A 57,323-nucleotide genomic window follows, 5' to 3' on the forward strand; every position below is an offset into this window, starting at 1 on the left:
GCCCGGTAGTGGGCGGCGTCGTCGGCTGACCCGTAGTGGGAGGCGTCGTCGGCTGACCCGTAGTGGGAGGCGTCGTCGGCTGCCCCGTAGTGGGAGGCGTCGTCGGATGCTTGACGACGGGCGGCGGCACCGCAGGCTGCCCGGCGTGGTTGCCGCAGCTGTTGCCGGCGGCGGGGTTGAGGAGGCCGATCACGTTGACTGTGTTGCCGCACGCGTTCACCGGTGCGTGCACCGGCACCTGCACGGTGTTGCCGGAGCCGACGCCGGGTGAGTTCTCCGCGCTGCCGGACGCCGACGAGCCGGAGAAGCTGTTGCCCGTACCCGTACCCGAACCCGAACCGTTGGCACAGGCGTTGCCGAACGCCGGATTCAGCGCGGCCACGACACCGACCGAGTTGCCGCACGCGTTAACCGGCACATGGACCGGGACCTGGACGGTGTTGCCGGACGCGACTCCGGGCGAGTCCTTGGTGGCCCCGTTGGCATCCGTGTCGGCGAGCGCGGCGCCACCGCACAGGGACAGGATGCTCGTCGCGGCGGCGGCCGCGACCATTCCCTTGCTCAGGGTCTGTCGCAATCTCGTTGGTCTTCCTGCTTGAAGAAATGGGAAAGCCGACCCGGGAACGGAGAATCCAAGGATCAACGGTCCGAGGCCGACCGTGACACAGCCGGTTGGCTGATGCGTTGCGTTACGTCGTCACTGGTTGACGCAGGCGTTGCCAAATGCCGGGTTCAGCAGGCCGACGACGTCAATTGAGTTGCCGCACAGATTGATCGGAATCTCCACGGGGATCTGGACGACATTGCCGGACAGGACACCCGGGCTCCCGGTGGCGGCACCCTGGGCGCCGGTGTCGGCGAACGCCGGAACGGCCGCCCCCACAGCCAGAATGGCGCCGACGATGACAGCGGCGGTCTCCTTCATGAACTCTTCCCTTCTCTGCGGTCACGCCCCTATGACGGCCGAAGCCGAGCGAGCACGACTTGTACGGCTCGCACCATGACCGGCAGGCTGTAGAACGAGGGATGGGCAGGCGAGGAAACTGCGGAGCGCACGGCGCCCGGAAATTCACCCCAACGCCTTCACTCCATCGCCTGAGGAGAATTTGCCTTTCCGGCTCCTCGCCAAGCCGCACGTTCCCTCTCTTGCATCAACCAGGCGCGCCAGGAATGGTTGCGGAACGTCACCCGATCGGCCCCCTGCGCCCCATGAAATTCGCTTGCGCCGACCGGGTGAATGGCAGCAACCATGCGGCCCGACGGCAGTTGAACCAGGGCGCTCCGGTGGACGGGGTTTCTTCAGAAGGGAACAGCAAGTGATCAAGAAGGTTCTGGCTTCCGCCGCGGTCGCCGCTTCCGTCGTCGGTGCCTCGGCCGCCGCCGCCTCTCCCGCGCTGGCGACCGGTGACGACCAAGGCACCACCTCCGCCAGCGGCGTCGGGGCCAGCCAGTCGTTCGGCAACTCGGCCACGTACGGCAACATGAGCCCCCAGCTGGCGCTCATCCAGGGCTCCCTCAACAAGCCCTGCGTCGGCCTGCCCGCGAAGGCGAACGTCGGCTCGCTGGTCGGCGTCATCCCGGTCGCGGTCCAGGACGTCCCGGTCCTGTCGTCCCCGCAGAACCAGCAGTGCGTCGAGAACTCGACGCAGGCCAAGGGCGACGAGCCGCTGTCGCACCTCCTGGACGACATCTCGGCCCTGTCCAGCAACGGCACCGGCAACCACTGATCGGGCGATTCCCGGACCCCCTTCCGGGACACCAACGGCGGGCCACCGAGTTCTCGGTGGCCCGCCGTTCTACGTTGCTTCGCGTGACGCCGAAGAGAGACCGCCCCTTCACGCTCCGCGAACGGGGGATACGGAGGGTACGGGGGACACAGGGGATACAGGGGTGTTTTTCCCATGATCGGAATGAGCTGGGCCGATCGGACCAACCCCCGCAACCCTCACCTGCTCCAAACAGTTGACGATCACGCAGCTCCTCCCCGGAGTCCGCCTTTCGAAGGGAAAGAACATGAAGAAGCTGTGGGCAACCGCGGCTGTCGCCGCCTCCGTCGCCGGTCTCGGGGCCGCGGCCGCCCCCCAGGCGCTCGCCATCGGCAACGACAACGGCACCACGTCCGCCAGCGGCACCGGCGCCACGTCGATGTTCGGCAACTCGGCCACCGCCGGTGACCTGAGCCCGCAGCTGTCGCTGGTCCAGGGCTCCCTCAACAAGCCGTGCGTGGGCCTGCCCGCGAAGGCGAACGTCGGCTCGCTCGTCGGTCTCGTCCCGGTCGCGGTCCAGGACGTCCCGGTCCTGTCGTCCCCGCAGAACCAGCAGTGCGTCGAGAACTCGACGCAGGCCAAGGGCGACGAGCCGCTGTCGCACATCCTGGACGACATCTCGGCCCTGTCCGGCAACGGCACCACCAACGGCTGAGCTCGCACTCCGCCTCGGCGGGTCACCGGTCCACCGGTGACCCGCCGTTCGTATGTCACGGGTGGTACAGCGCCTCGATCTCCTCCTCGTACGCGGCCGTCACCGCGTGCCGCTTGACCTTGAGCGACGGCGTCAGCAGCCCGTTCTCCTCGGTGAACTCCCCCTCGACAAGGGTGAAGGCGCGGATGGACTCGGCGCGCGAGACGGCCTCGTTGGCGTAGTCGACCGCCCTCTGCACCTCGGCGCGCAGCCGCGGGTCCCGTACGAGCCCGGACAGCGGGGTGTCCGCGGGCAGCTTCCGTACGGACAGCCAGTGGGCGACCGCCTCGGGGTCGAGGGTGACCAGGGCGGCGACGAAGGGGCGGTTGTCGCCGACGACGAGGCACTGGCCGACCGGCGAGCGGCTGCGCAGCCGGTCCTCCAGGACGGCCGGGGAGACGTTCTTGCCCCCGGAGGTGACGAGGATGTCCTTCTTGCGGCCGGTGATGGTGAGGTAGCCGTCGTCGTCGAGGGAGCCGAGGTCGCCGGTGGCGAACCAGCCGTTCCGCAGCACCGCGTCGGTCGCGGCGGGGTTGTTCCAGTAGGCCCCGAAGACCAGCCCGCCCCTGATCAGTACCTCGCCGTCGTCGGCGATGCGAACAGCCGCACCGGGGATCGGCGGGCCGACCGTGCCGGGGCGGGGCCCCAGCGGGGGCACGATGGTGGCAGCCGCGGTGGTCTCGGTGAGGCCGTATCCCTCGTAGACGATGATTCCGGCCGCGGCGAAGAACAGGTTGAGGTTGCGGTCGAGCGGGGAGCCGCCGCTGATGGCGTATCGCAGGCGGCCGCCCAGCTCCTTGCGGACACGGCGGTAGACCAGCAGGTCGTACAGGGCCCAGGCGGCGTACAGGCCGGGGCCGGGGCCCTTGCCGGTGCCCAGGAACTTGCGCAGATACGCCTCCCCGAAGCGCACGGCGATCCGGTCGGCGCGGTCGAAGGACGCGCCCCGGCCCATTCGCTCGGCGGTCGCGCGCCCGGTGTCGTGGATCTTCTCGAAGAGGTACGGCACCCCGACCAGGAAGGTGGGGCGGAACTCCCTCAGGGCCGGGCGGAGTTCGTCGGGCTTCACGCTGGGGAAGTGGCCGATCTCGATGCGGGCCATCAGGCAGGCGATCTGCAGGGTGCGGCCCATGATGTGGGCGAGCGGCAGGAAGAGCAGGGTGGAGGCGGTCTGTCCGGTGACCGCCTGGAAGACGGGGTGGAGCAGTTCGACCGTGTTGGCGGCCTCGGCGTGCAGGTTGGCGTGGGTGAGGACGCAGCCCTTGGGCTTCCCGGTGGTGCCGGAGGTGTAGCAGACCGTGGCCGCGGTGTCGGGGGTCAGCGCGGTACGTCGCTTGGCGACCTCCTCTTCGGGGACGTCCCGGCCGAGGGCGGTGAGCTCGGCGAGGGCGTCCTCGTCGAGCCGCCAGACGCGCGGGGGGTCGGGGTGGCCGGCGGTGCCGGTGGCGACGGTGGTGGCGTTCTCGGCGGTCTCGGTGACGACGTGGCGGGCGCCGGAGTCGCGGACGATCCACTCCACCTGCTCGGCGGAGGAGGTCGCGTAGACCGGGACGGTCTGGCCGCCGGCCGCCCAGACGGCGAAGTCCAGGACGGTCCACTCGTAGCGGGTGCGGGACATGACGGCGACCCGGCCGCCCGGTTCGAGGCCCGCCGCGATCAGTCCCTTGGCGACGTCCGTGACATCGCGGGCGAAGGCGGCCGCCGTGACCGGGCGCCAGACACCGCTCTCGCGGCGGCGCAGGACCACGGCGTCGGGGGCCTCGGCCGCGTTGGTGAAGGGCAGGTCGGCGGTGGAGCCGGTCGTCCTGCCCGGTGCGAGCGCCGGGGTGCGGGCCTCGCGTACGACGCCGTGCTCGTCCCTGACGATCTCGACCCTGGTGCGGGCCGCCAGGTCGGTGCGCTGCCGTGCCCGCTTCAAGTCCTTGCGTACGCCCATGACGGCTCCCGGTCGCGGCTGTTGCTGTCCTGCTGCCGAACGCGCTTGACGAAAGGTCAACTTACTCACGCGTAAGCATTGGTCAATGGGTTTCGCCGCACGCGGACTCCCGTTCTACTCCCCTTCTACTCCCCTGAGCGGTCCGCCTCCTCGATCGCCTGGGCGAGTTCGCTCACCGCCCCATCCTCGGTGACGCGGGCCAGATCGACGGCGTGCCGGTGGAGTCCGCGGAGCCCCGGGTCACCCGGCAGCCGGTTCCACCGGTCGTCCCCCTCGCGCAGGGCGTCGGCGAAGTAGGCGGCGACCGCGGTGACCTGGAAGCGGGGCGTCGCGCTCCAGACGGAGTCGGTCAAGGCGCCGGTCTCCACTTCGCCGGACGCCTCGTGCGGGTCGCGGGTGCCGGGGTCGAGCCAGCGGACGGTGGCGGTGGCGAGGTGGCCCGACGCGCCGGGCCTGGTGCGGACGACGTAGAGCGCGGTCACGGTGTGGCCGGGGCCGACCTCGCCGCCGTCGACATGGTCGTCGCGGAAGTCGTCGTCGGCGACCCTGCGGTCGTCGTATCCGACGAGGCGGAACTCGGCGACCGTGTGCGGGTCGAAGGCGACCTGGGCCTTGGCGTCGCGGGCGGTGAGCTCGATGTTCTGCGGGAGCTGCTCGCAGAACACCTTGCGGGCGTCCTCGGTGTCGGACACGTACACGGTGTGCCCGTCGCCCTTGTCGGCGAGGCGCTCCATCAGGGCGTCGCCGTAGTCGCTGCCGACGCCGACGCCGAAAAGGGTGATGCCGTGCTCGCGGCGGGCCGTCGAGATGCGTTCGAGGATGGAGTCGGGGTCGGTGTCGCCGTCGTTGGCGAGCGCGTCGGAGACGAGGACGACCCGGTTGGTCGCGCCCTTGCGCAGGCCCTCGACGGCGGTGGCGTACCCGGTTTCGACACCCGCGGCGAGATCGGTGGAGGACAGTGCCTCCAGGCCGTCGACGGCGTCGTGGACCTCGCCCCGGTGGCCCTTGAGACGGGTCATCGGCAGCACGGTCTCGGCCTCCGAGCTGAAGGTGACGATCGCGACCGAGTCGTCGTCGCGCAGCCGGTCCGTCATCGTGTCGAGGGACCGCTTGGCGAGGTCCAGACGGCCCGGTTCGTCCATGGAGCCGGAGACGTCGATGACGAACGTGAGGGCGGCGGGCGGGCGTTCGGCGGTCTCCTCGGCGGTCCGGGTGGCCAGGCCGACCCTGACCAGGGACCAGTTCTTGTCGGTGCGGGCGCCGTCGACCGTGACGGAGAAGCCGTTGCCGTCGGGGCGCCGGTAGTCCTGGCGGAAGCTGTTGACGAACTCCTCCGGACGAATCGTCGACGGGTCCGGCCGCTGCCCGTCGGCGAGGGTGCGGCGCGCGTAGCCGTAGGAGGCGGTGTCGACGTCCAGGGCGAAGGTGGAGAGGTGGTCCGGGGTGCTCCGCTCCTCGTCCTGAGCCTCCCGCGAACCCTGGCTGCGGGCCGGGGCCGGAAGCCCGCCGTTCTTCGAACCGCCGTTGTTCGACCCGCTGTTGTTCGGCCCGCCGTTGTTCGGCCCCCCGTTGTTCGAAGCGCCGTTGTTCGCCTCGCGGTGGGAACCGTCGGCGCTGCCGCCCGCGGAGCAGCCGGTGAGCAGCAGCCCGCCCGCCGCCGCGAGGGCGATCAGCACACTCCGTGTCCGCCGTATCCGGTACTGCTCCATCTCGTCTGCCCCCTGTGCCGGTTGACGTCGACATCTGTGACTGTGACGGCGCGGGCTGACGGAACGTGCGACACGGAGCGTTGCGGATGCGTCTCGAAGCGGCCACGGAGCGGGCCCGCCGAGACCGGTGGGTGATCTTCCGGTGACCTAGGAGACCACGTCCTTGCGGGCGAAACCCCGGAAGGCCAGGGCGAACAGCACGAGCGCGTACGTTATGGAAATCGCGGTGCCCTGGATCATGCCGTTCCACTCGGCGTGCGGCTGTACGGCGTCGGCCCAGGCGTACTGCCAGTGCGCGGGCAGGAAGTCGCGCCAGTGGCCGAGGGCGGTGACGGCGTCCAGGACGTTGCCGACGATGGTCAGGCCGACCGCGCCGCCGACCGCGCCGAGCGGGGCGTCCGTCTTCGTCGACAGCCAGAACGCGAGCCCGGCGGTTACCAGTTGGGAAACGAAGATGTACGCCACGACCACCAGGAGGCGCTGGGCGGCAGTGCCCGCGTCGAGCGCGCCGCCGGTGGGGATCTGCAGCGGGCCCCAGCCGTAGGCGGCCGTGCCGACGGCGAGCGCCACGAGCGGCAGCAGCACCATCGCCGTCAGGCTGAGCCCGAGCCCCACGACGAGCTTGGACCACAGCAGCCGGGCCCGGGGCACGGGCGCGGCGAGCAGATAGCGCAGGGAGGACCAGCCGGCCTCCGAGGCGACCGTGTCACCGCAGAACAGGGCGACCGGGATCACCAGGAGGAAGCCGGCCGAGACGAACAGGTTCACCGCGGCGAAGTTGGCGCCGGACGCGGTGGCCGTGTCCATCAGTGTGACCTGGCCGTTGCGGCTGCCCGGGTCACCGCCGATCGCGAAGGCGATCACCAGCACGAACGGCAGTACGGCGAGGATCCCGCCCATGATCAGTGTGCGGCGCCGCTTGAGCTGGCGGACCAGCTCCACCCGCAGCGGCAGGGTGCGCCCGGCGCGGTAGCCGGAGGCCACCTCGACGGGCTCGGTGAGCGTGCTCACGGGGTACCTCCGATCAGGGTGAGGAAGGCGTCTTCCAGGCGCCGGTGGGGGCCGACCGAGGTGACGGGCACGTCGAGCCGTACGAGTTCGGCGACCAGGCGGGACGCGCTCCCCTCGGCGTCGAGGCGGACGAGGAGTCCGTCCTCGGTGCGGACCGCGGAGGCGACTCCGGGCAGCGCGGCCACCTTCTCGACGACGGGCTCCTCCACCGGTGCGGGGGTGCCCACGAGCAGCGTGTCGCCGGAGCCGACGATCTCGCCGACCGGGCCGGCCTGGACCAGGCGGCCGCGGTCCATCACCACCAGGTGGGTGCAGGACTGCTCGACCTCGGCCAGGAGGTGGCTGGAGACGATCACCGTGCGGCCGGCGGCCGCGTAGCGGATCATCACCTCGCGCATCTCGCGGATCTGTGGCGGGTCGAGACCGTTGGTGGGCTCGTCGAGGATGAGGAGGTCCGGCAGGCCGAGCATGGCCTGGGCGATGGCGAGTCGCTGGCGCATGCCCTGGGAGTAGGTGCGCACCGCGCGGGCGAGCGCGTCACCGAGGCCCGCGATCTCCAGGGCCTCGGCGAGGTGCGCGTCCTCGGGCGGGCGGCCGGTCGCCTGCCAGTACAGCTCCAGGTTCTCGCGGCCGGAGAGGTGCGGCAGGAAGCCCGCGCCCTCCACGAACGCACCCACCCGGGACAGCACCGGCGCACCCGGCCGGATCGCGTGCCCGAACACGCGGATCTCTCCGCCGTCCGGCTTGATCAGGCCCATCAGCATGCGCAGGGTCGTCGTCTTGCCCGCGCCGTTCGGCCCGAGCAGGCCCAGCACCTGGCCCTTCTCGACGCGGAAGGACAGCTCCCGCACCGCGTACCGGTCGGAGGACTTCGCGTACCGCTTGCTGAGGTCGGTTATCTGGAGCGGGACTTCGGCCAGCGCGGGGTCGGGCGCGGGGACCGCCGTACGACGGCGGCCGGTGACCAGCAGGGTCAGCGCGAGGGCCGCGCCGGCCACGGGCAGCCACCACACCCACGCGGGCAGCGAGGCCGCCGCGGTCGTGACACCGGGGGCGGTGGGGACGCTCAGGTCTCCCTTCAGGGAGACGGTGTAGGTGGCCGGGGCCGCCGGGGAGGCGTAGCCGAGGTCCGTGGAGGCGAGGACCAGGCGGAGCCGGTGGCCCTTCTGCACCTCGTGGTCGATCGCCGGGAGCGTGACCTGGACGTCCTTGCCGGTCTTGGCGCCCTCGACCCGGAGGGGGGCGACCAGTTGGGCGGGCAGCACCTGCTGGGTGCCGTCGGGGCCGACGTCGTACACCTTCCCGAAGAGGACGGCGTCGTCGCCGGTCGACTTCACATGGACGGTCACCGTGGGCGATCCGGTGATCCGCAGGTCGTTGTCGAGCGGGGCCGAGTCGAACCTGGCGTACTGGCCGGGGAAGTCGAGGGACACCCCGACGCCGAGGGAGGACAGCTGGGCGAGGCCGCCGGCGGAGCCGAGGCCGGGCAGGGCGGAGACGGCGGGCGGGCTCGCCCCGGCCGGGTTGGCGAAGCGCTGCTCGCCGCCGGTCAGGGCGATCGTGCGCCGGTGGCTCTCCAGGCCCGGGTAGGCGTCGGCACTCGCCCCGCGCAGCAAGGCGGCGCCGTCGGTGGAGTCGATGCCTCCGGTGCGGGTGATCCGGAAGGCCGGGCCGGTACCGGCGCCCTTGTCGCCCTTGAGGTAGCGGTCGAACCAGGCTGTCACCCGCTTCTGCACACGGCTCGACTCCATGTCGCCGCCGTCGTGCCCGCCCGCGATCCAGTCGACGTCGACCGGGGCCCCGTTCGCGCGGATCGCCTTCGAGGCCGCGTCGGACTGGGCGAGTGTGAAGAGGGAGTCCGTCTGGCCCTGCACCAGGAGCGTGGGCACCTTGATGCGGTCGGCGACGGCGGACGGCGAGCGCTCCTCCAGCAGAGTCCGCGCGGCCGCGTCCGGTCTGCCCGACTCGGCGACCCGGTCGTACATCCGGCACAGCTCGGGCTCGAACTTCTCGCAGCCGCCGCTGGTGTTGAAGAAGACGCCGGCCCAGAGCTTCTTGAACACGCCGTCGGGGAACAGGGCGTCCGCGAGGTTCCAGTAGGTGATCGCGGGGGCGATGGCGTCCACCCGGTCGTCGTACCCGGCGGCGAGCAGGGAGATCGCGCCGCCGTACGAGCCGCCGGCCACGCCCACGCGCGGGTCGCCGCTCCTGTCGAGCCGTACCTGGGGCTGCTTCGCCAGCCAGTCGATGAGCCGGGAGACGTCGGCGACCTCGTGCTTCGGGTCGTTCAGCCCGATCTTCCCCGTCGACTTCCCGAAGCCGCGCGCGGACCAGGTCAGTACCGCGTACCCGTCACGGGCGAGGTCCTGCGCCTCCTGCCGTACGTCGTCCTTGCTGCCGCCGAAGCCGTGGCCCAGCAGGACGGCCGGGCGGCGGCCGGCGGTGGTGGACGTGAAGTAGGAGGTGTCGATGCGCACCCCGTCGCCCATGTTCATGACCCGGTCGGTCCGGCGCACCGGGGGCGCGTCGTCGGAGGCGGCGAGGGCCGTCCACGTCCCGGCACCGGCGAGCACGACGACGGCGGCCGCGGCGGCCAGTATCCGCCGCGGCCGCCGAAGCAGCCCGCCGAGACCGGGCATTCGAAGATCCATGCGTCAACGGTACGGTCCGCCGCCGACATCCGATGCAGCCGCCGGGCTGAACCCCGCCCCCTCCCCCAGGAGTACGGGCCTCTCCGCGTGTACACCAGCCGTGGTACGAAGGCTCATGGAGATTCGTCGCGCGGGCTCCGTCTGCGAAGTCGCCGCAGCCGGGGACCTCTTCGACCACGCCGTCCGCACCGAGTGGGCCGAGCGGTTCCTGACGGCCGCCGGACACCACCTGTTCCTGGCCTACGAGGACGGCACGGACGCCCCCGTCGGCTTCGTCAGCGGCGTCGAGACGATCCACCCCGACAAGGGCACCGAGATGTTCCTGTACGAGCTCGCGGTCGCGGAGCCGTACCGGCGCCGGGGCATCGGACGGGCGCTGGTCGGCCGGCTCGCGGCGCTGGGCCGGGAGCTGGGCTGCTACGGGATGTGGGTCCTGGTCGACACCGGGAACGACGTCGCCCTTGCCGCCTATCGCAGTGCGGGCGGCAAGGGCGAGGGTACGTGCTCGGTGGTGACGTGGGACTTCGACTGAGCGGGCCGGTTACGCCTGCGCGTCCTCCGGGATCGACACCAGCCAGCGGGTCTCGCGGCGCGGGCGGAGGTAGAAGACCCAGTAGAGGGTGGCGACGGCCGTGATGCCGCCGGTCCACAGCAGGTAGCTCACCTCCTGCTGGCTGAGGATGTACGCCAGGACGGCGATGAGCAGGACCGGCATCGCGGGCCACAGCGGCATGCGCCAGGCGGGCGTGTGCTTGTGCGAGCCGCGCCGGGAGAGCAGGGCGGCGATCGCGACGAGCAGGTACATGCCGGTCACCGAGACGCCCGTGACGCCGTACAGCGTGTCCAGGTTGACGAAGCAGAGCAGCGCGCCGGGGACGCCCACCGCGAGCGTGGCGACCCAGGGGGAGCCGAAGCGGCCGAGCTTGGAGAAGACGTTGTTGACCGGCTCGGGCCAGGCCTTGTCGCGGGCCGAGGCGAACAGGACGCGGGAGTTCTGGATGACCATGACGATGCCCGCGTTGATGATCGCGAGGGCCACGCAGAGGCTGACGAAGGTGCCGACGGCGGAGTTGGACCAGGCGGTGACCATGGAGCTGATGTCGCCGCCCGTGAGCTCCTTGAGGTCGGAGGCGCCCATGGTGATGGCGACCACCGGGACCAGGATGATCACGGTGGAGATGGCGAGGGTGGCCAGGACCGTGCGGGCGACGTTGCGGCGCGGGTGCTCCAGCTCCTCGGAGAGGTAGACGGCGGTGGAGAAGCCCTGGGTGACGAAGAGGGCGATGGCGAGGCCGGAGACGACCAGCATGGCCGTCACGGTGTCCGTGTGCCCGTTCTCGCCCGCCACCTGCATCGAGGTGAGGCTGCCGAGGCCGCGGTGGCCGTGGCTGAAGCCCAGCACGGCCACGACGCCGGCGGCGATGACCTCCAGGACGAGGAAGATGCCGGTGATCCAGGCGTTGGCGCGCAGGTCGAGCAGGCCGGCCAGGGTGGCGAGGAGCATCACGCCGGCGCCGGTCATCGCCGGGTCGAGGTGGGCGATCGGGGCGAGGTAGTCGGCCGTGCCCATCGCGATCACCGGCGGGACGATCATCACGACCAGCAGGGAGAGCACGAAGACCAGCCAGCCCGCCAGCCGCCCGGCCATCGTCGACACCATGGCGTACTCGCCGCCCGCGCTGGGGATGAGGGTGCCCAGCTCGGAGTAGCAGAACGCCACGGCGATACAGAGCAGGGAGCCGATGGCGATCGTCAGGGCGGTGGCCGTGCCGAGCGAACCGAACAGGTCGGGGACCACCACGAAGAGCGTGGAGGCGGGCGTCACGCACGACAGCGTCAGCAGGGTGCCGCCGACGACTCCGATGGAACGCTTGAGCTTCTGGGGGCTGTCGGAGGTGCCCGGGGCGCCTTCCAGGACAGCGGTCTCGACAGGGCGGAGCGTGTCGGTCATGCGGCGGTTCCGATCGACTCGTGCGGTGGTGGTTCGGGCGGGAGCGCTATCGCCTCCGGCGGCTCGCGTCGTACATGTTTCTCTCGCTCCCGGCGCTGATGGAACCCCGACGAAAACCAGCACGTCAATGGCTGTTCACCTACGGAATTCGTTGATCGACAGCGTCTTTGATCGCGTATTCAGCACTTTCCCCAAGGTCCGCTGCGCCTCGGGTCCGTACGAGAATCGCAGGTGGGGCGTCAAAAAAACGTCAGGACGTCCGGAATCCGGACGCCCGAAATCCGGTCGCGCCGGTGTCAGGGGGGCCCGCTAGAGTGCAGCGGTCACAAACGACACACAGGAATTTCGGGGTGGGGACAGATGAAGCTGCGGCACACCGCGGCCTGGGTGGGCTTCACGGCGGCGGCGCTGGTGGCGACCTCCGCGTGCAGCGCCGAGGGCGCGAAGACGGCGGCCAAGGCCGTGGACAACGCCGACAAGGTCATGGCGGCGCTGGCCCGGGCCACGGACCGCACGCAGAACCTCGGCTCCGCCGAGGTGGCGATGAGCACCGACATGGGCACGGGGACGGGCCCGGTGACCATGGAGGGCACGTACTCCTGGGGCGACGGCTTCGCCTTCGACGTCGACATGGACACCAAGGCCGTCCAGATGCAGCGCCTGACGAGCTCTCCGAAGATCCGGATGCTCTTCGTGCACGGCGCCTACTACTACGACATCGACCCGCAGCCCTCCGGCCCGCTCAAGGGCAAGGAGTGGATGAAGATCGACGGCTCGGCGGTGTTCGGCGAGAAGGGCGGCCAGGCGATGGCCGGGGGCACCGGCGGCGGCAGCCCGGTCGCCTCCATGAAGGCCCTGAAGTACGCCAACGACGTCGACGACCTCGGCAAGCAGACCGTCGACGGACAGAGCGCGACCCACTACCACGCCGTGATCAAGGCGAACCAGATGGGCAAGTTCAAGGACCTCTACGGCGACAAGAACAACGCGTTCAACCAGATGACCGGCGCCAACGGCTCGATGACCATGGACATCTGGGTGAACGACAAGGACCTGCCGGTCCGCATGAAGCAGGTGTTCGGCTCCGCCACCGTCACCACGGACTTCAAGAAGTTCGGCAAGACGGCCACGGTCAAGGCCCCGCCCGCCGCGCAGACCGGTGACCTCACCGAGCTGCTGAAGCAGCAGCAGAAGCAGCAAGGCTGAGCCCGGACGCGGCGGTGCCCCGCCCTCTGCCACGCGGAGGACGGGGCACCGTGTCGTACCGGCGTCTCAGTGGTTGCGCGGGAAGCCCAGGTCGACGCCCGCCGGGGCCTCGGACGGGTCCGGCCAGCGCGTGGTGACGACCTTGCCGCGGGTGTAGAAGTGCGTGCCGTCGTTGCCGTAGATGTGGTGGTCGCCGAAGAGCGAGTCCTTCCAGCCGCCGAAGGAGTGGTAGCCCACCGGCACCGGGATCGGCACGTTCACGCCGACCATGCCGGCCTCGATCTCCAGCTGGAAGCGGCGGGCGGCGCCGCCGTCCCGGGTGAAGATCGCGGTGCCGTTGCCGAACGGCGAGGCGTTGATGAGGGCGACGCCCTCCTCGTACGTGTCGACGCGCAGCACGCACAGCACCGGGCCGAAGATCTCGTCCTGGTACGCCTTCGCGCTGGTCGGCACCTTGTCGAGCAGCGAGATGCCGATCCAGTGGCCGTCCTCGTAGCCCTCGACCGTGTAGCCGGTGCCGTCGAGCACGACCTCAGAGCCCTCGGCCGCCGCGCCCTCGACGTAGGAGGCCACCTTGTCGCGGTGGACCTTGGTGATCAGCGGGCCCATCTCGGAGGCCGGGTCGTTGCCGGGGCCGATCTTGATCTTCTCGGCGCGCTCGCGGATCTTCTCCACCAGCTCGTCGCCGATGGCGCCGACCGCGACGACCGCGGAGATCGCCATGCAGCGCTCGCCCGCGGAGCCGTAGGCGGCCGAGACAGCGGCGTCGGCGGCCGCGTCCAGGTCGGCGTCCGGCAGGACCAGCATGTGGTTCTTGGCGCCGCCCAGGGCCTGTACGCGCTTGCCGTTGGCGGAGGCGGTGGTGTGGATGTAGCGGGCGATCGGGGTCGAGCCGACGAAGGAGACGGCCTTGACGTCCGGGTGCTCCAGGAGGCGGTCGACGGCCACCTTGTCGCCGTGGACGACGTTGAAGACGCCGTCCGGCAGACCGGCCTCGGCAAGGAGCTCGGCGATCTTGAGGGAGGCCGACGGGTCCTTCTCGGACGGCTTCAGCACGAAGGTGTTGCCGCACGCGATGGCGATCGGGAACATCCACATCGGGACCATCGCCGGGAAGTTGAACGGCGTGATGCCGGCGACCACGCCCAGCGGCTGCCGGATCGACGCCACGTCGACGCGGCTGGCGACCTGCGTGGACAGCTCCCCCTTGAGCTGCACGCTGATGCCGCAGGCCAGGTCGACGATCTCCAGACCGCGCGCGACCTCACCGAGCGCGTCGGAGTGCACCTTGCCGTGCTCGGCGGTGATCAGCTCGGCGATCTCGTCGCGGTGGGCGTCGAGCAGCGCGCGGAACTTGAACAGGATCGAGGTGCGCTGGGCCAGCGAGGACTGGCCCCAGGTGGCGTAGGCGTCCTTCGCGGCGGCCACCGCCGCGTCCACCTCGTCCACGGACGCGAACGCGACCTTGGTGGTGACCACGCCGGTCGCCGGGTCCGTGACCGGCCCGTGCGTGCCCGAAGCGCCTTCGACGGTCTTGCCGCCGATCCAGTGGTTGACGATCTTCGTCATGCCCGGTTACTCCTTCACAGATGGCGGCGTCGGGTAGAGACGTGCCGTTCGTACAGCTCACGTGCCTTGACCGCGGACGATCGGGTCGCGGTCTCCGCCACAGGAACATCCCACCAGGCCTGCGCCGGAGGCGCGCCCGACACAGTGTCTGCGGTTTCGGTCTCCACGTAGACACATGTGGGAGTGTCGGCGGCCCGCGCCTCGGCGAGCGCCGCGCGCAGGTCCCGTACGGTCTTCGCGCGCAGCACGCGCATACCGAGGCTGGCCGCGTTGGCGGCGAGGTCGACGGGCAGCGGGGCACCCGTGTGGGTGCCGTCCTCGGCCCGGAAGCGGTAGGCGGTGCCGAACCGCTCGCCGCCCACCGACTCGGACAGCCCGCCGATCGAGGCGTACCCGTGGTTCTGCACGAGGAGCATCTTGATCGCGACACCCTCCTGCACCGCGGTCACGATCTCCGTCGGCATCATCAGGTACGTCCCGTCGCCGACCAGCGCCCACACGGGCCGGTCGGGGGCGGCGAGCTTCACACCGATCGCGGCCGGGATCTCGTAGCCCATGCAGGAGTAGCCGTACTCCAGGTGGTACTGGTCCCTCGACCGTGCCCGCCACAGTTTGTGCAGGTCGCCGGGGAGGGAGCCGGCCGCGTTGATGATCACGTCCGTCTCGTCGACTATCGCGTCCAGCGCGCCCAGGACCTGCGGCTGCGTCGGCCGTACGTCCGGCTCGTCGGCCTCGTAGCAGGCGTCGACGCGATGCTCCCAGCGCTCCTTGTCCTCCGTGTACGCGGTGGCGTACGCGTCGGCGACCCGGTGGTCGTGCAGCTCCAGTGCCTCGGTCAGCTCCTCCAGGCAGCTGCGGGCGTCCGCGACGAGCGGGAGCCCGGCGAGCTTGTGGCCGTCGTAGGGAGCGACGTTGAGGTTGAGGAAGCGGACGTCCGGGTTCGCGAAAAGGGTGCCGGAGGCGGTGGTGAAGTCGGTGTACCGGGTGCCCACGCCGATCACCAGGTCGGCGGTGCGGGCGAGTTCGTCGGCGGTGGCCGTGCCGGTGTGGCCGACGCCGCCGACGTCCTGCGGGTGGTCCCAGCGCAGGGAGCCCTTGCCGGCCTGGGTGGAGGCGACGGGGATGCGGGTGGCCTCGGCGAACTCGGCGAGCGCGTCCTCGGCACGGCTGTGATGGACACCGCCGCCCGCGATCACCAGCGGCCTCTGCGCCGCCCGGATCACCCCCACGGCCTCGGCGAGTTCGACCGGGTCGGGCCCCGGCCGCCGTACGATCCACACGCGCTCGGCGAAGAACTCGTCCGGCCAGTCGTACGCCTCCGCCTGTACGTCCTGCGGTAGGGCGAGGGTGACGGCGCCGGTGTCGACGGGGTCGGTGAGCACCCGCATGGCCTGCAGGGCGGCCGGGATCAGGGCTTCGGGCCGGGTGATCCGGTCGAAGTACTTCGACACCGGGCGCAGGCAGTCGTTGACCGACACGTCGCCCGCGTACGGGACTTCGAGCTGCTGCAGGACCGGGTCGGCGGGACGGGCGGCGAAGACGTCGCCGGGCAGGAGCAGGACCGGGAGGTGGTTGACGGTGGCGAGGGCGGCACCCGTGACCAGATTGGTCGCGCCGGGGCCGATGGAGGTCGTCACCGCGTGCGTGGACAGGCGGTTCGACTGACGTGCGTAGCCGACGGCCGCGTGCACCATGGCCTGCTCGTTGCGGCCCTGGTGGTACGGCATGTCGGCGGCGTACTCGATGAGCGCCTGGCCGATCCCGGCGACGTTGCCGTGGCCGAAGATGCCCCAGGTGGCGCCGATCAGGCGCCTGCGCACTCCGTCCCGCTCCGTGTACTGGGCGGACAGGAACCGGACGAGCGCCTGCGCGACCGTGAGCCTCGTCGTTGAGGTCATCGGTAACCCTCCGTGTGATCCGGGTGGAAGCAGATCCGCCACTCGCGGGTCTCGCCCGGACCGGACATGACGTTCAGGTAGTACATGTCGTGCCCGGGCTGGGCGATCGACGGGCCGTGCCATCCGTCGGGAACGAGGACGGCGTCGCCGGAGCGGACCTCGGCGAGGACGTCGGTTCCGCCCTCACGGGAGGGGAATACGCGCTGATACCCGAAACCGTTCGGACCGTCGATCTCGAAGTAGTAGATCTCCTCCAGCTCCGACTCCTCGCCCGGCCGGTGCTCGTCGTGCTTGTGCGGCGGGTACGAGGACCAGTTGCCGCCGGGCGTGATCACCTCGACGGCGATCAGCTTGTCGCACTCGAAGGAGTCGGCGGAGGCGAAGTTGCGGACGCGGCGTGAGCAGTTGCCGCTGCCGCGTACCTCGACGGGGACCTCCGGCGCGGGGCCGTAGCGGGCGGGGAGTCGTCGCTCGCACTTCGCTCCTGCCAGGGCGAAGCGGCCTCCCGCGCCGGAGGCGATCTGGACCCGGGCGTCGCGGGGCGCGTAGGCGAAGTCGGAGGCTCCGCCGAACACGTTGTCCCTGCCCAGGAGTTGGAACTCGTTTCCTTCCGTCCGGACCGTACATCCGCCTTCCAGCGGAAGCACGATCCATTCGCTGTCACCGGTGGTGAACATGTGCGTGCCGCCGGGCTCCAGCTCGACGATCCGCAGACTGCTGTGCGCCCACCCGGCCCGCTTGGGGTCGATGTCGACGACATACTGGGCGCCCGCGGTCGAGCCCTTGCGGAGGTGCAGGTCATTACTGGTCATGCGGCCCTCACAGCAGTCCTACGGCGGTGTCCACGGCGGCGGCCACGTCGTCGTCCGCCGGGTACAGCAGCGAGCGGCCGACCACCAGGCCGCGCACGGTGGGCAGTTGCAGGGCGCCGCGCCACTTCTCGTACGCCGCGTCCTGGTCCTCGGGGGAGTCGCCGATGTCACCGCCCAGCAGGACGGCGGGGAGCGTCGAGGTCTCCATGACCCGGGCCATGTCGTCGGGGTCGGCGGTGACCGGCACCTTCAGCCAGGTGTAGGCCGAACTGCCGCCCAGGCCCGAGGCGATGGCGATGGACTTGGTGACCGCCTCGGCGGACAGGTCGTTCGTGACCCTGCCCTCCGGGGTACGGCGGCTGATGAACGGCTCGACGAAGACCGGGAGCCGCCGGGCGGCCATGTCGTCGATGGCCCGGGCGGTGGACTCCAAGGTGGTCAGGGAGCCCGGGTCGTCGTAGTCGATGCGCAGCAGCAGCTTGCCCGCGTCGAAGCCCAGACGCTGTATGTCCTCGGGACGGTGGCCCGTGAAGCGGTCGTCCATCTCGAAGGACGCGCCCTGGAGGCCGCCGCGGTTCATCGAGCCCATGACGACCTTGTGGTCGAGGGCGCCGAGCAGCAGGAGGTCGTCGAGGATGTCCGCGGTGGCGAGGACGCCGTCGACGCCGGGCCGCGACAGGGCGAGGCAGAGGCGTTCGAGCAGGTCGGCGCGGTTGGCCATGGCCAGCTTGCGGTCGCCGACGCCGAGGGCGCCGCGGGCCGGGTGGTCGGCGGCGACGATCATCAGCCGGCCGTCCTCGTTGAGCAGCGGTCTGCGGGCGCGCCGGGCGGCGGCCTCGGCGATCGCCTCGGGGTGGTGGGTGCGGGTGTGGACCAGCGCGGAGACGTCCACGCGCGCGTGCCTGACGCCGTCCCCGCCCTCGTGGTGGGCGCCTCCCACCTTCCCGGCCCTCACAGCACCGCTCCGGCGTCGAGCGCGGCGGCCACCTCGTCCGGGGTGGGCATCGCGGAGGAGCACTCCAGGCGGGAGGCGACGATCGCGCCGGCCGCGTTGGCGTGCCGCATGATCGTCTCCAGGTCCCAGCCGGCCAGCAGGCCGTGGCAGAGCGAGCCGCCGAAGGCGTCACCGGCGCCGAGGCCGTTGAGGACGTTCACGGGCAGTGGTGGGACCTCGGCCGAGTCACCGTCCCGGTTGACCGCGAGGACGCCCTTGGGGCCCTGCTTGACGACGGCGAGTTCGACCCCGGCGTCGAGCAGCGCGCGGGCCGCGGCGTGCGGTTCACGCATCCCGGTGGCGACCTCCACCTCGTCGAGGTTGCCGACGGCGACCGTGGTGTGGCGCAGGGCCTCGGCGTAGAAGGGGCGGGCGCTGTCGGGGTCCGCCCAGAACATCGGGCGCCAGTCGAGGTCGAAGACCGTCGTACCGGACTTGGCGCGGTGGGCGAGGGCGGCGAGGGTCGCCGTGCGGCTGGGCTCCTCGCTCAGGCCCGTGCCGGTGACCCAGAAGACGCGCGCGTCACGGATGGCGTCGAGGTCCAGGTCGTGGGCGTCGATCTCCAGGTCGGGCGCCTTGGGCTGCCGGTAGAAGTACAGCGGGAAGTCGTCCGGCGGGAAGATCTCGCAGAAGGTGACCGGCGTGGGCAGTCCGGGGACCGGGGTGACCCAGCGGTCGTCGACCCCGAAGCCGCGCAGGGCCTCGTGCAGGTAGGCGCCGAAGGCGTCGTCGCCGGTGCGGGTGATGACCGCCGTGCTGCGGCCCAGGCGGGCGGCGGCGACGGCGACGTTGGTGGCCGACCCGCCGAGGAACTTGCCGAAGGACGACACCTGGGCGAGTGGAACACCCGTCTGCAGCGGATAGAGGTCCACTCCGATCCGCCCCATGGTGATCAGGTCGTACGCCATCGGCTTCCCTTCGTCACGGCTCTCCCCCGGTTTGTAGTCCCGTACCCGGAGCCCTGTCAATGTTTTGTCCAGACATTCGGACCAGACCTTGACACCCCTTCCCGGGACCCGCACGCTGACGGCCATGACGTCGTTGTCACCTCAGTCCCCACTGTCCCGCATCCGGATCGGATCGGCCCCCGACTCCTGGGGTGTCTGGTTCCCGGACGACCCCCAGCAGGTGCCGTGGCAGCGCTTCCTCGACGAGGTCGCGCAGTCCGGCTACGAGTGGATCGAGCTGGGTCCGTACGGGTACCTGCCGACCGACCCGGCCGTCCTCACCGAGGAGACGGCACGCCGTGGCCTGAAGGTGTCGGCCGGCACGGTCTTCACCGGCCTGCACCACGGCCCGGACGTGTGGGACAGGACCTGGGCGCACGTCGCGGACAACGCGGTGCTCGCCCAGGCGATGGGCGCGAAGCACCTCGTCGTCATCCCGTCCTTCTGGCGGGACGACAAGACCGGCGAGGTGCTGGAGCCGGACACGCTCACGCCCGAGCAGTGGCGGAATCTCACCTCACTGACCGAGCGCCTCGGCCGGGAGGTACGGGAGCGGTACGGCCTGCGGATCGTCGTCCACCCGCACGCGGACACCCACATCGACAGCGAGGAGAACGTCGTCCGCTTCCTGGACGGCACCGACTCCGACCTGGTGTCGCTGTGCCTGGACACCGGGCACTACGCGTACTGCGGCGGGGACAGCGTCAAGCTGATCGAGACCTACGGCGAGCGGATCGGCTATCTGCACCTCAAACAGGTCGACCCCGGGATCCTCGCCGAGGTGCGGGCGAACGAGGTCCCCTTCGGGCCCGCGGTCGCGCGGGGCGTCATGTGCGAGCCGCCGTCCGGGGTGCCCGCGCTCGGCCCGGTCCTGGAGGCCGCGCAGAAGCTGGACGTCGACCTCTTCGCGATCGTCGAGCAGGACATGTACCCCTGCGAGCCGGACAAGCCGCTGCCGATCGCCCGGCGGACCCGGGCGTTCCTGAGGTCCTGCGGGGCGTAGCTCCGCGGGGGTGCCGGGCCCCTGGCCGCCCGGCCCGGAGGCATTGTCGGTGGCGGCGGATAGCGTTCGCGCCCATGGCTGACGTGTACACCACCCTGTGGACCAACGACCTCTGCAAGGCGCTCGTCTCCCGAGCCCGTACGGGCGATCGCCTGAGCGTGCTGTTCGGCGGCCCGCACCAGTCGATGCCCGCCTTCACACGTGCCGGGGTGAAGCCGGGCGACCGGATCCTGCCCGTAAGGGTGTTCCGCAAGCGGCTCTGGGTGCTCGGGTCCATGGAAGTCGAACAGATCCTGGACTACGACGACACGATCGAGGAGCGGCTCGGGACCCCGGAGCGGGAGCGGCTGGCCCACTGGGCACTCCTGGAGGTCAGCTGCGCCGGCGAGATCGTCCTCGGCCGGCCGGGCGCGCCGCTCGGCTTCGACCGTCCGGTGCCCCCGGACCTGCTCGCCCGGATCACCTACCGGTCGCGACGGGGCGAGCGGCAGATCAAGCATGTCGTGGACGGCGAACTGCACAGCGCCGTAAGCCTGCACGGCATCTACCGCCTTGCCCCGGAGTCCGCCCGCGAACTGGAGGAGCTCGTCGGCGAGAACGCCCTCAGCGCCTGAGTCAACACGCCTCGCCGACGCGTCGGCGTACGTCTTTGATTCACCTCTGTCACAAAAGCCCCTCCCTCGTCACACATGTTCCGTATACGCGGACCGTAGGTCACACCCGGTCGACAGGTGCTTGCCGGTGCTCACTCTGTGTCGTTCACCGGGAACAGGCTTGGTGATCGCCGGCGCAGCGCCCGGCTCCCCCGACGGCCGTCCCCGGTCGCCCCGCGGCGCGCGCAGGAAGGTGTGACTCATGACCGACCGAAGGCTCTGGTCCTACAAGGAGATCGCGGCACACATCCGGGTCCAGCCCGACACCGTGCGTTCCTACCGCAAGCACGGGTTGCTGCCCCCGCCCGACCATGTGGAGGGCGGCAAGCCCTACTGGTACGCCGACACGGTCCGCGCGTGGGTCGCGTCCCGGCCCGGCAACCGCGGCCGCAGAGAGCCCTGAACCGGCGGGTGCCTCGACCGGCTCAGCTCCACGGTTCGACGACCGTGACGCCCGCGCCGGGTGCCGTGCCCATCGCCGCGAGTGCGGCCGGGGCCGCGTCCAGCGGGATCGTCGAGGTCACGAGCAGGTCGGGGCGCAGGACGCCCGCGCGGACCAGTTCCAGCATCGCCGGGTAGGTGTGCGCTGCCATGCCGTGGCTGCCGAGGAGTTCGAGTTCCAGGGCGATCGCGCGGGCCATGGGGACCGGGGTGGTGCCGTCCGCGGAGGGCAGGAGACCGACCTGGACGTGGCGGCCGCGGCGGCGCAGCCCGTTCACCGAGGCGGCGCAGGTGACCGGGGAGCCCAGGGCGTCGAGGGAGAGGTGGGCGCCGCCCCCGGTCAGGTCGAGGACCGCCGCCGCCGTGTCGCGTGCACGTGTCGCGTCCACGCACTCCGCCGCGCCGAACTTCCGGGCCAGGTCCAGGGCTTGAGGAGATACGTCGACGGCGACCACCCGCGCTCCCGACGCCGCCGCGATCATCACCGCCGACAGGCCCACGCCACCGCATCCGTGCACCGCGACCCACTCCCCCGCCGCCACCCGGCCCTGCTGCACCACGGCGCGGAAGGCGGTCGCGAAGCGGCAGCCGAGGCCGGCCGCGGTGGCGAAGGACATCCCGTCGGGGATCGCGACGAGGTTCACGTCCGCGTGGTCGAGCGCCACGTACTGGGCGAAGGAGCCCCAGTGGTGAAAGCCCGGCTGGGTCTGCCGCTCGCACACCTGCTGGTCGCCCGCCGCGCAGGAGGGGCAGCTGCCGCAGGCGCAGACGAAGGGCACGGTGACCCGGTCGCCGGAACGCCAACCGGTCACCCGGGAGCCGACCGCCTCGACGACACCGGCGAGTTCGTGACCGGGCACATGCGGCAGGGTGATGTCCGGGTCGTGGCCCATCCAACCGTGCCAGTCGCTGCGGCACAGGCCGGTCGCCTCGACGCGCACCACGACCCCGTGCTCCGCCGGTTCCGGGTCCGCCACCTCCCGTACCTCGGCCGGCTCCCCGTACTGCTCGAACACCACGGCTCTCATGTGCCACAGCTTCCCAGAACAGCCCCGCCGTTCACACCGTCGCGGTCTCCTTCTCCTCGTCCTGCTCGGCGGGCGCGGCCGACTCTCCCTCGCTCAGTCCGAACCGCTCGTGGAAGCGGCGCAGGGGAGCCGGTGCCCACCAAGTGGCGCGGCCGGTGAGGCGCATGATCGCCGGGACCAGCAGGCTGCGCACGACCATCGCGTCCATCAGGACGGCGAGCGCGATGCCCAGGCCGAGCATCTTGGTGTTGGTCACCCGTGAGGTGCCTATCGCGACCATGACCACGGCCAGGATGACCGCCGCCGCGGTGATCAGCCCGCCCGTGCGCTGCAGCCCGTGGCGCACCGCCTCGTTGTGGTCGCCGGTGCGGTCGTACTCCTCCTTGATGCGGGAGAGCAGGAACACGCCGTAGTCCATGGAGAGGCCGAAGGCCACACAGAACATCAGGACCGGCAGGGTCGTCTCGATGGAGCCGGGGCTGCTGAAGCCGAGCGGGCCGGAGAGGTGGCCGTCCTGGAAGACCCAGACCACCGCGCCGAACATCGCGGTCAGGCTGAGCGCGTTGAGCACCACGGCCTGGACCGGTATCAGCACGCTGCCGGTGAGCAGGAAGACCAGGAGCAGGGTGACGATCACGATGAACGCGGCCGCCCACGGCAGCTGTTCGGCTATCGCGTGCTTGGAGTCGACCAGAACCGCCGCCGTGCCGGTGACCTTGGTCCGGAACGGGGTGTCCATGGCGCGCAGGTCGCCCACCAGGCGCTGGGCCCCGTCGTCGACGGCCTCGCCCTTCGGCAGCACCGTGAAATACGCCGAGTCGCCCTTCACCAGCGGGCCGTCGACCCGCGTCACCTCGGGCAGGGCGGCCAGCCGCTGCCGGTAGGCGGCGTACTGCGCCTGGGTCGCCTTCCCCTCGGCCAGGACTTCGAGTCCGCCGCCGGGGTTGCCCGGGAAGCCGTCCCGGATGTGCTGCTGCACGACGTGGGACTCGGCGCCGGACGGCAGCTGGCGGTCGTCCGCCGTGCCGAACTTCACGCCCAGGAAGGGCAGTCCGAGGACGATCAGGAGTGCCGTGGTGCCGATGGCGAAGAAGGGGGCGCGGCGCATGACGAGGGTCGCGGTGCGCGCCCAGGCCGTGCCTTCCTCGCCGGAGGTCTTCGGCTCGCCGCCGCGGCGGAAGAGGCGGCGCATGTCCAGGGAGTTCACCCGGTGGCCGAGCAGGACCAGCGCCGCGGGGAGCAGGATCAGGGCGGCCGCGGCGGCCAGCAGCACGACGGCTATGCCCGCGTAGGCGAAGGAGCGCAGGAAGTACTGCGGGAAGAGCAGCATCGCCGCCAGGGACACGGCGACCGTGAGGGCGGAGAAGAGCACCGTGCGGCCGGCCGTGCGCAGCGTGGTGCCGACGGCCGTCAGAGGTTCCGCGCCCGTGGACAGTTCCTCGCGGAAGCGGCGGACGATGAACAGGGCGTAGTCGATGGCGAGGCCCAGTCCCAGGGCCGTGGTGAGGTTCAGCGCGAAGACGGAGACGTCGGTGAACTCCGTCAGGCCGCGCAGCACGGCGTTGGTGCCGAGGATGGCCACGATGCCGATGCCGAGCGGCAGCAGGGCCGCGACGGCGCTGCCGAAGACCATCACCAGGAGCAGGAGTGTCACCGGAAGGGCGATCAGCTCGGCCCTGGCCAGGTCCTCCTTGATGATCGTCTGCATCTCGTGCCGCACGGCGACGATGCCTCCGACCTTCACCTTCACCGGACCGTGCGCCCCGCGGTAGTGGGGTGCTATGCGGTCCAGGGTGTCCCCCATCGTCTTCTCGTCGCCCGTGATGCGGGCGGCGATCAGCGCCTCGTGGCCGTCCTTCGCGCGCAGGGCGGGAGCCGCCGAGGCATCGGCCTGCCAGTAGGAGCCGACGCCCACGACGCCCTTCTCGCCGGACAGGCGCGCGGCGAGGCTCCGGGCCTCGGCGGCGACCGCCGGGTCGTCGACCGAGGCCCGGCCGGAGTCGACGAGGAGCAGGAGGTTGGGCTGGGAGGCGGGGAACTCGCGCTCCAGCGCCTTGGTCGCGTACGTGGAGTCGGCGGCCGGGTCCTCCCAGCCGCCGCTGCCCAGGCGGTCGGCGACGCCGCTGCCGGCCAGCACCGCGAGCACGGTGAGTACCAGGGCCGCGAGCAGCGACAGTCGCGGCCGGGCAGTCACGAAGCGGGTCCACGCTCCGACGCGGGGTGGCCTGTTGACTTCGGTCATCGTGCGGTGTCCCCTTCACCCTGACCCGTGCTGTACGCAGGCAGGCAGCATGGATCAGCCATTGCCATAGACTGACAAACACGAGAGATCGCTCGCGTTTCTCCAGAATGCGAGCGGCCACTCGCGTTTGTCAATCGCCCTCGGAAAGCTGGGGATGACTCGTGCCCGAAACACCCGGGAAGGAACAGCCGCGCCGCCGCCAGGCCCGCGGTGAGCGGCGCATCGCCCAGCTGCTGGCGGCCGCGGCCTCCGTCTTCTGCACGACCGGCTACACGGCGGCCAGCACCAACGCCATCGCCCGCGAGGCGGGCGTCTCACCGGGCACGCTCTACCAGTTCTTCCCGAACAAGGAAGCGATCGCGATCGAGCTGGGCGACCGGCTCATGCACGAGATGCGGGAGACCTACGGCGAGGCGCTGGCGCCGGTCGACCCCGCCACACCGCTGGACGAGGCCGTCTCCGCGGCCGTCGACCGCTTCATCGCCTTCAACACCGAGCACCCCGTGTTCTTCGCGCTGATGCACGGCCCCGACATCCCCGGACGGATCGCCGAGGAGCACGAGGCGCTGCACTCCACCCTGCTCGCCCGCGTCGAGGAGCTGCTCTCCTCGTTCCTCCCCGACTCACCCCCGGCCGACGTCACGCGCACGGCGCAGGTGTGCCTGGGCGTCTACAAGGCGGGCCTGGAGCTGGTCCTCACCCACGAGGGCGCGGAGCGCGAGGCGTACATCCAGGAGGTGAAGAACATCCTCATCCGCTACCTGGAGCCCCTGGTCGGCGGCCGACTCGGCGTCAGCAGCCGTCGGCGGACGGCGACATAGGGCCCGCCCTGGACCGGGAGACCGGGCACTCCTCGGACTGCGACAAAAGGCACATCTGCATATGGTGCGGTTGCATACGCAGGTGCCGTCGAACCGCCCAGTCCGCAGGAGCACGAGGGGACGTTCCGTGACCCACTCTCCACCGCCCGGCGCGCCCCGGGCCCGCATCCCCGGCCCGAAGCAGCCCCCGCCGCCCTACCCCCGTATCCGCGCGGGCCTGTGGCGGCGCTGCCTGGGCGGCGGGCTCGCCCTGTGGGCGGTGACCGCGCTGGTGACGTACACGACGGAGAACAGCGCGCTCCTACCGACCCTGATCCTGCTCGGCGGCTTCCTCGTCCCCGTCACGTTCGTCCTGTGGGCCTACGAGCGGCACGGCCGCGACCTGGGCGTCAGCGCGGTCCTCGGCTGCTTCCTGACCGGCGGCGCGCTCGGCGCGCTCGGCGCGTCGGTGATGGAGGACTACCTGCTCCACCCGTCCCTCTCGATGTTCGCCGGCCTCGGGCTGATCGAGGAGGCGGCGAAGCTCGGCGCGCTGATGTTCGCGCTGCGCCGGCAGCCCGCGATCCGCGGCACACGGGCCGGGCTGGTGCTCGGCGCGGCCGTCGGCCTCGGGTTCGCGGCCCTGGAGAGCTGCGGCTACGCCTTCGACGCCGCCGTCTCGACCGGCGGCATCGACCTGCGGGCACTGGTCGAGACGGAGATCCTGCGCGGGGTACTGACGCCCTTCGGGCACGGCCTGTGGACGGCGATCGCGGGCGGCGTCCTGCTCTCCCACCGCCGCCCGGACGGCCGCTTCCGGCTCCTCTCACCGGTCGTCGCCACGTACGCGGGCGTCGCCCTGCTGCACGCACTGTGGGACTCCACGCACGGCATCGCGATCTGGCTCGTGGCGCATCTGGTCGGAGCGGGACTGGACCGGCAGATCTTCGCCCAGGGGTACATGCCCGCGCCGACCGAGGCACAGGAGCACCTCTTCACGCTGTTCTCGGTCGGCGGCCTGGTGCTCGTCGCGCTGCTCGGCGTCGGCTGGGCCGGCTCGCTGGCACGCCGGGGCATTCCTTGGAGAGGTACCCCCTAGGGGTATAGTGTGAAGAGTGCGGGCCCCCACCGTGGGCCCCACAGGCCCCACACGCCTCGAACGAGGAGCGACGACATGACCGCACAGACCGAATCCCCGGGCTCCGTCACCACCGTCTACAAGGTGAGCGGGATGAGCTGCGGACACTGCGAGGGCTCCGTCTCCAGTGAGATCTCCGAGATCCCGGGCGTCGGTTCGGTGCGGGCCGTCGCGTCCACCGGCGAGGTCACCGTGGTCTCGGCCGCCCCGCTCGACGAGGAGGCCGTCCGCGCCGCCGTCGACGAGGCCGGCTTCGAGCTCGTCGGCAAGGCCTGAGACCCCCGGGCCGACGCGCCGAGCGGGGTCCAAAACCTTTCGCCTCCGACCGGGCCGTGCCGACCAGCTCATACTGGATCCGCGCGGTCCGGTCCGATGTCTGGAGTCCGGACATGACCAGCACCACCGCAGAGACGGCCGGCGTCACCGCAGAGACGGCCGGCACCACCGCCGGGACACCGATAGCCACCGGGACCTCCGAGGAGACCTCAGAGGTCGAACTGCTCATCGGCGGGATGACCTGCGCCTCCTGCGCCGCCCGGGTCGAGAAGAAGCTCAACCGGATGGACGGGGTCACCGCCACGGTGAACTACGCGACGGAGAAGGCGAAGGTCTCGTACGCCGAGGGCGTCGAGGTCGCCGATCTGATCGCCACCGTGGTGAAGACGGGGTACACGGCCGAGGAGCCCCCACCGCCGCAGCCCCGACCAGGGACCGAGGCCGCGGCCGAGAGCCCGGAAGCGTCCGAGGCGGACCCCGAACTCGCCTCCCTCCGCCACCGCCTGCTGGTCTCCGCCGCGCTCGCCGTCCCGGTCGTCCTGCTGGCCATGATCCCGGCGCTGCAGTTCGACAACTGGCAGTGGCTCTCGCTCACCCTCGCCGCGCCGGTGGTCGTCTGGGGCGGCCTGCCCTTCCACCGGGCCGCGTGGACCAACGCCCGGCACGGCGCCGCCACCATGGACACGCTCGTCTCGGTCGGCACGCTGGCCGCGTTCGGCTGGTCGCTGTGGGCGCTGTTCTTCGGCGACGCGGGCATGCCGGGCATGCACGACGAGTTCCGGCTCACCGTCTCGCGCATGGACGGCGCGTCCACCATCTACCTGGAGGTCGCCGCCGGAGTCGTCGCCCTGATCCTGCTGGGCCGCTATCTGGAGGCCCGCGCCAAGCGGCGTGCGGGGACGGCCCTGCGGGCGCTGATGGAGCTGGGCGCCAAGGACGTCGCCGTTCTCCGAGGCGGCCGTGAGGTGCGGGTGCCGGTGGCCTCCCTGGCCGTCGGCGACCGGTTCGTCGTACGGCCGGGCGAGAAGATCGCCACCGACGGCACCGTGGTCGAGGGGGTCTCCGCGGTCGACGCGTCCATGCTCACCGGCGAGTCGGTGCCGGTGGACGTGGCGGTGGGTTCCTCCGTCACCGGCGCGACCGTGAACGCCGGGGGCCGGCTGGTCGTCGAGGCGACCCGGGTCGGCGCGGACACCCAGCTCGCCCGGATCGCGAAGCTCGTGGAGGACGCGCAGAACGGCAAGGCCGAGGTGCAGCGGCTGGCCGACCGGATCTCGGCGGTGTTCGTGCCGGTGGTCATCCTCATCGCGCTGGGCACGTTCGGCGTGTGGCTCGGTGTCACCGGCGACAGCGTCGCCGCCTTCACCGCCGCCGTCGCCGTACTGATCATCGCCTGTCCGTGCGCACTGGGCCTGGCCACGCCGACCGCGCTGATGGTCGGCACGGGCCGGGGAGCCCAGCTCGGCATCCTGATCAAGGGCCCGGAGGTCCTGGAGTCCACGCGCCGCGTCGACACGGTCGTCCTGGACAAGACCGGCACGGTCACCACCGGACGCATGACCCTCCAGGAGGTGTACGCCGCCGAGGGCACCGACGAGAAGGAGGTGCTGCGACTCGCGGGCGCCCTGGAGCACGCCTCCGAGCACCCGGTGGCCCGGGCGGTCGCGGCGGGCGCCGAGAAGCGGGCCGGCGCGCTGCCGGACGTCGAGCACTTCGAGAACGTCCCCGGGCGGGGCGTGCGTGGGCGCGTGGCGGGCCGCGAGGTGGCCGTGGGACGCCTCTTCGACCGGCTCCCGGAGGAGCTGGCCCGCGCCCGGGAAGAGGTCGAGAGAGGCGGTCGTACGGCCGTCGTGGCCGGCTGGGACGGAGAGGCACGCGGCGTCCTCGCCGTCGCCGACGCGGTCAAGGAGACCAGTGCCGAGGCGGTACGCGAACTGCGCGCCCTCGGGCTCACACCGGTGCTGCTGACCGGGGACAACCGGGCGGTGGCCGAGACGGTGGCGCGCGCCGTGGGGATCGACGAGGTGATCGCCGAGGTGCTGCCCGAGGACAAGGTCGAGGTCGTACGGCGGCTGCAGGGCGAGGGGCGGAGCGTCGCCATGGTGGGCGACGGCGTCAACGACGCGGCCGCGCTCGCCACCGCCGATCTCGGGCTGGCGATGGGCACCGGTACCGACGCGGCGATCGAGGCGGGCGATCTGACGCTGGTGCGCGGTGACCTGCGGGTGGCCGCGGACGCCATCCGGCTCTCCCGCAGGACGCTGAGCACGATCAAGGGCAACCTCGTGTGGGCCTTCGGCTACAACGTGGCAGCGCTCCCACTGGCCGCCGCCGGACTGCTGAACCCGATGATCGCGGGGGCCGCAATGGCCTTTTCGTCCGTGTTCGTCGTGACGAACAGCCTCCGACTCCGTACGTTCCGCTGAAGTTACCGACGGTAGGCCGAAGTCGAAGCAAGAGTCCCCCTAGAGACCAACGCCCGCCTCACATAAGCTCTTCACAAGGCTCGTGCATCATCCTTACGCTTGGGCTCCGATCGTCGTATCGGGGCTCTTGCGCATCTAACGGACATATGCAAGAGACGCAGATCACAGTGATGTGAACGTAACCATCGAAGGGGTTCGAAGGTCTAAGTTGGCGATGTCGGACAGCGTCTTGGGGGGCGTTGGCCGGCATCTGGGGATGTCTTGGGGGACTTCCTCAGAGATGCGTTGCCGGGGCGCGTACTTCGGGAAGCTTTGAGCGGCCCTCCCGATCCGTACGGGTCCCGGCAGATCGCACCGCATCACTGGAGCACGAAGGAGTACGGCGAGTTCTGCTCGTTGTGCTCAGACAGCGATTCAGGCGCTGTCCTCTCCGAGCGCCCGGCCGGATCCCGTGGGGGGAATCCGTACCGGGACATGGGAAGGCGCCCTGGTCGTCGGCCCGTGGGGGGACCGACGCTCCAGGGCGCCTTCTGCTTTGGCTTTTCACCACCGATTCAGGGCCCGCCCTGCGGGGCAGGCCCTCGGACTCAGTGTGTTCAGCGCTCCTCGACCGGAACGAAGTCGCGCTCCACCACACCCGTGTAGATCTGGCGCGGGCGGCCGATGCGGGAGCCCGGCTCCTTGATCATCTCGTGCCACTGGGCGATCCAGCCCGGCAGCCGGCCGAGGGCGAACAGGACCGTGAACATCTCGGTCGGGAAGCCCATGGCCCGGTAGATCAGACCGGTGTAGAAGTCGACGTTCGGGTAGAGGCTGCGCGAGACGAAGTAGTCGTCGGAGAGCGCGTGCTCCTCCAGCTTCAGCGCGATGTCCAGCAGCTCGTCGGACTTGCCGAGAGCGGAGAGGACGTCGTGCGCCGCCGCCTTGATGATCTTGGCGCGCGGGTCGAAGTTCTTGTAGACCCGGTGGCCGAAGCCCATCAGGCGGACGCCGTCCTCCTTGTTCTTCACCTTGCGGATGAAGGAGTCGACGTCGCCGCCGGACGCCTGGATGCCCTCCAGCATCTCCAGGACGGACTGGTTGGCGCCGCCGTGCAGCGGACCCCAGAGGGCGGAGATGCCGGCGGAGATCGACGCGAACATGTTCGCCTGCGACGAGCCGACCAGGCGGACCGTCGACGTCGAACAGTTCTGCTCGTGGTCGGCGTGCAGGATGAGCAGCTTGTCGAGCGCGGCGACGACGACCGGGTCCAGCTCGTAGTCCTGCGCCGGGACCGAGAAGGTCATGCGGAGGAAGTTCTCGACGTAGCCGAGGTCGTTGCGCGGGTAGACGAACGGGTGACCGATCGACTTCTTGTACGCGTACGCCGCGATCGTCGGAAGCTTGGCGAGCAGGCGGATGGTGGAGAGGTTGCGCTGCTTCTCGTCGAACGGGTTGTGGCTGTCCTGGTAGAAGGTGGACAGCGCCGAGACGACCGACGACAGCATCGCCATCGGGTGGGCGTCGCGCGGGAAGCCCTTGTAGAAGTTCTTGACGTCCTCGTGCAGCAGGGTGTGCTGCGTGATGTCGTTCTTGAACGAGGTGAGCTCGTCGACGCTCGGCAGCTCACCGTTGATCAGCAGGTAGGCCACCTCCAGGAAGGTGGAGCGCTCGGCCAGCTGCTCGATCGGGTAGCCGCGGTACCGGAGGATGCCCGCCTCGCCGTCGAGGTAGGTGACGGCGGATTTATAGGCGGCCGTGTTGCCGTATCCGCTGTCCAGAGTCACCAGACCGGTCTGGGCGCGGAGCTTCCCGATGTCGAAGCCCTTGTCGCCGACGGTGCTGTCGATCACCGGGTAGGTGTACTCGCCGTCGCCGTACCGCAGTACTACAGAGTTGTCGCTCACGTCTTCCCTCACCGACGTAGTGCCTCATCTTCGAGGTGCCCTGACTGTCTCTACCATCCCCCATTTGGCTCAGGAGAGTGCACTCGGGGTCGACCATTGGGCCCATCGGCGGCACTCAGTGCCGCCAACCTGCTCATCCTGCCCCCTTGTTTCCCTATCTGGAAGTGCTCTGTGACCTTCACGACTCATTTGATCGATCATTTTTTGCGATGCCGCTCCGGCCGAGCCTGAAGTCCAGTGCCGTACAGCGCCGCCCCGCCGACACCGTGCGCACCGCCTGGCCGATCGCCTTGCGTGAACCGACGAGGACGACCAGCTTCTTGGCGCGGGTGACCGCCGTGTAGAGCAGATTGCGCTGGAGCATCATCCAGGCGCCCGTGGTGACCGGGATCACCACCGCCGGATACTCACTGCCCTGCGAGCGGTGGATGGTCACCGCGTACGCGTGCGCCAGTTCGTCCAGCTCGTCGAACTCGTACGGAACCTCCTCGTCCTCGTCCGTCAGCACCGTGAGGCGCTGGTCGACCGGGTCGAGCGAGGTGACAACGCCCACGGTGCCGTTGAAGACACCGTTCTTGCCCTTCTCATAATTGTTGCGAATCTGGGTGACCTTGTCGCCGACACGGAAGACACGGCCGCCGAAGCGCTTCTCGGGCAGGTCGGGGCGGCCCGGCGTGACGGCCTGCTGGAGCAGGCCGTTGAGCGTCCCGGCACCGGCGGGACCGCGGTGCATGGGCGCGAGCACCTGCACGTCCCGGCGCGGGTCGAGCCCGAATCTGGCGGGAATACGGCGGGCCGCCACGTCCACGGTGAGCCGGCCGGCCTCCTCCGTGTCGTCCTCGACGAAGAGGAAGAAGTCCTTCATGCCGTCGGTGAGCGGATGCTGTCCGGCGTTGATCCGGTGCGCGTTCGTCACCACGCCCGACTGCTGGGCCTGGCGGAAGACCCGGGTGAGCCGGACCGCGGGGATCGGGCTGCCGTCGGCCAGCAGGTCCCTCAGCACCTCGCCCGCGCCGACGCTGGGCAGCTGGTCCACATCCCCCACGAACAGCAGATGGGCCCCCGGAGCCACCGCCTTGACCAGCTTGTTGGCGAGCAGCAGGTCCAGCATCGAGGCCTCGTCCACGACCACCAGGTCGGCCTGAAGCGGGCGGTCCTTGTCGTACGCCGCGTCACCGCCCGGCCTGAGCTCCAGGAGCCGGTGGACGGTGGACGCCTCGGCCCCGGTGAGCTCGGCCAGGCGCTTGGCGGCACGGCCGGTGGGCGCGGCGAGCACCACCCTGGCCTTCCTGGCGCGGGCCAGCTCCACGATCGAGCGGACCGTGAAGGACTTGCCGCAGCCGGGCCCGCCGGTGAGGACGGCGACCTTCTCGGTCAGCGCCAGCTTGACGGCGGCCTCCTGCTCCGGGGCGAGCTCGGTCCCCGTACGCCCCTGGAGCCACCCCAGTGCCTTCTCCCACACCACGTCCTTGAAGCCGGGCATCCGGTCCTCGCCGGTGCGCAGCAGGCGCAGCAGCTGGGCGGAGAGGGAGAGTTCGGCGCGGTGGAAGGGGACGAGGTAGACGGCGGTGACGGGCTCGCCGCCGTCCGGTCCCGGGACCTTCTCCCGTACGACACCGGGATCGGCCCCGTCCTCGGGCGGCTCCGCCAGCTTGGCGAGGCACTCGATGACCAGCCCGGTGTCGACCTGCAGCAGTTTCACCGCGTCGGCGATGAGCCGCTCCTCGGGCAGGAAGCAGTGCCCCTGGTCGGCGGACTGCGAGAGCGCGTACTGCAGTCCCGCCTTGACCCGCTCCGGGCTGTCGTGCGGGATGCCGACGGACTGGGCGATCTTGTCCGCGGTGAGGAAGCCGATGCCCCAGACGTCGGCGGCCAGCCGGTACGGCTGGTTCTTCACGACCGAGATCGAGGCGTCGCCGTACTTCTTGTAGATGCGCACGGCGATGGACGTGGAGACCTCCACCGTCTGGAGGAAGAGCATCACTTCCTTGATCGCCTTCTGCTCCTCCCAGGCGTCGGCGATTCGCTTCGTGCGCTTGGGTCCAAGGCCGGGGACCTCGATCAGCCGCTTGGGCTCCTCCTCGATGATCCGCAGGGTATCCAGGCCGAAGTGCTGGGTGATGCGGTCGGCGAAGACCGGTCCGATGCCCTTGACCAGCCCGGATCCGAGGTAGCGCCGGATGCCCTGGACGGTGGCCGGCAGGACGGTCGTGTAGTTCTCGACGGTGAACTGCTTGCCGTACTGCGGGTGTGAACCCCAGCGGCCCTCCATGCGCAGCGACTCACCGACCTGGGCACCGAGCAGCGCGCCGACGACCGTGAGGAGATCACCGGCGCCCCTGCCGGTGTCGACCCGGGCGACCGTGTAGCCGTTCTCCTCGTTCGCGTACGTGATGCGTTCCAGCACGCCTTCGAGCGTGGCCAGCCGCCGCTCCGCCGCCTGGGACGCCCCCGCCTGATTGGACATGATCCGACGGTACCGCCGGGCTCTGACATCACGATCCGGTCTCGGGGTCTTGCCTACTCCCGTGTAATCGATTCCAATCCTCCGTACACCCCACGGTGTAATCGATTCCATGAACATTCCACAAGGAGGTGGAACGGCGATGGCGAGCATCAAGGACGTCGCTGCCCAGGCGGGCGTCTCCGTTGCCACGGTCTCGCGTGTCCTGAACGACCACCCGTCGGTCAGCGCCGAGGCACGCGCCCGCGTGCTGGCCGCCGTCGAGGCGCTGGGCTACCGCCCGAACGCCGTCGCCCGTTCCCTGCGCACCGACCAGACCCGCACCCTCGGCCTGGTCATCAGCGACGTGCTCAACCCCTACTTCACCGAGCTGGCCCGCTCCGTGGAGGAGGAGGCCCGCGCCCGCGGCTACAGCGTCATCATCGGCAACGCCGACGAGCGACCGGAACTGCAGGACCACCACGTAAGGACCCTGCTGGACCGCCGTATCGACGGGCTGCTGGTCTCCCCCACCGACGGCGGCTCCCCGCTGATGCTGGACGCCGCGCGCGCGGGAACGCCGATGGTGTTCGTGGACCGGTGGATCCCGGGCGTCGACGTGCCCGTCGTACGGACCGACGGACAGGCGGCCGTGCGGGATCTCGTGGCCCATCTGCACGGACTCGGCCACCGGCGGCTCGCGATCATCGCGGGCCCCGCCGCCACCACCACCGGCAGCGAGCGCATCGCGGCCTTCCGGGCCGCCCTGGCCGAGTACGGGATCCCGCTCCCGGACGCCTACATAGGGCAGGGCGACTTCAAGGCCGAGAGCGGACGGCAGGTCACCGAGGGCTTCCTCGACCTGCCCGAACCGCCCGAGGTCGTGTTCGCCACGGACAACCTGATGGCCCTGGGCGCACTGGACGCCATCCGCGCGCGCGGGCTGCGGGTTCCGGACGACATCGCGCTGGCCGCGTTCGACGACATCCGGTGGTTCGTGCACACCGATCCGCCGATCACCGCGATCGCCCAGCCGACGGGCGAGCTGGGCCGGGCCGCCGTACGGGCCCTGATCGACCGCATCGAGGGACGGCCTCCCGAGTCCGTCACCCTTCCTGCTCGTCTCGTCGTACGCCGCTCGTGCGGTGAGACGGCCCCTGTGCAGTCCCCCGCTGCGCAGTCCCCTGCACGAAGGAGCAAGTCGTGAGCAACCCGGACGAGTTGCTGCGCATCGAAGGCATACGGAAGACCTTCCCGGGAGTGGTCGCGCTGGACGGCGTCGACTTCGACCTGCGCCGGGGCGAGGTGCACGTGCTGCTCGGTGAGAACGGCGCGGGCAAGAGCACCCTCATCAAGATGCTCTCCGGCGCCTACCGCCCCGACGGCGGGCGGATCGTGGTCGGCGGCGAGGAGGTGCGCATCCAAGGCGCGCAGGACGCCGAGCGCCTCGGTATCGCCACCATCTACCAGGAGTTCAACCTCGTTCCCGACCTCAGCGTCGCCGAGAACGTCTTCCTGGGCCGCCAGCCGCGCCGTTTCGGCCTCATCGACCGCAAGCGGATGAACGCCGAGGCGGCCGAGCTCCTCGCCCGCGTCGGTGTCGATGTCGACCCGCGCACCCAGGTGCGTGAACTGGGCATCGCCCGGCTGCAGATGGTCGAGATCGCCAAGGCGCTGAGCCTCGACGCCCGCGTCCTGATCATGGACGAGCCCACCGCCGTCCTGACCACCGAAGAGGTCGAGAAGCTGTTCCGGATCGTCCGGAAGCTGCGCGACGACGGCGTCGGCATCGTCTTCATCACCCACCATCTGGAGGAGATCGCCGCCCTCGGCGACCGCGTCACCGTCCTGCGCGACGGCCGCAGCGTCGACCAGGTCCCGGCGAGCACCCCCGAGGAAGAGCTCGTACGGCTCATGGTCGGCCGGAGCATCGAGCAGCAGTACCCGCGCGAACGCGGGGACGCCGGGGCACCGCTGCTCAAGGTCCGCGGCCTCACCCGGGCCGGCACCTTCCACGACATCGACTTCGAGGTCAGGGCCGGCGAGGTCGTCGGCCTGGCGGGCCTGGTCGGCGCCGGCCGTACCGAGGTCGTACGCGCCGTCTTCGGCGCCGACCCGTACGACTCCGGCACCATCGAGGTGCAGGGCCGCCCGCTGCGCCGGTACGACGTCAACGCCGCCATGGACGCCGGGATCGGCCTGGTCCCCGAGGACCGCAAGGGCCAGGGCCTGGTCCTCGACGCCACCGTGCAGGAGAACCTCGGCCTGGTCACGCTGGGCCGCGCCACCCGCGCCGGTTTCGTCGACCGGGCCGGGCAGCGGCGGGCCGCCGACCGGATCTCCGGGCAGCTCAAGGTCCGTATGGCCGGACTGCACCAGCACGTACGGACCCTGTCCGGCGGCAACCAGCAGAAGGTCGTCATCGGCAAATGGCTGCTGGCCGACACCAAGGTGCTGATCCTCGACGAGCCGACCCGCGGCATCGACGTGGGCGCCAAGGTCGAGATCTACCAGCTGATCAACGAGCTGACCGCCTCCGGCCACGCCGTCCTGATGATCTCCAGCGACCTCCCCGAGGTGCTGGGCATGAGCGACCGCGTCCTGGTCATGTCCCAGGGCCGGATCGCGGGCGAACTCGCCGCGCAGGAAGCGACGCAGGACGCCGTCATGGCACTGGCCGTCAGCGCCACCGCGACAGCGAACACAGCGAACACCGCGAACACAGCAACAACGAACGCAGCAGCAACCGCAGTAAAGGATGTGGAGGTCTCCCGTGGCCACTGACACGCTCAAGAGCAGTACAGACACGGGCACCGCCCCCGCACTGCGCCGCATGCTCCTCGACAACGGCGCCCTGACCGCCCTGGTCGTCCTGGCCGTGGCGATGTCGTTCCTGTCGGGCGACTTCCTGGCCACCCAGAACCTCCTCAACGTCGGCGTCCAGGCGGCCGTCACCGCGATCCTGGCCTTCGGCGTCACCTTCGTGATCGTCTCGGCCGGCATCGACCTGTCGGTCGGCTCGGTCGCCGCGCTCTCCGCCACCGTCCTGGCCTGGACCGCCACCAACCAGGGCTTCCCGGTGTGGCTCTCGGTCCTGCTCGCCCTCGGCACCGGCATAGCCTGCGGCCTGGTCAGCGGCGCGCTCGTCTCTTTCGGCAAGCTGCCGCCCTTCATCGCGACCCTCGCCATGCTGTCGGTGGGCCGCGGTCTCGCCCTGGTCATCTCGCAGGGCAGCCCGATCGCCTTCCCCGACTCGGTGTCCAACCTGGGCAGCACCATCGGCGGCTGGCTGCCGGTACCGGTCCTGGTGATGATCGTGATGGGCCTGATCACCGCCGTGATCCTGGGCCGTACGTACATCGGCCGCACCATGTACGCGATCGGCGGCAACGAGGAAGCCGCCCGGCTCTCCGGCATCCGCGTCAAGCGCCAGAAGCTGGTCATCTACGCCCTGGCCGGCGGCTTCGCGGCCGTGGCGGGAATCGTCCTCGCCTCCCGGCTGGCCTCCGCGCAGCCCCAGGCGGCGTACGGATACGAACTCGACGCCATCGCCGCGGTGGTGATCGGCGGCGCCAGCCTCTCCGGTGGCGTCGGCAAGGCATCGGGCACCCTCATCGGTGCGCTGATCCTCGCGGTGCTCCGCAACGGCCTCAACCTGCTGTCGGTCTCCGCCTTCTGGCAGCAGGTGGTCATCGGCATCGTCATCGCGCTCGCCGTCCTCGTGGACACGCTTCGCCGGCGCGCATAGCCGAATCGTTTCTCCACCGTTCCGCCCCCCACGGAATCAACCCGCATCCGCATCCGCATCCGCATCCGCACCCGCACCCGCAAGGAACCGTCATGCGTACCAAGCAGATCTCGATCACCGTCGCCGCCATCGCCTCCCTCGCCCTCACCGCCACCGCGTGCAACAACGGGTCGTCCGGCTCCTCCGACCTGAAGGTGGGCCTGTCGGTCTCCACCCTCAACAACCCCTTCTTCGTGCAGCTGAAGGCGGGCGCCCAGGCCGAGGCGAAGAAGGAGGGCGTCTCCCTCACGGTCACCGACGCCCAGAACGACGCCTCTCAGCAGGCCAACCAGATCGAGAACTTCACCAGCCAGAACGTGAAGTCGATCATCATCAACCCGGTGGACTCCGACGCCGCCGGCCCGTCCGTCAAGGCCGCCAACAACGCGAAGATCCCGGTCGTCGCCGCCGACCGCACCGTCAACAAGGCCGAGGTCGCCACCACCGTCGCCTCGGACAACATCGCGGGCGGCGAGCTCGCCGCCAAGACGCTCGCCGAAGCGCTCGGCGGCAAGGGCACCATCCTGGTCCTCCAGGGCACCTCCGGCACCTCGGCCGCCAACGAGCGCGGCCAGGGCTTCACCGAGGGCCTGAAGGCCTACCCGGGCATCAAGGTCGTCGCCTCGCAGCCCGCCGACTTCGACCGCACCAAGGGCCTGGACGTCACCACCAACCTGCTGCAGGCCCACCCGGACGTGAACGGTATCTTCGCCCAGAACGACGAGATGGCGCTCGGCGCGATCAAGGCCCTGGGCAGCAAGGCCGGCAAGTCCGTCAAGGTCGTCGGCTTCGACGGCACGCCGGACGGCCTGACGGCGGTCAAGGGCGGCACGCTGTTCGCGTCGGTCGCGCAGCAGCCGAAGCTGCTGGGCGAGCTGGCCGTTCAGAACGCCGTCAAGGCGGCCAAGGGCAAGAAGATCGACGCCACGGTCAAGGTCCCGGTCAAGGTCGTCACGCAGACGAACGTCGCCGAGTTCACCTCCTGACGTCCTTCTCCGACAGCCCGACGTCCTCCTCCACGAGGACGACGAACCGACGTAAGGAAACACAACGATGCACGGCTACGACCTGCTGGTCGTAGGGTCGGCCAACGCTGACCTGGTGATCGGCGTCGACCGCCGCCCGGCGGCCGGAGAGACGGTCCTCGGCTCCGACCTGGTCACCCATCCGGGTGGCAAGGGCGCCAACCAGGCCGTCGCCGCCGCCCGGCTGGGAGCCCGTACCGCGTTGCTGGCCCGGGTCGGCGAAGACGCGCACGGCCAGTTGCTCGGCGACTCCCTGCGGGCGGCCGGCGTCGACACCGCCGGCATCCTCACCGGCGGGGCCCCCACCGGGGTCGCGCTGATCACGGTGGACCCGTCCGGGGACAACAGCATCGTGGTGTCGCCGGGAGCCAACGGACGGCTCGCTCCGGAGGACGTCCGGACCTCGGCCGGCCTGCTGCACGCCTCCCGCGTGGTCTCGGCGCAGCTGGAGATCCCGCTGGAGACGGTCGAGGAGGTCGTACGGAACCTGCCGTCCGGCACCCGTTTCGTACTGAACCCGTCGCCGCCCCGGCCGCTGCCCGCCGAGGTGCTCGCCGCCTGCGACCCGCTGATCGTGAACGAGCACGAGGCGCGGGTCATCGCGGGCGGGAAGCTGGACGGCTCGCCCGAGGAGTGGGCCGCCGCGCTGCTGGCGCTCGGCCCCCGCTCGGTCGTGGTGACGCTCGGCTCGGAAGGCGCGCTGGTGGCGACCGCCGAGTCCATGGCCCGGGTGCCGTCCGTGCAGGTGGAAGCGGTGGACACCACCGGCGCGGGCGACGCGTTCACGGCGGCGCTGGCGTGGCGGCTGGGCGCGGGCTCGTCGCTGCCGGACGCGGCGGCGTACGCGGCGCGGGTGGGCGCGGCGGCGGTCACCCGCCCCGGCGCGCAGGAGTCGTTCCCGACGGCAGAGGAGGTCGAGGCGCTGTGAAGAAGGCCGGAATCCTGAACCGTCACCTCGCGGGCGCGGTGGCCGAGTTGGGGCACGGGGACGGGGTGCTGGTGTGCGACGCCGGCATGCCGATCCCGGCGGGCCCCCGGGTGGTGGACCTGGCGTTCCGCGCCGGGGTGCCGTCCTTCGCCGAGGTCCTGGACGGCCTGCTGGCCGAGCTGGTGGTGGAGGGCGCGACGGCGGCGGACGAGGTCCGGGGCGCGAACCCGGAGGCGTCCGCGCTGCTGGACTCCCGCTTCCCGGACCTGGAACTGGTCTCGCACGAGAAGCTCAAGGAGCTGTCACGGGGCGCGCGTCTGGTCGTACGCACCGGGGAGGCCCGCCCGTACGCGAACGTGCTGCTGCGGTGCGGGGTCTTCTTCTGAGCCGCCAGTCCTGAACAGCTTCGAGGGGGCCCGGTCCGTCGACCAGGCCCCCTCGGCTTTTCCCCTCCATGTCAGAACCCCCGCGATCCCCCCGGATCCCCCTCCAGAAGTCCTGATGCCAAGTACGACACGGCAGGTGGGGGAAGGGTTGTACGGCATCTTCAAGATTTTTCGTCGGCTGTGTCGGCTGTGGGGTCCGCCCGCTCGACGAGCCGTGTGCCTCTGCTCTCGGCGACACGTCTCACGTCCAGCAGGGACTCCCTGAGCCGACCGGCGAGGTAGCGCAGTTCATGACTGGTCGCGCGGGGCTCGGAGAGGAGTTCGGCGGCGTGGCCGAGCAGCTCGTCGGCCATCCCGAGCTGGATGGTCTCGATCTCGTCGGCGAGGCGCGATACATAGCCGGTACCGCTGCCGACGAGGTAGCAGGGCTTTCCTTCCGGGGTGGACCAGGGCAGCAGGCGCCTGACCGTGTGCTCGTACTGCCCGCCGTTCATCCACGCGCCCCCGCGTTGCGGAACGGCCTCGAACGAAGATCCGCTCCCGGCTCCGCAAGCCACAGCACGCGCGGGGGCTCGGGGGCGTGGGGGCGCGCCGGCGGACTGTCCTCGCCGCGCGGCGGTCGTTCTCCCGTGCGGTGAACGGCCGGTCCGACGTCGTCGGCACACGGGCACCTCTTCGAGTACGGGCACCGGGGCGGGGACGGGGACGCTGTGTGGCGCTGCCGCCCACGGACAGGAAAGAAGAGGGAACGCACGAACGACTCGATGAGCCGGGCGATGAGGTCTGTCACGGCAGCCTGCTTTCTCCGGGCGCAATGAATGCGCTCTGTGGTGAACCGCTCACAGAATGAGGTCACCGCTGGCTACGCTTCCAGGGGCTGGAGCTTGACATCGCGCCTGTCAAGAAAAGGAGTTGGCCGGATGAACGAAGGTCGTACGCCTCGAACACCCCGGGAGAAGTACGGAGAGGAGTTGAGGCTGCGGCGGGTGGCGGCGCAGCTCACCCAGGAGGAACTGGGCGACCAGGTCGTGTGCTCGCCCACGCTGATCAGCCATTTCGAGGCCGGGCGGCGGCTGCCGAAGCCGGATGACGCGCAGCGGATCGACCGGGCACTGGGGACGGACGGGTTCTTCGCGCGGTGGTTGGAGGATCTGGAGTCGAAGTACGCCGACCACTTCGCGGCGGCAGCCGAGCTGGAGCAACAGGCCACGCTCATCCAGCAGTTCGCGCTGTCACTGGTCCCGGGCGTGCTCCAGAGCGACGACTACGCGCGCGCCCTCTTCCGCGCCTATCGGCCGAACCACACCGTCGAAGAACTTGACAAGGCTGTTGTCATCCGAACAAAGCGCCGCCGGATTCTCGACGGACCGAGGCAACCGGTCGTCTGGACGCTGCTCGACGAGGCCGTCCTACGGCGCCGCGTCGGCGGTCCGCAGGTCATGGCGGAGCAACTGCACCGGGTCGCGGACATGGCCGAGGCAGGACGGCTGCGGCTGCACGTCCTGCCGTACGGCGCGGGGGCACACTCGCTCATGGAAAGTCTGCTCACGCTGATGAGCTTCGAGGACTCCGCCCCGGTGGCCTACGTCGAGGGCTTCCTGACCGGGAACCTGATGGATGATCCGGCCCTGGTGAGCGCCTGCCAGACGGCCTACGCTCTGGCCCTGAGCGACGCGTTGTCGCAGCAGGAGTCACTGGCCCTCGTCAGGGCGGCAGCAGAGGAACACGCGCATGGTCAGCAGTGAGCACACCGTTTCCGACTCGTCCGCCCTCACGGGGTGGTACAAGTCCAGCTACAGCGGCGGCGGTCAGGGCGAATGCCTTGAGGCCGCCCGTGGGTACGTCGGCGTGCCCATCCGCGACAGTAAGCCAGTCACCGGTCCGGCCCTGGTCTTCTCGGCGGGCGGATGGGCATCGTTCGTTGCCGCCGTCAAGGAGGGCCGCATCGGCGACGTCTGACCGTGCCTTCCGTGCCCGCTACTTGAGCAGGAACTCGCAGGGCTTGGGGCTCTTGCCGCCGTTGTTGTCGGCGACCTGTTTGCCGTCGACCTTGATCACGCAGGCGGCTGTCTTCAGCATCCCGTCGCCGGCCGGGACCGGCCCGGGAACGACCGATACGAGGTGGCCCACCCTCAGCTCGGCCCCGGTGAGTTCAAGCGTCTCGGTCTTCGTCCATGGCAGCTTATGCGTCTCGAAGGCGTTGCTGGCCAGGTTGTAGCCGATCTTCGCGGTACCCGAGCCGGTCACCGCCAGCGTGACGGTGTGCTTCTCCCCGCCCGCTCCGGCCGTCGGCGACGCGCTCTGGGACGCTGTCACTTTGCCGCCGTTGGTCTTGTCGCCGTCCGTGGTGCCGCTGCCGCAGCCGGCCAGCAGGGTTGCCGCAACCAGTACTGCCGCAGCCGTGAAAGCGCTTCGCATGTTCCCCGTTCCCCCAGTTCTGTTTCCTGTCGCGAAGAAGCGACGTCCCGAGATCCAATCATGTTCGGTTCGTGCCGTGAGGCGCCTGGGGCACGCGTACAGCGCAGCGGTGGACACACGGCGCTCCGCGACGCCGCACCCGCCCTTTGCGATCACGTTCCGATGTCGTCCGGATCACGCCACATCGGGACCAACTGCGTTGCCACTGCGATCACATGCGATGCAAGATACCCAAACACACTTTTGATTCAGGCGTGATGCACGGGGGTGGACACGTGAAGTTCGACATGGGATCGACGACCCTGTCGGAGCTCGGCAAGAGCACGGTCGGTTCCAGTGACGACCTGGGCACGCTGATCCGCTGGCTGATCCAGGCGGCAGAGCCGTTGGAGGGGAAGTTCAACGGGTCCGGCAAGGTCGCCTTCGACTCGTTCAAGTCCCGGGCGGACGAGATCACCAACGCGCTGAACAGCTCGCTCGGCGCGATCATCGGCGGGCAGAGCGGCATGGACACCGCCTTCGGCAGCGGTGACATCGAGACGCAGGACAACGCCAACAAGAGCATGGGCGCGGCCAACTTCGACGCCGCCCGCTTCGGCGCGCGATAGACGCCACAGCCACTACGACAGGGGGATCGTGACGATGGGCCAGAACCAGGACCGCCTCTCTTACGACACCGGTGCCTCCAGTGAGGTGCAGGGCAGTCTGCAGGGCATCATCGGCCAGCTGGAGCGTGTGCTGGGTGACCGCGAGCGCGCGGTCAAGGCCGCCATGGCCGACTTCCAGGCCGACGGGGTCTCGGACGAGTACCACGGCAAGGAGGTCCGCTGGAACCGTGCCGCGACCGAGGTCCGCAACATCATCCACCTCGTCCGCGCCACGCTCGAGGAGAACGACGGCACCGCCCAGTCCACGGTGGCGAAGGCGCGGGCGGCTGTAGACAACATCGGCTGAACGCCTGCGTGTTACGGCGATGCGATGACGGCAGCAACTGCGTGAATTCAACGGGGGTTCGACATGACGGCGTGGGATATCTCGCCCTCGGGCGTCCAGCACGTCCTCAACGAGACCGGAAAGGCGGCCGAGGGTCTCTCCAACACCGGCAAGGCGCTCGGGGAGACCATGACGAGCGCGGCGAGTTCGTCCGGCACCATCGTGCCGGGCAACCAGGTCCAGTGCGGGATTCAGGGGCCGGTCGCGGCGGCGCTGGGTGAGTTCCTCCAGGCGTACCAGAAGGACCTGATGTACGTGGCGATGCGGACGTCCGACTCCCTCGACGGAGCGGCCACCGCCACCAACGAGTACGTCAAGGGGAACCTGGAGATGGCCGCGCAGGCGCAGGCGCACGCGCTCAAGGAGCCGGTGATCGACCTGCCCGGGGACAAGGGACAGGTCAAGGGACCTCAGGGGGGTCAGTGAGCCCGGAGCTCATCGACCCCGAGGGCATACCCGTCTTCACCGGCGACCTGGAACAGCTCAGCACCGACGCTGTGCTGCTGACCGCGGAGGCGTTGGCCTTCCGGTTCGCCGGGGCGGACGTGCACGGCAAGTTCCAGGGACTGTCGGCCTGTTACTCCGCACCGGAGGCGGAGCAACTGTTCGCCACGACCGCACCCGTGGCGGCCAAGGCAGACAAGTTCGCCGACGACCTCGAGAAGGTGGGCGCGGCGCTGAGCGCCTACGAGGCGGAGATCCAGCCACTGGTGGCCAAGCTCAAGAGCCTCAAGGAGCGCGCCGAGACCTTCCGGGCGGACATCGCGGGCGACGACCACTGGCGCGAGGACAACGACAAGGTCCAGCTCAACAACGACCTGTTCTACGACGTCAACGTCACCCAAGTGGCCTTCTGGCAGGCCGAGCGCACCTGCCACAACAAGATCACGGCGCTGGTGCACGGTACGACGCTGATCGTCGAGGACGGTGCGCAGAAACGTCTTCTCGAGCGAGGTACGACGACCTACGGCTTCACCGAGGACCTCCTCAACTCGTCCGACGAGCTGCCCTGGGGCACGACGGTCGAGAAGGAACGGCACGGTCTGGACTGGCTGAGCCATCAGATCGTCGAGTTCGGCAAGGGCTTCTTCGTCGACGGCGTGTGGGGCACCGTCCGCGGGCTCGGCACGCTCGTCGGCTTCGACGGACTTGACGCGATGGGCGAGGCCTGGGCGCACCTGGACAAGCTCGCGACCGGTATCGCCATCACGCTCACCCCGCTCGGGACGGCGTACTGGTTGGCCCCCGACGACAAACTCCCCGCCTACCTCCGGGAATCCCGCCAGACGGTGATCGAGACCGGCAAGGCGCTGATCGCCTACGACCAGTGGGGCAAGAACCCGGCCCGAGCCGGCGGCGCGGTCACCTTCAACGCCCTCACGACCGTCTTCACCGGCGGAGCTGGCTCAGCGGCGAAGAGTGGCGCCGTCGCCCGCACGATCGGCGCGCTCGGCAAGGCAGGGCGGCTCGTCGACCCGATGACATACATCGGAAAGGCGGCGAAGTTCGGCACGGTCAAGGTGGCCGACCTTTTCGGAAGCCTGAAGAACCTCAAGACAGGCGCCTACACGGACGTCCTCTCGGGAGCGGGGAAAGTCCAGCCGGACGGCAGCCTGCTGAAGATCGCCGACGAGGTCCCGGTCGTGGTCGGCAACCACATCGAATGGCCCGACGGAACGCGGCTCAACCTGGACGACGGGTCCGTGATCAAGGCGGACGGCACGCACGCGGCAGCGAAGGTGGAGCTGTCGGCGGCGGACCGGGCGCTGCTGGAGCGGAGCCTGCCGCATGGGGAAACGGTGCTGGTGGGGGCCGGGGACGGTGCGGCGGCGCATGCCGGGGGCGAGGCCACGGCTCACGTCGCAGGCGACGCGACGGCTCGTACCGGGAGTGACGCGACGGCCCACGCTGGCGGGAACGCGACCACTCACATCGGTGAGCGCGCCGGGGCCCGTTCCACGGACACGCTGCCCGCACATGACACCTCCGTGCATGCGACGGGCGGGGATCACAGCCCAGGTGCCGGCGCCCACGGCGACGGTGGCGACGGTGGCGACGGTGGCGACGGTGGCGACGGCAGCAGGAACGGCGACCAGGATGGACCCGGTTCCGGCGAACACGATCCGCTGGCGCGCGAGCGCGAGATCATGCGGCAGCAGGTGGAGCGGGCCAACACGGATACGAAGTGGTTCGAGGAGAACTACCGGAACAATGGGTACCGGCGGTCCACCAAGTACACCGGAGGGTACGGCCAGCCGATCCCGCACCTGGTCCGCAATCCCTTCGGAGGACCGAACAAGTGGATTGCGGCGAGCGACATGCCGCCGCCGATCCGGGAGCATTACGTCAGCAATGTGCCCGAGGTCGGCAAGCGGTTGCGGGTGAGCGACGACGTCCAGCACTTCTTGGACGAACAGGCTGCCAAGCGCGACCGTGCCATCACGCTCGACAACGCTGCCGAGGCCAGGCTCGAGGCGGCCGAGAAGGCGTACGCGGCCAATCCGACCGATGAACTCGCCGAGGCCATGCGACATGCGGAGCAGGCGCACTCGCCGCTACACGGAGGCATGAACCGGGAAAGCGAGATGTTCGGCGAACACGTCGCCGAACACCGGGCGATACCCGACCACTTCCCCGACGCGATACGTGTGGACGACGGAGCGTTCGGAAACAACCGGTTCGATCAGATCTACAAGACGCCTGACGGCCGGTTCGTCGTCGTCGAGGCGAAGGGGTCCTTGGAAGCCCGACTCGGAGCACGCAAGGGGCATAGTGGGCGCTTGGTGACACAGGGTTCACGAGAGTACTTCGAGACCATCCTGGACGAAATGAAGAAGAGGGCTCAGAAGAACAAGACCAAGGGCCTGCTCGACGAAGCACGGGCCGAGAAGAAACTGGCTGACGGCCTGAAGGCCGCTCTGGATCACAACCAGGTCGACTATGTCCTGGTCAAGGCAGATGCCGACGGCGCTCACTACGCTGGTTATTCGATGAAGCGCTTCGACATCACGAAATGAGGACGCCATGCCGACGGTGATTTCCCGGCCGCCGCAAGAGCACAGCCACCCGGATCCGGAGGCGCTACGTCAGGAACTGAACTCGGACACCCTTGAGGAAATCCAGGGTCTGGAGGAACATCCGGACGGCTTCGGCCTGGTTTTCAGCAGTGCGCTGCACACAGCCAAGCTCCAGTGCCTGAACGACCCCACGGCCGCGATGCTCGAAACCTGGGAAGCCTGGACCACGGCCATGCAGGTCGGGTCCGCGCTGTTCGCCTCGGTCACAGCTTCCCCGGGCTCCACCGTGCCGTGCATGATCGCCCACGAGGTCCGCAGCATTCCAGCTGTCGGGGTCACGCACTTCGCGGACGCCGGCACCTGGCTGGAAGCCTTCTGGCTCGCGGTGATCTGCCGTGACCAGGCCCGTATGACCCAGCTCTGCCAGGTACCCATCGAGACCCTGCGGGCGTCGGGCGCCGTGTTCGAGGAGTACATCTACGACTGGGTCGACGTCCTCCAGACGTACTGGCTGGAGCAGCCCGGTCTCGGCGAGAAGCTGGTCGCCGCCTTCGACGGAACCGATCCCGACCGGCTGCGGTTCATCGACCGCGAGATGATGCTCAAGGTCCTGTATCCGCCGATCAACCTCTTCTACCGCTTCATCGGCCAGGACCCGGTCAAGTTCAACGCGGCGCTCGTACAAACCCTCACGCTCCACAAGGAGTACTGGACCGCGGACTCCGAGCGCGAGGAATCCGGAGACGGGGACATTCCCCTCGCGGCCCTCGCCATCACCTGTCTCGCCTACGACGCCGGCCGCCCCGTCGAGGTCGAGTCGGAGTACCTGCCCGAGCATCTGCTGAAGCGAAGCTGGCTCGGAGAGTTCCCGACGTGACAGCCCAGGACTACGACAGCCAGCTGCTGGAGTCCGTCTCGGTACGGCGTCGGCGTCTCCGCGATGCCCTCCTCTTCGGGACCCAGCGGCAACGTCGTTCCGTGGACGAGCGGGTGGGAAAGGTGTTCGCCGGAGTCGTGATCGCGGCCGTGTTGTGTGCCGGGTGTGTGGGGTGGTCGTTCGTGTCGCATCGGGTGATCGGGAAGAGTCCGTATGGAGGTTCCGTGCAGCCCTCGGCCGGGGTTGCCTCGCCCACCGACTCCCCTTCCACCCGGTGATAGGTTCGAACACGTGATGTCTGCGGGGGCCTTGAGTCGTACGGCGGCCGGTGGGACCGCGGTCGTCCTGAGTCGCGTCACCCTGGTCGGGGAGCGGCGGCGTATCGATCTCGTACTGCCGGCGCGGGAGCCGGTCGGGCTGCTGTTGCCCGAGATCCTGCGGCTGTTGGACGACCGGGTGGGCGAGCGGCCCGAGTTGCGGCATCTCGTGACCACGGACGGGTCCGCGCTCGACCACGACAGCACCCTTGAGTCCGCCGGCGTCCGCGACGGTGCCGTGCTGCGGCTGGTGCGGGCCGAGGACGCTCCGTCCGCGCCCGTCGTGCACGACGTGAGCGACGAGGTCGCGGAGGATCTCGGCGGTCGGTCCTGGCGGTGGGGGCCCGGATCCCGGCGCGTCACCGCCGGGCTTGCGACCGTGGGCTGGGCCGGCGCGGCCGCCCTGTTCGCGCGGACCGCTTACGACCCTTCCGTCGTCGCGGGCGCGCTGCTCGGCGTGGCTGTCGTTGCCGCTCTCGCCGGGGCCCTGCTCGGGCGGGAGCGGCAGCAGCGCGGGCTCGTCACGACTCTCCTCTGCTCGGCCGGGGTGCTGGGCATGCTGGGCGCGTCCGCCCTCGCCGACGGCCGCGGCTGGTCGGCCGCGCCGCAGGTGGCGGCCCTGGCCGCGGTGGGTGTCGTCACGCTCGTACTGCTGGGGCGGTTCACGGCGTTGGGACGCGGTGGGCTGGTCGGTGCGGCCGCTGTCGGTGTCACCGTGCTCGGCTGGGAGGGCGTCGTCGCCGTTCAGTCGGGGGCGGGGACCGCCGGGCAGCAGGCCCGTGTGGGGGCCGTGCTCGCCGTCGCGTCCGTCGTGGTGCTCGGCCTGCTGCCGCGTCTCGCCCTCATGGCCTCCGGGCTGGCCGGGCTCGACGACCGGCGGGCCAGTGGGGTCTCGGTGAGCCGGTACCAGGTGTCCGCGGCCCTGGCCGCCGCGCATCGCGGACTGGTGCTCGCCACGGTCGCCGTGGCCGTGTCGGCGGCCCTGGCGGGGGTGTGGGCCTTGCGTGCCCCCACGGTGTGGACCGTGCCGCTCGCCGTCGTCACGGCGGTGGTGATGGTGCTGCGGGCGCGGGCTTTCCCTCTGATCGCCGAGGTCGTGGGGTTGCTGGCGGGCGGCGCACTGGTGGCCGTGAGGCTGTTGTCGGTGTGGGTGGAGCGGTCCGGTGCCGCGGGGCCTGCGCTGGCCGTGCTCGCGGCGCTGGCCGTGCTGCCGCTGGCCGTGCTCGTGGTGCAGCCGGCCGAGCATGTGCGGGTGCGGCTGCGGCGGGCGGGTGACCTGCTGGAGTCCGTGGGCGTCATAGCGCTGCTTCCGCTGCTCATCGGGGTCTTCGGCGTGTACGGGCGTCTGCTCGGCACCTTCGCTTAGGAGACGGGACGACGGCATGGCTCAGGGGGAACGGGAGCAGCAACAGCAGGGCGGCGGCGACTGGCAGCGCGATGTGCTGCGGCAGTTGGCTCAGCACGAGCCGCACGGCCAGCACGGCCACCACGGGCAGCACGGCCACCACGGCCAGCACGGCCAGCACGGCCAGCACGAGCAGCACGGCCAGCAGGGAACATCGGCGCGTGCCGGCGAGCCTGCCCTGCGTCTCGTTCACTCCGCCGGTCCCGACCCTTCGCCCGAAACCGCCGTACGACCCGAACCCGCGCAGGAGACCGCCGTACGACCCGAACCCGCGCAGGAGACCACCGTACGACCCGAACCCGCGCGAACGAACCCCGCACGACCCGAGCCCCGCCCGACCCCACCCGCGCCCACTCCACCATCAGCCCCCGTCACCCGCCTCGCCCCCACCCCGGAATCCGCCCCCACCCTCGACCCCCGCCTCGCCATAGCCATCGGCCGCCCCCAGCACGGCGACTCGCTCGCTCAGCGCACCGGACGTTCCCTCCGGCGGCTCGCCTCCTCCGCCTCCCAGGACGTGACCGAGCAGACCCGGATCGCCAAGGAGTTGCAGCAGCCGGTGACCACGGGGCGGGTCATCGCCGTCACCTCCATCCGCGGCGGCGTCGGCAAGTCGACTGTCGCCGCGCTGCTCGGCCGCACCTTCAACCACTACCGGCACGACCCGGTGCTCACCCTGGAGGCGGACGCCGCGCTGGGCACCCTGCCGGTGCGGATGGGCGCGGAGTCGGTGCGCTGGTCGTGCGGGGACCTCGCCCGGATCCTGACGCCCGCCATGCAACTGACCGAGGTCACCGGCTACTTGGTGCCCGTGTCCGACGGCGGCTGGCTGCTGCCCGCGAGCCAGGGAAGAGTCGGCGCCCCCTTGGACGTCCGGACGTACCGCACGGTGACCCTCGCGCTGCGGCGCTACTTCGCTGTGACGGTCGTCGACTGCGAGACGCTGCCCGGCGAGGTGGCCCGTACCGCGATGGACACCGCCCATGCCCGGGTGGTGGTCGCGCCGATGACGGCGGAGGGCGTCGGCGGCACCCGTCGGGTCCTGGACTGGCTGGCCGGGCTGCCGCATTCCGCCCTGGCGACGACGGTGGTCGCACTCATCGCGAACTCGCCCGACATGGTCCTGGACGTGAAGGCGGCCACTGCGCACCTGAGGGAGCCGGGCGTCACCGTCGTGGTCCTGCCCTACGACCGTCATCTCGCCGGCGGCGGGCCCATCCGCACGGATCTGCTCGGCCGTGCCACCCAGGACGCGGTGCTCAGGCTGGCGGCGGAGGCGATGCACCGGGCGGTGAGGGTCCGGTGACGTGGCACAGCACTGCCGCCCGACCTGCCCACCGACCTGCCCGCCGACTCCGAAAGCCCGGTCCGTGACCCAGCAGCTCGTCCACCGACCCGCCCGCAGCACGCGCCCCTTGGCCCCCGCCGGGCCGCGCGTGATCGAGGCGCCGCCCAACCTGCCCGAGGGCAAGCTCGGCAACGCGGCGACGGCGTTGCTGCCCATGGCCGGTGTCATGGGGTCGGTGATCATGATGACGGTCGTCCGCAACAGCCAGTTCGCGGCGCTCGGCGCGGTCGTGCTGGTCTTCGCGCTGCTCGGCGCGGTCGCACTGTTCCTGTCCCAGCGCGGGAAGGCGCAGCGCACCCGGCGGGTGCAGCGGGAGCGGTATCTGGAGTATCTGGAAGAGCTGCGCGAGGAGTTGGGCGCGAGCGAACGCGCACGGCGAGTCTCGGCACGTGAGTTGAATCCTCCGCCCGAGGCTCTGTACGACATCGTCAGGGACCCGGCGCGGCTGTGGGAGCGCCGCCGCCAGGACACCGACTTCCTGCATTCGCGGCTGGGCACCGGCGAGGTCCCCGTCCAGGAGGTGGCGGTCGGCCAGAGCGGCACGGGCGGGGTGCTGACGCCGCCGGATCCCTTCATGCTCAACGAGGCCCGCGCGCTGCAGAGCCGCTTCGGCATCGCCTCGGACTTCCCGCTCACCGTGCCCCTGGACCGCGCCGGGAACGTGAGCGTCGTCGGCGACCGGGAGGGCGTTCTGCGCGTCGTCCGGGCCATCCTCCTGCAGACCGCGGTGACGCACGCGCCGGACGACGTGGCCCTCGGTCTCGCCATACCCGGGGACCGGCTCGCGGAGTGGGAGTGGGCCAAGTGGCTGCCCCATGTTCTCGACGCTCAGGAGTACGACGGTCCCGTCGCCGCCCGCCGGATCGCACCGAGTCTGCCGCAGCTGGCCGCCCGGTTCCGGCACGAGCTGGGGCGGCGGGCCGCGTATGCGGCGGAGGTGCGGCGCGGGCTCGCCGACCGGGACGCGCTGCGGATGGCCGGCCGGCTGCTCGTCGTCAGCGACGAGTACGGCGAACCGGCCGGCAAGCTTCCCCGCCCGGACTCGGCCGTCGACCTGGCGGACATGGGTGTCACCGTGCTGCACCTGCTGGAGCGGCAGGTGCACGAGCCCGACCAGGTGAGCGTGCGGGTCACCGTCGACGGCGACCGGGTCGTCGTCGACGACCTGAGCGGGGGCACGGCGCTGGGCACGGTCGACCCCGTGACCGCGGGCGGGGCCGAGGGCATCGCCCGCATGCTGGCCCCGCTGCGGCTGTCCGCGGAGTCGGCCGCCGAGGGCACCCCGGTCGCCGGACCGGTCGACTTCCCGGGCCTGCTGGGTATCGGCGACCCGGCCGACCTCGATCTGGACCGGCTGTGGGCCCCGCGCGGCGAACGGGACTTCCTGCGCGTCCCCATCGGCTTGACGGACCGTCACGATCCTGTGCTGCTCGACCTGAAGGAGTCCTCGCAGCTCGGCATGGGCCCGCACGGGCTGTGCGTGGGCGCCACCGGCTCCGGCAAGAGTGAGCTGCTGCGCACCCTCGTCCTGGCCCTGACGGCCACGCACTCCCCCGAGGACCTCGCGCTCGTCCTCGTCGACTACAAGGGCGGCGCCACCTTCGCCCCCTTCGGTGAACTCCCGCACGTGGCAGGCGTGATCACCAACCTGGAGAACCAGGCCGGGCTCGTCGAACGCGTCCACACCAGCCTGGCCGGCGAGGTCAAACGCCGGCAACAGGTACTCAAGGACGCCGGGAGCGTGGCCGACATCGGACACTACGGCGCCCTGCGCGCCACCGACCGGCCGGACCTCGAACCTCTTCCCCACCTCTTCGTCGTCATCGACGAGTTCGGCGAACTGATCACCGCCAAGCCGGACTTCATCGACCTGTTCCTGTCCATCGGCCGTATCGGCCGCTCCATCGGCGTCCATCTGCTGCTGTCCAGCCAGCGCATCGAGGGGGGCAAGCTGAAGGGTCTGGACACCTACCTGTCGTACCGGCTGGGTCTGCGCACCTTCTCCGCGGACGAGTCCCGTACGGTCCTCGACACCACCGACGCCTTCCATCTGCCGCCGCTGCCGGGCTTCGGCTATCTGAAGGTGGACACCTCCACGTACGAGCGGTTCAAGGCCGGTTACGTGTCCGGAGCCCACCGGGGCCCGGCTCCGCGCGAGGAACACGACAGCGAACCGCCGGTCCTGCCCTACCCGGCGTACAGCACACCGCAGGGGCACGACGAGGCCGTGGCGGAGGAACCCGTCGCCACCAAACGCGAGACGGGTCCCACCGTCCTGTCCGTCATGGTCGGCCGGCTCGCCGCGGCCGCATCCCCGGTACGCCGGATCTGGCTGCCCCCGCTGCCGGACGCGGTCACCCTCGACGCGGCCGCCGGGCCGGTGCGGGTCTCCGAGCGCGGGCTGCACGTGGCGGGCGCGGCGGGCGGGATGCGCGTGCCGCTCGGCGTGCTGGACGACCCGGCCCGGCAGTGGCAGGGCAGGTGGCTGCTGGACCTGACGGTGGCGGGCGGGCACGCGGCGGTGATCGGCGGGCCGCAGTCCGGCAAGACGACGCTCCTGCGCACGCTCGTCCTCTCGCTCGCCGTCACCCACACGCCGGACGACGTCGCCGTCTACGGCCTCGACCTGGCCGGCGGCGGCCTGTCGGCGCTCGCCGGGCTGCCCCACGTCGGCGGCATCGCCGGCCGCGCCGACCACGAGCGGGCCGCCCGCACCGTCGCCGAGGTGCGGGCCATGCTGACGGAACGCGAGGAACTGTTCCGCGAGCATGGCATCGACTCCGTCGACCAGCTGCGCCGTCTGCGGGCCCAAGGCCGGTTGTCCGGCCTGGGGGCCACCGATGTCGTCCTGGTGATCGACGGATTCGGCGCTCTGCGGGACGAGTTCGCCGACCTCGACGACGCGGTGACCGACCTGCTCAGGCGGGGCGGTGGCTACGGCATCCACATAGTGGCGGGCATGCTGCGCTGGAACGACGTCCGTATCGCCACCCAGTCGATGTTCGGCACCCGCGTCGAGCTGCGCCTGAACGACCCGGCGGACTCGTCGATCGACCGGAAGCTGTCCGAGACGCTCACGCCCGACACCCCGGGCCGGGTGCTGACCGACGGCAAACTGTTCGCCCAGGCCGCGCTGCCCCGTATCGACAACCGGCCCGAGACGGGCGACCTGGCCGCCGCGCTGGAGGAGGCGGCGCGCACCGTGCGTGCCACCTGGCACGGGGAGCTCGCCCCGCCCGTACGAGTGCTGCCCACCAGGCTGCCCGTCGGCCGGCTCCCTTCCCCGGCCGCCGAAGCCGCGCGGATCCCCCTCGGCGTCGACCAAGAGACCCTCGCCCCGGTCCCCCTCGATCTGTTCGGCACCGACCAGCACCTGCTGATCCTCGGCGACAACGAGTGCGGCAAGACCAACCTGCTGCGTCTGGTCGCCACCCAGCTCGTCGAGCGGTACTCCGACAAGGAACTCGTATTCGGTGTCTTCGACCCGCGCCGCGGGCTGCGCGGTGTCGTCCCCGAGCCCTATCGCGGCGGCTACGCGCACAACGCCAAGCTCGCGAACGCCCTGGCGACGGGCATCGCCACCGAGCTGGAGAAGCGCCTGCCGGAGACGGCCGACCCGGACGCCGCCACCGCCGAGCCCGCCTTCTCGGGGCCGCGGATCGTCATCCTGATCGATGACTACGACATCCTCACCACGGCCGGGCAGCAGCCGCTCGCACCCTTCCTGCCGTACGTCTCCTCGGCCCAGGACATCGGCCTGCACTTCGTCCTGGCCCGCCGCGCCGCCGGTGCCTCCCGGGCGCTGTACGAGCCGCTGTTGACCACGTTGCGGGAGAGCGGCACGGCCGCGCTGGTCATGACCGGCGACCGCACCGAGGGCCAGCTCTTCCCCGGCCTGTACGCCTCCCAGCAGCCGCCGGGACGGGGCACGCTCGTCCGCCGTGGCCGCCCGCATCTGCTGATCCAGACCGCTCTCGCGACCGAAGAGACTCAGTGACCAAGGACGTCATCGCCCTCACCCCGAAGATGCCCGACACATGGGCCCTGCTGGCCGGGCTCTACGCCGGTGGCCCCGGTCTCGACGTGAGCGCCGGGGCCGACGGCGCGGTCCTGCGCCTGTGCGGGCCGCAGGGCCGGCCGCTCGTCTCCGTGGAGGCGCCGATGCTGGTCCAGGTGCCCGGTGAGGCCGAGCGGCTGCTGGGAGAGAAGGCCGCCGTGCCGTTCTGGTGGACCGAGGTCCGGGCCTCCGGTGCGGTGCGCGAGGCGGAGCGCCTGGCGGGTTCGGTGTGCGGGCGGCTCGCTCTGCTGTTGGACGGGCGCGTATGGCCCGAGGGGGTGGTGACCACGGAGGTCGTCGGCCTGGAGGCCGTCATGGCGCCGGACGACGGGCAGCCGATCGTGGACGTGCTCACCGAGAGCACGGCCGTCGTCCTGGCCGACCGGCCCGTGCTGGCCCTGACCCCTTGGCTGTCCGAGGTCTTCCGGAACACCACTGCCACGGGCCGCGCCCTGCAGATCGTCACCCCACCCGGCGTACGCGTCAGTCCGCCCGCCCGCGCGACCCTGCTGCAGGTGCCCAACCGCTGGGTAGTGCAGGATCCGGCGCAGGGCTACTACGACGGCCTGTCCGGGGCGGTGCTGCGCTGGCAGGACGGCACGTTCGCGCCCGCACCCGCGGCCGACGGCACGGTGACGGTCGCCGATGCGTTCGCCAGGGTGGAGCCGACGGACGAACGGCAGCTCGTCGTCGCGTTCCGCACCGTACGCCCGGCCGGCACCGATCTGGTTCTGGGACGGTCCCTGGAGGCGGCCTGGCGTACGCTGACCGGTGCCCCGCCCATCGGCTGGGGCACCGCGGAGCCCGTCAACCTGCCTTGGTCGCCGCGCCAGTTGACCGACACGGCGCGCGACCGGGCGCCCGCGCCCACGTACCTGATCGCGGTCGGGAACCCCGACCGCCCCGCGCTGGCCTCGCTCCGGTGCACACATACGGAGCACGGGGTCGAGGAGGACGTCACGCTCACCCTCGGCTACGGCGCGGACGAGACCCCGCCCACGGACCGGATCGAGTCGCTCGCCGAGGGCCTCGTCACGGACCACGGCCTGACCACCATGCTCACATCCGTGCGCCGCGCCTCCCGCGACCTCACCGCGGCCCCGCGTCTCCAGGCCCCGCCCACCCCGCTCGCCTTCACCCTGGGCGCCCGTGACGTGCGAGGCATCGGCCTCACCCACGCCCGCCGCCCACCGCTCGCGGTAAGCCCGGCGCAGCTCGGCCCGCCCTCGGCCCCGGCCCTGCACTTTCCCCTCGGAGAAGGCACGGACGCCGAGGCCTGGACGGCGCTGCGGTTGCTGGCGGCGCACCTGAAGGCAGGCGTACCCGGAGCACCGTAGGCGCCGCCATCAGAACCGGACCGAGTCCCCTTCCCGCACCTGCCCGTCCCGCACCACCTGCGCGTACACCCCGGCACAGGGCTCCGGCGACCGGCCCGGCAGGGCGGGGACGCTGTGGTGTACGGCGGGCAGGCGCAGGGCGTCGGGGTCGCGGGGCAGGGCGCCGTGGGCGAGGGTCGGCACCGCGCAGCGCGGGGTCGAGGCGATGACCCGGAGGGCCAGCCGCTCACCGATCCGCAACTCCCGGCCGATCCAGTCGTGCTCGGCGAAGCCCTCGCCGGGAATGTCGAGGACGAGGTTGGGGCGGTAGCGCTCCGCTTCGACCGTCCCGTGCGGGTGCAGGGTGCTCAGCCGCCGCAGTGTCGCTGTGGTGATCAGATGGACCGGCGCGAAGTCGAAGAAGGTGCCGGGCGGGGATGCGGACCCGAACCTTACAGAGACGTAAGGAACTTCGGCGCCCAGGCCGGCACTCAGTACCCGCTCCGGGTCGGACCGGTCCAGCTCGGCCTCCGGCGGAGGTACGTGGGTGAGGGCGACGGTACGGCCGACGAGTTCCGACAGGGCCGCGTCGACGTCGGCGTCGGTGTTCGACCAGGTCTTGCCACAGGGCAGCGTGATCCGCACCCCGTCCACGTCGGTCCTCGCCCCACAGGTCAGCAGCGCCCGCCACAGCCGCGGGTGCTTGGCGCTGGCGACCCTGCCGGTGTCCCGGTCGAGGAGGGCCAGTCGGCGGTCGCCGGTCAGGCCGCGCCGGTCGACGTGGGCGGCGCGGACCCGCTCCCCGAGCATGGACTTGACGGGATAGCGCCAAAGGGAGTCGATCGTCGCCCTCAAGCGCCCGCCTCCGCCTCCCGCGCCTCCGTCACCGCCCGGCGGATCGCGCGGACCGTCCAGGGCCGCTGCGGTGCCAGGCGTTCGACCAAGGGTCCCAGCCAGTCCGGGTCGCCGAGCCGGTCCACCTCGCCCGCGTCGATGGTCTGCCGCAGCAGCTCTTCGAGTCCCACGATGTCGAAGCCGGAGTACCAGCGGGGGTGCCGGTCGAAGCGAGCCATCCAGTCCTCGTACGGGTGGCGCAGGGTCATGTGCAGGTAACCGCCGCCGTGCCCCTTCCAGGGGCCCCGCACGCCGCCGAAGATCCCCATCATGGAGAAGGACCCCTTCGGATACTTGGCGCCCACGGTCACGCGCATGCCCAGCATGATCCTCGACCAGGGAATCAGCTCCCCCTCGGAGTTCCGCGCGTGCTGGAACAGCCCGTCCTCCCGGAACTCCACCCACCAGCCGTCCGGCCGCCGGACGTCCCCCACCACCCAGCGGCCGTCGTGCAAGGTCAGCGGTCCCAGCGAAGCACTCGTGTCACTCACGCACTCATTGGATCACGTGTTCTACAAACCGCGCCGCGGTTTCCGCGAGCACCTCCCGCCCGTCCCGCGCCCACAACTCGTCGTTGAACAGCTCGACTTCGATGGGACCGGTGTAACCGGCCGCCTCCACGTACCGCTTCCACTCCCGCATGTCGATCGAACCGTCCCCGATCTGCCCGCGCCCGTTGAGGACGCCCTCGGGCAACGGGGTGGTCCAGTCGGCGAGTTGGAAGCTGTGGATACGGCCACCCGCGCCCGCCCTGGCGATCTGCTCGGGGGCCGAGTCGTCCCACCAGATGTGGTACGTGTCCACCGTGACGCCGACCTGGTGCGCGGGGAAGCGTTCCGCGAGGTCCAGGGCCTGGGCGAGGGTGGAGACCACGCAGCGGTCGGAGGCGTACATCGGGTGGAGGGCCTCGATGGCCAGCCGTACGCCGTGGGACTCCGCGTAGGGGCCCAGCTCCGCCAGGGCGTCCGCGATGCGCTCACGGGCGCCGTGCAGGTCCCTGGAGCCGGCCGGGAGGCCGCCCGAGACCAGTACCAGGGTGTCCGTGCCGAGCGCGGCCGCCTCCTCGACGGCCCGG

Annotated in this window: 48 protein-coding genes and 1 pseudogene (1 of these 49 cut by a window edge); 28 read left to right on the forward strand and 21 right to left on the reverse strand. The window is 70.7% G+C overall.

Annotated elements, in window-relative coordinates; genetic code table 11:
- Both ACIPSA_RS05015 and ACIPSA_RS05020 read right to left on the reverse strand, forming a co-directional pair.
- Positions 1–577: chaplin (locus ACIPSA_RS05015; RefSeq protein ID WP_402628754.1), on the reverse strand; the 577-nt coding region annotated here is incomplete at its 3' end.
- Positions 578–697: 120 nt separating this feature from the next.
- Positions 698–925, reverse strand: coding sequence for a chaplin (locus ACIPSA_RS05020; RefSeq protein ID WP_402628755.1), 228 nt, complete (start codon positions 923–925; stop codon positions 698–700).
- Between the two features lie 391 nt (positions 926–1,316).
- Here ACIPSA_RS05020 and ACIPSA_RS05025 point away from each other — a divergent pair, with 391 nt between their 5' ends.
- Together ACIPSA_RS05025 and ACIPSA_RS05030 are read left to right on the forward strand one after the other, a co-directional pair.
- Positions 1,317–1,727, forward strand: coding sequence for a rodlin (locus ACIPSA_RS05025; RefSeq protein WP_402628757.1), 411 nt, complete (start codon positions 1,317–1,319; stop codon positions 1,725–1,727).
- Between the two features lie 286 nt (positions 1,728–2,013).
- Positions 2,014–2,421 carry a rodlin gene (locus ACIPSA_RS05030; RefSeq protein ID WP_402628759.1) on the forward strand — a complete coding sequence of 136 codons (408 nt, stop codon included), beginning with the start codon at positions 2,014–2,016 and terminating at the stop codon, positions 2,419–2,421.
- 55 nt (positions 2,422–2,476) lie between these two features.
- Here the strand turns inward: ACIPSA_RS05030 and ACIPSA_RS05035 are convergent, their stop codons facing one another.
- From ACIPSA_RS05035 to ACIPSA_RS05050, 4 genes are all read right to left on the reverse strand, one after another.
- Positions 2,477–4,396 carry an AMP-dependent synthetase/ligase gene (locus ACIPSA_RS05035; protein WP_402628760.1) on the reverse strand — a complete coding sequence of 640 codons (1,920 nt, stop codon included), beginning with the start codon at positions 4,394–4,396 and terminating at the stop codon, positions 2,477–2,479.
- Positions 4,397–4,521: 125 nt separating this feature from the next.
- Positions 4,522–6,105, reverse strand: a complete 1,584-nt coding sequence (locus tag ACIPSA_RS05040; RefSeq protein ID WP_402628762.1) for a von Willebrand factor type A domain-containing protein — start codon at positions 6,103–6,105, stop codon at positions 4,522–4,524.
- 147 nt (positions 6,106–6,252) lie between these two features.
- Positions 6,253–7,116 carry an ABC transporter permease gene (locus ACIPSA_RS05045; RefSeq protein ID WP_402628764.1) on the reverse strand — a complete coding sequence of 288 codons (864 nt, stop codon included), beginning with the start codon at positions 7,114–7,116 and terminating at the stop codon, positions 6,253–6,255.
- Complete coding sequence (locus tag ACIPSA_RS05050; protein ID WP_402628766.1) at positions 7,113–9,767, reverse strand: CocE/NonD family hydrolase; 2,655 nt, start codon at positions 9,765–9,767, stop codon at positions 7,113–7,115. Before ACIPSA_RS05050 ends, ACIPSA_RS05045 begins: the two co-directional genes overlap by 4 nt.
- A 115-nt stretch (positions 9,768–9,882) precedes the next feature.
- Here ACIPSA_RS05050 and ACIPSA_RS05055 point away from each other — a divergent pair, with 115 nt between their 5' ends.
- Positions 9,883–10,299: a GNAT family N-acetyltransferase gene (locus ACIPSA_RS05055; RefSeq protein WP_402628768.1), complete on the forward strand. Its 417-nt coding sequence runs from the start codon at positions 9,883–9,885 to the stop codon at positions 10,297–10,299.
- A 9-nt stretch (positions 10,300–10,308) separates the two neighbouring features.
- Here ACIPSA_RS05055 and ACIPSA_RS05060 read toward each other — a convergent pair whose 3' ends face one another.
- A complete protein-coding gene (locus ACIPSA_RS05060; protein ID WP_402628770.1) occupies positions 10,309–11,718 on the reverse strand; it encodes an APC family permease in 1,410 nt (469 codons plus the stop codon).
- 360 nt (positions 11,719–12,078) lie between these two features.
- Between ACIPSA_RS05060 and ACIPSA_RS05065 the strand changes: the two genes are divergently transcribed.
- Positions 12,079–12,924 (forward strand): hypothetical protein, encoded by an 846-nt coding sequence (locus ACIPSA_RS05065; protein ID WP_402628772.1) that lies wholly within the window; start codon positions 12,079–12,081, stop codon positions 12,922–12,924.
- A 66-nt stretch (positions 12,925–12,990) separates the two neighbouring features.
- On the opposite strand, the gene mmsA is transcribed toward ACIPSA_RS05065, so the two are convergent.
- The 5 genes from mmsA to iolC are packed head-to-tail and all read right to left on the reverse strand — an operon-like array spanning position 12,991 to position 19,105.
- A complete protein-coding gene (gene mmsA, locus ACIPSA_RS05070; RefSeq protein WP_402628774.1) occupies positions 12,991–14,493 on the reverse strand; it encodes a CoA-acylating methylmalonate-semialdehyde dehydrogenase in 1,503 nt (500 codons plus the stop codon).
- A 14-nt stretch (positions 14,494–14,507) separates the two neighbouring features.
- Complete coding sequence (iolD, locus tag ACIPSA_RS05075; protein WP_402628776.1) at positions 14,508–16,391, reverse strand: 3D-(3,5/4)-trihydroxycyclohexane-1,2-dione acylhydrolase (decyclizing); 1,884 nt, start codon at positions 16,389–16,391, stop codon at positions 14,508–14,510.
- Positions 16,388–17,203 carry a 5-deoxy-glucuronate isomerase gene (iolB, locus tag ACIPSA_RS05080; protein ID WP_402628778.1) on the reverse strand — a complete coding sequence of 272 codons (816 nt, stop codon included), beginning with the start codon at positions 17,201–17,203 and terminating at the stop codon, positions 16,388–16,390. Before iolB ends, iolD begins: the two co-directional genes overlap by 4 nt.
- Before the next feature lie 7 nt (positions 17,204–17,210).
- Positions 17,211–18,143 (reverse strand): deoxyribose-phosphate aldolase, encoded by a 933-nt coding sequence (locus tag ACIPSA_RS05085; protein WP_402629504.1) that lies wholly within the window; start codon positions 18,141–18,143, stop codon positions 17,211–17,213.
- An 11-nt stretch (positions 18,144–18,154) separates the two neighbouring features.
- Complete coding sequence (gene iolC / locus ACIPSA_RS05090) at positions 18,155–19,105, reverse strand: 5-dehydro-2-deoxygluconokinase (RefSeq protein WP_402628780.1); 951 nt, start codon at positions 19,103–19,105, stop codon at positions 18,155–18,157.
- A gap of 124 nt (positions 19,106–19,229) precedes the next feature.
- On the opposite strand from iolC, the gene ACIPSA_RS05095 reads away from it, so the two are divergent.
- The 3 genes from ACIPSA_RS05095 (at position 19,230) to ACIPSA_RS05105 (ending at position 21,203) form a co-directional block, all read left to right on the forward strand.
- Positions 19,230–20,147 carry a sugar phosphate isomerase/epimerase family protein gene (locus ACIPSA_RS05095; protein ID WP_402628782.1) on the forward strand — a complete coding sequence of 306 codons (918 nt, stop codon included), beginning with the start codon at positions 19,230–19,232 and terminating at the stop codon, positions 20,145–20,147.
- 74 nt (positions 20,148–20,221) lie between these two features.
- Positions 20,222–20,761, forward strand: a complete 540-nt coding sequence (locus ACIPSA_RS05100) for a hypothetical protein (RefSeq protein WP_402628783.1) — start codon at positions 20,222–20,224, stop codon at positions 20,759–20,761.
- 241 nt (positions 20,762–21,002) lie between these two features.
- Positions 21,003–21,203: a helix-turn-helix transcriptional regulator gene (locus tag ACIPSA_RS05105; RefSeq protein WP_402628785.1), complete on the forward strand. Its 201-nt coding sequence runs from the start codon at positions 21,003–21,005 to the stop codon at positions 21,201–21,203.
- A gap of 22 nt (positions 21,204–21,225) precedes the next feature.
- Here the strand turns inward: ACIPSA_RS05105 and ACIPSA_RS05110 are convergent, their stop codons facing one another.
- Together ACIPSA_RS05110 and ACIPSA_RS05115 are read right to left on the reverse strand one after the other, a co-directional pair.
- Positions 21,226–22,269: a zinc-dependent alcohol dehydrogenase family protein gene (locus ACIPSA_RS05110; RefSeq protein WP_402628787.1), complete on the reverse strand. Its 1,044-nt coding sequence runs from the start codon at positions 22,267–22,269 to the stop codon at positions 21,226–21,228.
- Between the two features lie 31 nt (positions 22,270–22,300).
- On the reverse strand, positions 22,301–24,511 hold the full coding sequence (locus tag ACIPSA_RS05115; protein ID WP_402628789.1) for an MMPL family transporter: 2,211 nt from the start codon (positions 24,509–24,511) through the stop codon (positions 22,301–22,303).
- Between the two features lie 161 nt (positions 24,512–24,672).
- Between ACIPSA_RS05115 and ACIPSA_RS05120 the strand changes: the two genes are divergently transcribed.
- The 4 genes from ACIPSA_RS05120 to ACIPSA_RS05135 all read left to right on the forward strand — a co-directional run bounded on the left by ACIPSA_RS05120 (position 24,673) and on the right by ACIPSA_RS05135 (position 29,151).
- Complete coding sequence (locus ACIPSA_RS05120; RefSeq protein ID WP_402628791.1) at positions 24,673–25,332, forward strand: TetR family transcriptional regulator; 660 nt, start codon at positions 24,673–24,675, stop codon at positions 25,330–25,332.
- A gap of 127 nt (positions 25,333–25,459) precedes the next feature.
- Positions 25,460–26,410 (forward strand): PrsW family intramembrane metalloprotease, encoded by a 951-nt coding sequence (locus tag ACIPSA_RS05125; protein ID WP_402628793.1) that lies wholly within the window; start codon positions 25,460–25,462, stop codon positions 26,408–26,410.
- A gap of 75 nt (positions 26,411–26,485) precedes the next feature.
- A complete protein-coding gene (locus ACIPSA_RS05130; protein WP_402628794.1) occupies positions 26,486–26,725 on the forward strand; it encodes a heavy-metal-associated domain-containing protein in 240 nt (79 codons plus the stop codon).
- Between the two features lie 113 nt (positions 26,726–26,838).
- Positions 26,839–29,151 (forward strand): heavy metal translocating P-type ATPase, encoded by a 2,313-nt coding sequence (locus ACIPSA_RS05135; protein ID WP_402628796.1) that lies wholly within the window; start codon positions 26,839–26,841, stop codon positions 29,149–29,151.
- A gap of 596 nt (positions 29,152–29,747) precedes the next feature.
- On the opposite strand, the gene ACIPSA_RS05140 is transcribed toward ACIPSA_RS05135, so the two are convergent.
- Both ACIPSA_RS05140 and ACIPSA_RS05145 read right to left on the reverse strand, forming a co-directional pair.
- A complete protein-coding gene (locus tag ACIPSA_RS05140) occupies positions 29,748–31,037 on the reverse strand; it encodes a citrate synthase (RefSeq protein WP_402628798.1) in 1,290 nt (429 codons plus the stop codon).
- A gap of 178 nt (positions 31,038–31,215) precedes the next feature.
- Positions 31,216–33,504 (reverse strand): ATP-dependent RecD-like DNA helicase, encoded by a 2,289-nt coding sequence (locus tag ACIPSA_RS05145; protein WP_402628800.1) that lies wholly within the window; start codon positions 33,502–33,504, stop codon positions 31,216–31,218.
- A 139-nt stretch (positions 33,505–33,643) separates the two neighbouring features.
- On the opposite strand from ACIPSA_RS05145, the gene ACIPSA_RS05150 reads away from it, so the two are divergent.
- The 5 genes and pseudogenes from ACIPSA_RS05150 (at position 33,644) to rbsD (ending at position 39,606) form a co-directional block, all read left to right on the forward strand.
- Positions 33,644–34,687: a LacI family DNA-binding transcriptional regulator gene (locus ACIPSA_RS05150; RefSeq protein ID WP_402628802.1), complete on the forward strand. Its 1,044-nt coding sequence runs from the start codon at positions 33,644–33,646 to the stop codon at positions 34,685–34,687.
- Positions 34,684–36,264 (forward strand): sugar ABC transporter ATP-binding protein, encoded by a 1,581-nt coding sequence (locus ACIPSA_RS05155; protein WP_402628804.1) that lies wholly within the window; start codon positions 34,684–34,686, stop codon positions 36,262–36,264. The genes ACIPSA_RS05150 and ACIPSA_RS05155 overlap by 4 nt, the downstream gene beginning before the upstream one ends.
- Positions 36,254–38,253 (forward strand): annotated as a pseudogene (locus tag ACIPSA_RS05160) (substrate-binding domain-containing protein). Before ACIPSA_RS05155 ends, ACIPSA_RS05160 begins: the two are co-directional and overlap by 11 nt.
- A 67-nt stretch (positions 38,254–38,320) precedes the next feature.
- Entirely contained in the window at positions 38,321–39,220 is a 900-nt protein-coding gene (locus tag ACIPSA_RS05165) for a ribokinase (protein WP_402628806.1), read from the forward strand.
- Positions 39,217–39,606 carry a D-ribose pyranase gene (gene rbsD, locus ACIPSA_RS05170; RefSeq protein ID WP_402628808.1) on the forward strand — a complete coding sequence of 130 codons (390 nt, stop codon included), beginning with the start codon at positions 39,217–39,219 and terminating at the stop codon, positions 39,604–39,606. Before ACIPSA_RS05165 ends, rbsD begins: the two co-directional genes overlap by 4 nt.
- Before the next feature lie 161 nt (positions 39,607–39,767).
- Here the strand turns inward: rbsD and ACIPSA_RS05175 are convergent, their stop codons facing one another.
- The gene (locus ACIPSA_RS05175; protein ID WP_402628810.1) at positions 39,768–40,100 is read right to left on the reverse strand and encodes a hypothetical protein; all 333 of its coding nucleotides are present in this window, start codon (positions 40,098–40,100) and stop codon (positions 39,768–39,770) included.
- Between the two features lie 426 nt (positions 40,101–40,526).
- Between ACIPSA_RS05175 and ACIPSA_RS05180 the strand changes: the two genes are divergently transcribed.
- Both ACIPSA_RS05180 and ACIPSA_RS05185 read left to right on the forward strand, forming a co-directional pair.
- Positions 40,527–41,351, forward strand: a complete 825-nt coding sequence (locus tag ACIPSA_RS05180; RefSeq protein WP_402628812.1) for a Scr1 family TA system antitoxin-like transcriptional regulator — start codon at positions 40,527–40,529, stop codon at positions 41,349–41,351.
- A complete protein-coding gene (locus ACIPSA_RS05185) occupies positions 41,338–41,565 on the forward strand; it encodes a DUF397 domain-containing protein (RefSeq protein ID WP_402628814.1) in 228 nt (75 codons plus the stop codon). Before ACIPSA_RS05180 ends, ACIPSA_RS05185 begins: the two co-directional genes overlap by 14 nt.
- A gap of 18 nt (positions 41,566–41,583) precedes the next feature.
- On the opposite strand, the gene ACIPSA_RS05190 is transcribed toward ACIPSA_RS05185, so the two are convergent.
- Entirely contained in the window at positions 41,584–42,024 is a 441-nt protein-coding gene (locus ACIPSA_RS05190) for a hypothetical protein (RefSeq protein WP_402628816.1), read from the reverse strand.
- 275 nt (positions 42,025–42,299) lie between these two features.
- Between ACIPSA_RS05190 and ACIPSA_RS05195 the strand changes: the two genes are divergently transcribed.
- The 10 genes from ACIPSA_RS05195 (at position 42,300) to ACIPSA_RS05240 (ending at position 55,375) form a co-directional block, all read left to right on the forward strand.
- The gene (locus ACIPSA_RS05195; protein WP_402628818.1) at positions 42,300–42,632 is read left to right on the forward strand and encodes a hypothetical protein; all 333 of its coding nucleotides are present in this window, start codon (positions 42,300–42,302) and stop codon (positions 42,630–42,632) included.
- 34 nt (positions 42,633–42,666) lie between these two features.
- Positions 42,667–42,978, forward strand: coding sequence for a pore-forming ESAT-6 family protein (locus tag ACIPSA_RS05200; RefSeq protein WP_402628820.1), 312 nt, complete (start codon positions 42,667–42,669; stop codon positions 42,976–42,978).
- Between the two features lie 63 nt (positions 42,979–43,041).
- A complete protein-coding gene (locus tag ACIPSA_RS05205; RefSeq protein ID WP_402628822.1) occupies positions 43,042–43,443 on the forward strand; it encodes a DUF6507 family protein in 402 nt (133 codons plus the stop codon).
- On the forward strand, positions 43,440–46,034 hold the full coding sequence (locus tag ACIPSA_RS05210) for a hypothetical protein (RefSeq protein WP_402628823.1): 2,595 nt from the start codon (positions 43,440–43,442) through the stop codon (positions 46,032–46,034). Before ACIPSA_RS05205 ends, ACIPSA_RS05210 begins: the two co-directional genes overlap by 4 nt.
- A gap of 7 nt (positions 46,035–46,041) precedes the next feature.
- Entirely contained in the window at positions 46,042–46,911 is an 870-nt protein-coding gene (locus tag ACIPSA_RS05215; RefSeq protein WP_402628825.1) for an immunity 49 family protein, read from the forward strand.
- On the forward strand, positions 46,908–47,189 hold the full coding sequence (locus tag ACIPSA_RS05220) for a hypothetical protein (RefSeq protein ID WP_402628826.1): 282 nt from the start codon (positions 46,908–46,910) through the stop codon (positions 47,187–47,189). Before ACIPSA_RS05215 ends, ACIPSA_RS05220 begins: the two co-directional genes overlap by 4 nt.
- Positions 47,190–47,205: 16 nt before the next feature.
- Positions 47,206–48,594 carry a type VII secretion integral membrane protein EccD gene (eccD, locus tag ACIPSA_RS05225; protein ID WP_402629506.1) on the forward strand — a complete coding sequence of 463 codons (1,389 nt, stop codon included), beginning with the start codon at positions 47,206–47,208 and terminating at the stop codon, positions 48,592–48,594.
- Between the two features lie 16 nt (positions 48,595–48,610).
- Positions 48,611–49,939, forward strand: a complete 1,329-nt coding sequence (locus ACIPSA_RS05230; protein WP_402628827.1) for a hypothetical protein — start codon at positions 48,611–48,613, stop codon at positions 49,937–49,939.
- A 64-nt stretch (positions 49,940–50,003) separates the two neighbouring features.
- Positions 50,004–53,978: a type VII secretion protein EccCb gene (eccCb, locus tag ACIPSA_RS05235; RefSeq protein ID WP_402628828.1), complete on the forward strand. Its 3,975-nt coding sequence runs from the start codon at positions 50,004–50,006 to the stop codon at positions 53,976–53,978.
- Complete coding sequence (locus tag ACIPSA_RS05240; RefSeq protein WP_402628830.1) at positions 53,975–55,375, forward strand: DUF6177 family protein; 1,401 nt, start codon at positions 53,975–53,977, stop codon at positions 55,373–55,375. Before eccCb ends, ACIPSA_RS05240 begins: the two co-directional genes overlap by 4 nt.
- A gap of 9 nt (positions 55,376–55,384) precedes the next feature.
- On the opposite strand, the gene ACIPSA_RS05245 is transcribed toward ACIPSA_RS05240, so the two are convergent.
- The 3 genes in view from ACIPSA_RS05245 to ACIPSA_RS05255 are tightly spaced (at most 4 nt apart) and all read right to left on the reverse strand, a layout consistent with a single transcriptional unit that may run on beyond the window.
- Complete coding sequence (locus ACIPSA_RS05245) at positions 55,385–56,209, reverse strand: MOSC domain-containing protein (RefSeq protein ID WP_402628832.1); 825 nt, start codon at positions 56,207–56,209, stop codon at positions 55,385–55,387.
- Positions 56,206–56,739, reverse strand: coding sequence for a hypothetical protein (locus ACIPSA_RS05250; protein ID WP_402628834.1), 534 nt, complete (start codon positions 56,737–56,739; stop codon positions 56,206–56,208). The genes ACIPSA_RS05245 and ACIPSA_RS05250 overlap by 4 nt, the downstream gene beginning before the upstream one ends.
- 4 nt (positions 56,740–56,743) lie before the next feature.
- A protein-coding gene (locus tag ACIPSA_RS05255) for a sugar phosphate isomerase/epimerase family protein (protein ID WP_402628836.1) crosses the window boundary here: on the reverse strand, positions 56,744–57,323 show its 3' portion. It continues 221 nt past the right edge of the window; only the last 580 of its 801 coding nucleotides appear in the window; the start codon falls outside the window, past its right edge — the gene reads right to left on this strand; its stop codon occupies positions 56,744–56,746.

Origin of the sequence: Streptomyces sp. NPDC086549 (assembly GCF_044746205.1) — a bacterium.
Lineage (GTDB): Bacteria > Actinomycetota > Actinomycetes > Streptomycetales > Streptomycetaceae > Streptomyces.

What these genes read in the sequence shown, in the direction of transcription:
- ACIPSA_RS05065 (WP_402628772.1), top strand. Translation starts at nt 12,079, where the DNA reads ATGAAGCTGCGGCACACCGCGGCCTGGGTGGGCTTCACGGCGGCGGCG.
- ACIPSA_RS05105 (WP_402628785.1), top strand. Translation starts at nt 21,003, where the DNA reads ATGACCGACCGAAGGCTCTGGTCCTACAAGGAGATCGCGGCACACATC.
- ACIPSA_RS05035 (WP_402628760.1), bottom strand. Translation starts at nt 4,396, where the DNA reads ATGGGCGTACGCAAGGACTTGAAGCGGGCACGGCAGCGCACCGACCTG.
- eccD (WP_402629506.1), top strand. Translation starts at nt 47,206, where the DNA reads ATGTCTGCGGGGGCCTTGAGTCGTACGGCGGCCGGTGGGACCGCGGTC.
- ACIPSA_RS05145 (WP_402628800.1), bottom strand. Translation starts at nt 33,504, where the DNA reads ATGTCCAATCAGGCGGGGGCGTCCCAGGCGGCGGAGCGGCGGCTGGCC.
- ACIPSA_RS05185 (WP_402628814.1), top strand. Translation starts at nt 41,338, where the DNA reads ATGGTCAGCAGTGAGCACACCGTTTCCGACTCGTCCGCCCTCACGGGG.
- mmsA (WP_402628774.1), bottom strand. Translation starts at nt 14,493, where the DNA reads ATGACGAAGATCGTCAACCACTGGATCGGCGGCAAGACCGTCGAAGGC.
- ACIPSA_RS05180 (WP_402628812.1), top strand. Translation starts at nt 40,527, where the DNA reads ATGAACGAAGGTCGTACGCCTCGAACACCCCGGGAGAAGTACGGAGAG.
- ACIPSA_RS05115 (WP_402628789.1), bottom strand. Translation starts at nt 24,511, where the DNA reads ATGACCGAAGTCAACAGGCCACCCCGCGTCGGAGCGTGGACCCGCTTC.
- ACIPSA_RS05165 (WP_402628806.1), top strand. Translation starts at nt 38,321, where the DNA reads ATGCACGGCTACGACCTGCTGGTCGTAGGGTCGGCCAACGCTGACCTG.
- ACIPSA_RS05095 (WP_402628782.1), top strand. Translation starts at nt 19,230, where the DNA reads ATGACGTCGTTGTCACCTCAGTCCCCACTGTCCCGCATCCGGATCGGA.
- ACIPSA_RS05030 (WP_402628759.1), top strand. Translation starts at nt 2,014, where the DNA reads ATGAAGAAGCTGTGGGCAACCGCGGCTGTCGCCGCCTCCGTCGCCGGT.
- ACIPSA_RS05050 (WP_402628766.1), bottom strand. Translation starts at nt 9,767, where the DNA reads ATGGATCTTCGAATGCCCGGTCTCGGCGGGCTGCTTCGGCGGCCGCGG.
- iolC (WP_402628780.1), bottom strand. Translation starts at nt 19,105, where the DNA reads ATGGCGTACGACCTGATCACCATGGGGCGGATCGGAGTGGACCTCTAT.
- ACIPSA_RS05130 (WP_402628794.1), top strand. Translation starts at nt 26,486, where the DNA reads ATGACCGCACAGACCGAATCCCCGGGCTCCGTCACCACCGTCTACAAG.
- ACIPSA_RS05100 (WP_402628783.1), top strand. Translation starts at nt 20,222, where the DNA reads ATGGCTGACGTGTACACCACCCTGTGGACCAACGACCTCTGCAAGGCG.
- iolD (WP_402628776.1), bottom strand. Translation starts at nt 16,391, where the DNA reads ATGACCTCAACGACGAGGCTCACGGTCGCGCAGGCGCTCGTCCGGTTC.
- ACIPSA_RS05230 (WP_402628827.1), top strand. Translation starts at nt 48,611, where the DNA reads ATGGCTCAGGGGGAACGGGAGCAGCAACAGCAGGGCGGCGGCGACTGG.
- ACIPSA_RS05020 (WP_402628755.1), bottom strand. Translation starts at nt 925, where the DNA reads ATGAAGGAGACCGCCGCTGTCATCGTCGGCGCCATTCTGGCTGTGGGG.
- ACIPSA_RS05215 (WP_402628825.1), top strand. Translation starts at nt 46,042, where the DNA reads ATGCCGACGGTGATTTCCCGGCCGCCGCAAGAGCACAGCCACCCGGAT.
- ACIPSA_RS05150 (WP_402628802.1), top strand. Translation starts at nt 33,644, where the DNA reads ATGGCGAGCATCAAGGACGTCGCTGCCCAGGCGGGCGTCTCCGTTGCC.
- iolB (WP_402628778.1), bottom strand. Translation starts at nt 17,203, where the DNA reads ATGACCAGTAATGACCTGCACCTCCGCAAGGGCTCGACCGCGGGCGCC.
- ACIPSA_RS05200 (WP_402628820.1), top strand. Translation starts at nt 42,667, where the DNA reads ATGGGCCAGAACCAGGACCGCCTCTCTTACGACACCGGTGCCTCCAGT.
- ACIPSA_RS05060 (WP_402628770.1), bottom strand. Translation starts at nt 11,718, where the DNA reads ATGACCGACACGCTCCGCCCTGTCGAGACCGCTGTCCTGGAAGGCGCC.
- ACIPSA_RS05175 (WP_402628810.1), bottom strand. Translation starts at nt 40,100, where the DNA reads ATGAACGGCGGGCAGTACGAGCACACGGTCAGGCGCCTGCTGCCCTGG.
- ACIPSA_RS05205 (WP_402628822.1), top strand. Translation starts at nt 43,042, where the DNA reads ATGACGGCGTGGGATATCTCGCCCTCGGGCGTCCAGCACGTCCTCAAC.
- ACIPSA_RS05190 (WP_402628816.1), bottom strand. Translation starts at nt 42,024, where the DNA reads ATGCGAAGCGCTTTCACGGCTGCGGCAGTACTGGTTGCGGCAACCCTG.
- ACIPSA_RS05040 (WP_402628762.1), bottom strand. Translation starts at nt 6,105, where the DNA reads ATGGAGCAGTACCGGATACGGCGGACACGGAGTGTGCTGATCGCCCTC.
- ACIPSA_RS05055 (WP_402628768.1), top strand. Translation starts at nt 9,883, where the DNA reads ATGGAGATTCGTCGCGCGGGCTCCGTCTGCGAAGTCGCCGCAGCCGGG.
- ACIPSA_RS05135 (WP_402628796.1), top strand. Translation starts at nt 26,839, where the DNA reads ATGACCAGCACCACCGCAGAGACGGCCGGCGTCACCGCAGAGACGGCC.
- ACIPSA_RS05110 (WP_402628787.1), bottom strand. Translation starts at nt 22,269, where the DNA reads ATGAGAGCCGTGGTGTTCGAGCAGTACGGGGAGCCGGCCGAGGTACGG.